Origin of the sequence: Sulfurimonas sp. (assembly GCF_041563495.1) — a bacterium.
Taxonomy (GTDB): Bacteria; Campylobacterota; Campylobacteria; order Campylobacterales; family Sulfurimonadaceae; genus Sulfurimonas.
The window spans coordinates 1-56,424 of the sequence record NZ_JBFFMZ010000010.1; the positions used below are offsets into that span (position 1 = coordinate 1).

Sequence of the window (56,424 nt, forward strand, 5' to 3'; positions counted from 1 at the left end):
AAACGAGTAAAACCTTGGATCATTACTTAGCTCCTGATACTACTGTTTTAAGTCTAAAAGATTTAGTCTTAGAAAGTGGACGACATTCGATTGCAATAATCTCGTCACCAACTTTTACTTCATTACGCTCATCATGTACCAGGTACTTTTTGAAACGTTTTACAACTTTGTGGTAACGAGGATGCATTACACGACGCTCAACAACGATAGAAACCGTTTTTTCGCCTGCAATTGTAACTACTTTACCTTGAATTTCACGCTTATGTGTCATTATCAAGCCCCTAGTTTGCCACTGCAGTAAGCGCAGTGTTGATTTTAGCAATATCTTTTTTAGCAACACGAAGTTCACTAGTATTATTTAATTGCATCATCTTTTGTTTGATTTTTAAAGTAAACAATTCTGTTTTCTTTTCTTTTAGCATAGCCTGAAGCTCTGCTGCGTTTTTATCTGCTAAATCAGAATATTTCATTGCTCATCTCCGCAGTAATTATTTTTGTTTTGAATGGCAATTTGTGCATAGCAAGAGTTAGCGCTTCACGAGCTAAATCATGTGGAACACCAGCCATTTCAAAAATGATACGACCAGGTTTAATGTTCATTACCCACTGATCAACTGAACCTTTACCTTTACCCATACGAGTTTCAAGAGGTTTAGCAGTTAATGGTTTAGCAGGGAATACACGAATCCAAATCTTACCATTACGTTTAATGTGACGAGTAGCTGAAATACGAGCTGCTTCGATCTGACGAGAGTTAATACGACCTGCTTCAACCGCTTTAAAAGCGATATCACCAAATGCTAATGTATAACCTGAACGAGCGTAACCACGGTTACGACCTTTCATTACTTTACGATATTTTGTTCTTTTTGGCATTAACATGATTAATCAGCCTTTCTCGGAGCACGTTTTCTTGGGCGCTCGTTTTTCTCTTCTTTAGCTTCAGCAGGGATACCTTTAGTAAGTACTTCACCTTTGAAGATCCATACTTTAACACCGATAATACCGTATGTTGTATGAGCTTCTGCGAAACCATAATCAATTTTAGCACGAAGTGTATGTAAAGGAACACGTCCCTCTAAGTACCACTCAGTACGAGCCATCTCTGCACCGCCTAAACGACCAGAAACAGAAACCTTGATACCTTTAGCGCCCGAACGTTGTGCACCTTGCATAACTTTTTTCATAGCACGTCTAAAAGCAACACGACGCTCAAGTTGAGTAGCAACGTTTTCAGCAACAAGTTGTGCTGAAGTTTGAGCTTTTTTCTCTTCTTTGATGTTAACAGATACTGTTTTACCAATTAGCTTTTGAAGAGAATTTTTAAGTTTTTCGATATCCGCACCTTTTTTACCAATAATGATACCAGGGCGAGCTGCAACGATAGTTACACGAAGTCTCTTAATTGTTCTCTCTATAATGATGTTAGCAACACCAGCATAGTAAAGCTCTTTTTTCAAAAATGTACGAATCTTGTGATCTTCACCTAAAGCTGCCGGAGCAGTTTTAAAATTAGGGAACCAACGGCTCTCCCAGTTACGATTGATACCAAGACGTAAACCAATAGGATTAACTTTTTGACCCATATTATTTACCCTCTACTTCTACTAAGATATGTGCTGTTGGCTTTCTGATTCCAGATGCCATACCACGTGCGCGTGGTCTGAATCTTTTAAGAACCGGACCATTATCAATACGACATGATGTGATAATACAATCTTCAGCTTCACTGCCACTGTTAGCAACCGCAGATGCAATAACTTTAGCAATAATTTTTGCTGCCTTATTTGGAGTGAATTCTAAAGCTGCTAATGCTTGTTCAGCATTCATACCTTGAACTTCTCTAGCTATAAGACGAGATTTGATCGGTGATACACGGATAAATTTTAATAATGCTCTAGCCATGATTACCCCTTCTTCTGAACAGAGCCTTTATGGCCCTTAAATGTACGAGTTGGTGCGAATTCACCAAGTTTATAACCAATGTGATTCTCTGTAACATATACAGGAACAAATTGACGTCCGTTGTGAACATTTAATGTTAAACCAACCATCTCAGGAAGAACCATAGATCTTCTTGACCAAGTTTTAATAGGTTTTTTGTTGCCCTCAGCTCTAGCTGCTTCAACTTTCTTCATTAAATGGTCATCAACAAATGGACCTTTTTTTACTGAACGAGCCATATTAGCCTACCCTTTTTGCATTTGGTTTACGGCGAGTAATAATAAGTTTATCACTAGCTTTCTTACGACGAGTTTTAGCACCCTTCGTTGGTTTACCCCATGGAGTAACCGGATGACGACCTGAGTTCGTTTTACCTTCACCACCACCATGCGGGTGATCAATCGGGTTCATCGCAGAACCACGAGTCTGAGGACGAATACCTAAGTGTCTTTGGCGACCAGCTTTAGCGATAACAATGTTACCGAACTCTTCATTACCAACTGAACCAATAGTAGCTAAACACTCACCTAATACTAAACGCATTTCTGATGAAGGCATACGAAGTGATACATACTTGCCGTCACGACCCATAATCTGAGCAGAAGTTCCAGCTGAACGAACCATTTGTCCGCCTTTACCAGTTTTAAGCTCTATGTTATGAACCAATGTACCAACAGGTATATTTTTTAACTTCATAGTATTACCAGGTTTAACATCTAAACCAGATTCAGCAGAAGCGATAGTATCACCTACACTTAAACCTTTTGGTTGAAGAATATATCTTTTCTCACCATCAGCGTAAGTAACTAGCGCAATACGACAGTTACGGTACGGATCATACTCAATAGCGCTTACAGTAGCAGGAATATCGAATTTATTTCTTTTGAAATCAACGATACGGTAAAGCTTCTTAGCACCGGCTTGACGGTGACGAGATGTAATACGACCATTATTGTTACGACCTGAATGAGTAGGTAACTTAACCAGTAATGAACGAACACTTGCTTTTGCAGTAATGTCAGACGAATCAACATTAGTGTAAAAACGACGAGATGGAGTTATCGGTCTATAAGTTTTAATTGCCATCTTATACCGCCAAACTTTCTATTTGTGCACCCTCTGGTAATCTAACATAGAACTTTTTAAAGTCATTTTGTTTACCAGCAACACCACGGAAACGTTTAACTTTTCCGCTTTGATTAAGTGAGTTAATGTTTGATGGAATAATTCCAAAATACTCACGAAAAACCTCTTTAAGACCTGTTTTAGTCATACGTGGAGAAGTTGATACAACGATAACGTTGTCTTCTTGCATACCTAAAGTCTTCTCTGTGTATAGTATAGATTTAATATCTGTAATATCTGCCATTATTTAGCCTCACCTACAAGATTTTCCCATACCGCTTTCTCGATCACAATAGAACGATAATTCGCAGCTAAATAAGCATTTAATTCATTTGATTCAATTACATAAGTACTTGAAAGGTTATCAAACGCTAAAAAAGTTTTTTCATCTAAAAGAGATTTTACAAAAAGTGCATCTCTTTGGTTTAGTGCTTTAAACATTGCATTTGCATCTTTAGTTTTACCAGATGCGATTTCAATGCTGTCAACGATGAAAAGACTACCGTTTTGCGCATGCTCGTTAAGAGCAAAGTTAAGAGCAAGTTTTTTTTGCTTTTTATTAACTTTAAGGTCATAATTACGATTATTTTTAGAACCAAATGCTTTACCACCGCCCACAAATATTGGAGAACGACGTGAACCAGCACGAGCGCGTCCGCCACCTTTTTGAGCCCATGGCTTTTTACCACCACCTCTGACTTCACTTCTACCTTTTGTAGTCGCTGTATTTGCACGTTGTGCAGCTTGAGCAGACTTAACATATAGGTATAAGTTATGAGGGTTAATACCAGAGAAACTCTCCGGTAGTGCTAACTCAGATGCTTTTTCCATTTTATCATTTAAAACGATTGCGCTCATTATTTAGCTACCTTTACACGACCTAAAGAACCATTAGCTCCAGAAACTGAACCAGACACCGCAATGATGTTGTTTTCAGCATCGTAAGAAACGATCTCATTTTTTACACTATTTTGTGTGTTTCCGTATTGTCCAGGCATTTTTTTACCCTTCATTACGCGACCTGGCCACTCTGCATTACCGATAGAACCTGTTCTACGACCAAATCTGTGACCGTGAGATGCAGGACCACCACCGAAATTCCAACGTTTCATTGCTCCAGAAAAACCGCGACCTTTAGTGTTGAAAGTAGATTTTAAAACTTTAGCTTCCGCTAAAGGTGTTAAATCTAAATCACCAGCTTCAGTGTTTGCTACTTCTAAAGTAACAAAACGGTTAAACTCAGATGAAAGGCTATATTTCTTTTGCTGACCTTCAATTGATTTATTCATTTTTTTACCGCTATTGTAAGCTACAATTGCAGTGCCTTCGTTAACTTCACATACCTTAGCTTCTAAAACTCTTAATAGAGTAACAGGTTTACTTGGTACTGTGATTGTACGACTCATACCGATTTTTTCAACAATATATTCCACGACCTACTCCTTACTTGTCCATAGAGCGTACTTCTACGTCTACCTCTGGTGCAAGATCAAGCTTCATTAGAGAATCTACAGTTTCCGGCGTAGCAGAAACGATATCTATAACTCTAGCGTGCATACGAATCTCAAATTGTTCACGAGCTTTTTTGTTAACGTGAACAGATTTTAGTACTGTATATTTACGAATCTTTGTTGGTAAAGGGATCGGACCACGAATTGCGGCACCTGTACGCTTTACAGCCTCAACGATTGATGCTACTGATCTATCTAATACACGATGATCGTAAGCTTTCAATTTTAAACGAATTTTTTCCATGTTTTTCCTTCTAAAGAACTCGTTGGATCCTAGCCCAACTATTTAAGGGAGCGGAATTGTACCCAAACTTAAGCTGAGATTCAAGGTTTTAGGGGGCAAAAAATGAAATTTGTCAAAATTTATTTCCTTTAAGGAAGGAAATGATAAAATCACTTTATGGAAATTTTACTGCAAGAGTTATATAAAACAGATATTTATGTTGATAAATTTCACTTTAGAAAAGTATATTTGGAAGATACTAGTTATCAGATAAACGGAATTTCCCAAAGCGGAAAATCAAAACTGGTAAAAAACTATCTCTTAAGTCTTAAAAAAAACAGTTATCTATATATAGATTGCAGTGATATTAGAATAGATATTGAGAAACTAAACCTCACACTTGCAAAATTTTGTAATCTCAACAAAATAGACACCTTGGTTTTAGACAACTATATAGAAGATATTAAGATAGTAAATGTACCTCAACTGATTATATGTTGCGAGACTCACTTGAAGATAGACTATCTTAAGAGCATCAGACTATACCCGCTTGATTATGAAGAGTTTTTAGCTTACGAGCACAAGTACGATTCAACTGCACTTAATCATTTCTTTCAATTAGGCGGATTCCCTTCTATGCATAAGGTTCCAAGCGATGAAAGAAACATATATATTCAAAAGACACTGAAATACACTCTTGAGACAATGGAGTTTGACATACTTATATTTTGTGCAAAGATGATGGCTCAAAAATTATCACCCTATTCCATATATGAAAGACTCAAGCAGACAAAGAAAGTGTCTAAGGACAAACTATATAAATCTTACGAGAGCTTATGTGCTAAAAACTATATACATCTGCTAGAAAAAAATAACCATCCTAAAGCTACTAAGAAAATATACCTCTGTGACATATCTTTGAAATCTGCACTCAGTCTTGACAAACATTTCGGAAGACTTTTTGAAAATATGGTTTTTTTAGAACTCTTAAAATCAGGCATAGAATGCTTTTATGATGACGGTATTGATTTTTATATTCCTTCAAGAGATGAAATAATACTGTGTAAACCATTTGCGGATGAGAGAACACTTTTTAAAAAAATGGAAGCTATAGAAGCTTTTATCTTCAGTTACTCTATAAAAAAAATAACAGCGATTACAATGAACAGAGAAGGAAGTGTAAGTCATCCCTTTTCAAGGGTTGAGATGCTACCATTCGATATATGGGCGATAGGAGATTAAAGTATGTTATGTGGAATAGATGAAGCCGGTCGTGGACCTATTGCGGGAGACCTGGTTATGGTGGGGTGTATACTAAACTCCCATATAGACGGATTAAACGATTCAAAAAAGTTGACAGAAAAAAAAAGAGAAGCTCTTTATGAACTCATAGTAAAAAATTCTAATTATCATATAGTAAAGGTATCCCCTCAGTCTATAGATGCTGATGGTATATCACTTTGCATCAAACGCTCTCTTGAAGAGATTATGCAAAACTTAGTGTGCGAAGAGTACCTCTTTGACGGCAACTCAAACTTTGGAGTGAGAGGACTTCCTACTATGATAAAAGCAGACGGTAAAGTCGCGGAAGTCAGTGCGGCATCTATACTTGCAAAAGTCACACATGACAGAGATATTTTAAAAGAAGCAAAAAAGTATCCTCAGTATCAATTTGAGAAACACAAGGGTTATGGGACAGCTCTTCATATTGAGATGATTAAGAAGTATGGCTACTGTGATATTCATAGAAGAAGTTATAAACTTAAGGCTCTACAAGCAACTCTCTTTTAATTTATATCTATAATATTTTTTTATTATTCTAAGTGTTAAAATTGTATCAGAAGGAAAGGCGATGAAGTTTTTATTTCTAATACTGTTTTATTTAGTATCTCTCTTAGCACAAGATAGTTTTGAAGGGTGGGAAGGTAACTACAGACTCACGTCTGCACCTATAGATTCAGATGCCCATAATGCTTACATAGAAATTTTCACAAATAAACAAGCAACGGATGCATATCTTAGTGAAGCAAAAGAGTATCCTGTGGGGGCGATAGTCTATAAACCTCTTTATAGAGATATTGACAAAAAGTTCTTGGTCAGAGTCGTTATAATGCAGAAGATGTATAAAGGATACGACACTGAGAATGGAGATTGGTTTTATGCTGTATCAAATCCCAAAGGTGACGATGTTTATACACAAGGAAGAATCAAACACTGCATCTCATGTCATAAATTCGTAAAAGAGACAGATTACATGTTTAGTAAAAGCGTTATGAAAAAGATTAACATCCAGAGATATACACTTGATAAATCAGTTGAGGATTTAGAGTTATATAAAGAATAACTCTAAATTAAAAAAAGATTATTGATTAGCAGTTGCGTTTAAAGCTAGTATCGCCATGTTTTGCATATGGATTGTTATGTCTTTTTTAGCGTCTACGGCTTTTTTAAGCTCATCTAAAAAGTACTCTTTTGTTCTATCATCAGCTAGGTTGAAGACATAAAGCACCCATTCGGTGTTTAACTTGATATCTTCTTCCTCTTTTGTGACTTCAAAGATCCTATATAGATTAATATCACTATCTTTGATAAGCTGTAAAACATCTTTATAAAATTCTGTTACTTCATAATTGACAAGTGATTCTAAATCATCTTTAGGAATCGTTACATCCGTATCAAACAAGCCGTCTTTACCTACAATAAGTGCATTTCCGACTATAAGCTGCTCTCCTATAAAAAACGGTTCCATATTTTTTGATATTGCTTCTGCATCGCTGTGGATAGTGTGTTTGTCAAGTGTAGACAACTCATCTGTTAAAATAGAGTTGAAAAAGCTATACACAGTATTAGCCTGCATCTCTATATCTATCTCTTTTACTTCTTGTTTTGCCGAATCGATCGAATAAGCTTTCATTTAAAAATTCTCCAATAAAATTACGTTTACAAAAGTGCCTTCTTCCAAGTCACCGTCTTCTTCACCCGTTACCATTAACGCGCTGCTATTTAACATGTTAGTGAGTATGGCAGAGCTTCCTACCTTTTTGTCTTTGAAGTTCACAAAATACTCGCCGTCTTCTACAACAACATTACACGGAGTAAACTCTGTAAGACGGCTTCGTTTAGTAAAACTTTCACTTAACTTTGCCTCTACTCTTTTGTATGGCTCATGAGTTCCCAACATCTTAGATACAAGCGGAAGCCCGTAAAGTATAGCAGTAACAGTCGATGAGTACGCAAAACCAGGCAGAGCTAAAATAAACTTGCCTTCTCTTTGAGCTACCATAATATGCTTACCAGGTTTTATTGCCACACCTTTATAGACTATTTCTGCACCAAGACGAGGGACGATATCCTTTACAAAGTCATAATCACCTACACTGACACCGCCTGTACTGATAAGGATGTCTGCAGATGCAAGGGCATTTTCAAAAGTCTGCATAATCGCTTCTTTATCATCAGGAGCAGTTCCAAGCTGTATAGCCTGCGCACCGGCTTGCTCAAACAAAGCACACAAAGTGTAGTTGTTTGAACTTCTGATCTGTGCAGGGTTGTCACTCTGTTCGCCAAGGTCTAAAATCTCACTTCCCGTGGATATAACTGCAACTCTAGGTTTTAGTGCGACTTTGACCATTACCTTGTTTAGTCCTGCCATTACACCGATTTCGGCAAAGCCTATCTTAGTGCCTTTTTTTATCAGCACATCTCCAGCTTTGTAAGCTTCACCAATCGGACGCACTGAAGAGCCAAAAGGAACTTTCTCATCAATTGAAATCTTATCACTGTTTGCGCTTACACTTACATTTTCTATCTGAATCAGCGTATCTGCACCCTCTGGCATCTTAGAACCTGTGAAAGTCTTAATACACTCTCCGCTCTCTAAGACTCTAATCTCATCATGTCCTGCAGGATTATCTCCAAGAATTGTAATAGTTTCATTGTCCAAGTCAGAGTGTTTAACGGCGTAACCGTCCATAGATGCTGTAGGAAACTGAGGGTCATTATACTGTGCCACTATATCATCTGCCAAGATCCTGCCAAGAGATGAGCTTAGTGGTAAGTTTTCACTTCTAAAGCTACCGACATTTAGCAAGTCCAACATAGTTTGGCTTGTCTCATAAGATAGTAATTTCATGATAAAATTCCACTCCCTTTTATAGCTGTTGACCTGTCAAGTGCATAAACTCTTTTGCCGTTTTTAAGGTCATATTTCCAGATTGGTGCAGAAGCCTTGAAATCTTCCACAAACTCATCTATAAACTCTAACGCAACACGTCTCTTTGGAGAGAAGACTGCCGCTATGTATGATGATTCGTGAAGCATTACATCTCCGCGCGAGTGTGCCATTTTTATCACTGCACCTCTTGCTTTTGCTTTATCCACCCAATCATTAAACCACTTCTCTAAGATTGGCTCATAGATATCAAAACTCAGACCGTCTATGTCATCTTCACTTCTTACAGTTCCTACAAATGGAATATATGCTCCATAATTACTAGTCGCTTCCTGCTCGTACCATTCTTTTAAAATAGTCGGTACATCCAAAGGTTCGTCATAAAGGTATAGCATCTATCAACCTCCGCAGACTGGAGGTAAAAGTGCCACTTTGTCACCGTCTTTTAAAGCAAAATCTCTGCTGCTGACAAGCGTGTCATTTACCGCTACTGCTGAATTTTCCAACCATTCTTTCATCTGAGGATCATCTTGTAATATCGTTGCTAACTCGTTTAAATTTGTAATTTCTAATTCTAAAGGTTCTTTTTGAATAGGACCTAAAAATTCTACTTTAACCATAATGTAGACTCCAAAACTATATTTGTTTCAGCGATTATATCTAAGATAAGTTAAGTGATGTATAATTTCAGTCAATTTATTTTGGAGTTACATTTGGTTTTTGGAAAAATTGAGTATTTAAACCTACTACCTTTTCATGTTTTTATGAAACGCTTCACAAAAAGTTCTCAACAAGCTATGAGTATGCACTATAAACGCGGTGTCCCTGCAAAAGTAAATAAAAAATTCTTATCCCGCAGTGTAGATGCAGCTTTTATTTCAAGCATACATGCAAAAAAACAAAGACATGTAAACTTAGGGATCATTGCAAAAAAAGAAGTTCTCAGCGTAATAATAGTCCCGGATGTAAAAAATGAAAAAGATGTGGAATCAGCCACTTCAAATATTCTTGCCCGTGTTTTGGGAGTCCAAGGAAAAGTTCTCATAGGGGACAAAGCACTAAAACACTACCTTCAAGGCAAACCTCATATAGACTTAGCCGCTCAATGGAACAAAAAATATAATCTGCCATTTGTTTTTGCCGTTCTTTGTTACCACAAAGACAAACAACTCTACAAAAAGATTGAAAAACAATTCCTAAAACAAAAAGTAAAAATACCGCAATATCTTCTTGGCGAAGCATCACAAAGAACAGAAATTTCAAAAAAAGACATACTGCACTATCTTTCGTATATATCGTACGATTTAGACCAAAAATCCAAAAAAGGTCTCTCTCTTTTTTACAAATTTGTCACTTATTGACAAAATTACGCTAAAATGTCTCTATGATAAAGACATTTTTACTATTATTTTTTACAACAACAATATACGCTGGTGAGCCGATTTCACCCATTCCTCTGAATACTAAAGTAGATATGAAGAAGGCAAAACTTGGTCAGAAGCTGTTTTTTGACACAATTCTTTCTAAAGACAACTCAACGGCATGTATTAGCTGCCATAATGTTTTTGATGGCGGAGCAGATTCTAATAGTGTATCAAGCGGTTTTGCAGACAAAAAAGGCAATATACAATCACCTACTGTTTTAAACTCAAAATATAACTTTAGACAGTTCTGGAACGGGCGTGCAAAAAACTTATTTCAACAAGCCCAAGGTCCCATAAATAATCCGGCAGAGCATAATATGAATGCCGAGGCCGTTGAGGAAAGGCTTAATGATTCCAAAGAGTATCAAAAATTATTCAACTCGGTATATGGAACTTCTAAAATTTCTTACAAACAGGTTCTTGAAGCAATCGTGGAATTTGAGAATGCTCTTACAACACCGAATTCAAGGTTTGATAGATTTTTAAGAGGCGAGATTCAACTTACAAAAGATGAGAAAGAAGGTTACGTACTTTTTAAACAAAACGGATGTATCACTTGTCATAATGGAATCAACATAGGCGGTAACTCATTTCAGAAAATGGGAACATTTGTAGACTACGAACTCCAAAAAGACTACCCGGACAGAAGTAAAATAACAAACAAACAAGACCACAAAAATGTATTTAAAGTTCCGACTCTAAGAAATATAAACAAAACGACACCATACTTTCACGATGCAAGTGCCAAGACCTTAAAAGAAGCGGTGAGAACAATGGCAAAATATAATTTGGGAATACAGATCAAAGATGAAGAAATTGATAAAATCGTAGCCTTTTTAAAGTCTCTTGATGGAGAGCTGCCTAAAATACTGGAAGAAAAATGAAACTAAAAAAACTTATGTTTGTGGTTTTAGGTATTGGAGTAATTTCTTCTATTGCCATTGTTTACTTTTACATAATCCAAAAGAACTTTACAAAAAACCACAGAGAGTTTCTTCTTTCTGTCAACTCTTTGGAGTATTCCCACTCTCATTTGGAACATCTAATACTACAAAATTCTATCTATTCATATCACAACCAAGATGAGATCTCAGCTACTATAAACAAACTCGAAGATGACTATAAAAATTTGCAAGACTCTTATTTGCTAAAAAACAACACTTATGAAAAAACAAAAAAAGATATAGACTCACTTAGACAGCATCTATTCTTAAATCTACAAAATATTGAAGAGTATCTAATGCTAAATGCCGCTATAAAAAACTCTTTGATATTTTTAAGCAGACATATAGAAAGTGCTGCTTTTTTGCATAAAGAAGACAGAGACCTTTTTTTACAAGCGACAAAGATTTTAAACCATTTTAATGATGCAAAAAGAATGCAGGATATCGACTATATTAATCACGATAATTTTTTGCTAAAAGATGAATCTAAAAATATACAAACACAAAAGTTTATTGAGACCTTTAATCTTCATTCAAAATTTCTTATAACTAAATACCCAATATTCATAAAAACAACAAAGAGTGTTCTTCAAAATAATTTACTTCTCTATATAAAAAAGATAAAACAAGAGTTTTCTACAGTAGCGCTTAATGATTTCAAAGCACTTGATATCTTTGCCCTTATTTTGTTTAGTGTGTTTATCTCATCTCTCTTTTTGATTATAATTTTATTTGTCAAATATTTAAAAGAAAATAAAAAACTCCAAGAAACAAGTGCTTCACTTAAACACTCTCTGATATATGACCAACTGACAAATCTGCACAATAGAAAAGCTTTTGAGGACCAGTTACAAAAGACTAAAAAACCCCATCTTCTCCTTATAAATATAGACGGTTTTAAATATATCAACGATATATATGGGAACGATGTAGGAAATATTGTACTAAAAGAGTTAGCACAAATATTAAAAGAAGAATTTATTCATGCACCCAAAACCTGCATATACCGCCTAGGCAGTGATGAATTTGGAATTTTATTTAGCAATATATCAAATAAAAAAGCCTTGGATATTGCCTATAATCTTGAAGAAAAAATATCAAATCATGATTTTAATGTTTATGATTTAACTCTGCATCTATTGGTAAGTATTGCAAGTAACTCTATTGCTCCGATTTTAGAAAACACAGACTTGGCACTGAAGTTACTAAAAAAAGACCATACTAAAAGAATTTTGGAATATAACGACAATTTAAATATTAAGACAGACGTAAAACAAAACATGAATACTGTAGAGCTTATAAAAAGTGCGGTAAAAGAAAATAGAATCGTTCCATTTTTTCAGCCAATAATCAATCTAAAAACATCTAAAATAGAGAAATATGAAGCTCTGGTTAGGTTAAAGCTAGGTGACGGTACATTTTTAACACCGGATAAATTTTTAAACATATCCAAAAAGAGTTCTTACTATCACTTTATAACTAAAACGATGATAGAAAAAACTCTTACTATGGCAAAAGAATACCCCAAGTACAGATTTTCTATAAATATCTCAATGATAGATATGCTTGATACTAAATTAACTCAGATGCTCTTTGAAACACTGTCTGCTAACCCTGATGTGGCAAACAGATTAGACATTGAACTACTTGAATCTGAAAATATACAAAACTTAAAAATAGTTCAAGATTTTATAGCACGACTACATGAATTCGGTTCAAAAATCCTTATAGATGATTTTGGTACCGGCTACTCAAACTTCTCATATTTCTCAAACCTTGATATAGATATAGTAAAAATCGATGGATCTATCGTCAGTGAGATTGAAACGGATGATAAAAAACTTCATATGCTCACAAGTATTCACAAGTTTTCAAACGGGATGAATATGCAAAATGTTGCTGAATTTGTCGAGACAAGGGAAGTGGCAATAATACTGCGTGAGATTGGTATCGAGTATGCTCAAGGATACTACTTCAGCAAACCGCTAGAGAGACCTCTGGAAAATGACGAAGTAGTTATTTAGATTATTATAATATTTTTGCCAGCTCTTTTCTGTAAGCTTTTATATCAAAACCTTTCATAAAAGATGCACCGCTATCTATGGCTGCCTGCGCCACCGCACTGGAGATTTCTACTATAAGTCTTTTATCAAACGGTTTAGGAATCAGGTAGTTCTTACCAAATTTTATCTTTTTACCATATAACTCATTGAGATATTTTGGTACTTCACTACGTGCTAAATCTGCCAGTGCATATGCAGCGGCTATTTTCATTTCATCATTTATCTTACAGGCACGGACATCCATAGCTCCTCTAAAAATAAATGGAAATCCCAAAACATTATTGACCTGATTATCAAAATCACTGCGCCCTGTTGCCACTACGGCATCCGGCCTTGCTTTCATGACTTCTTCCGGAAATATTTCAGGTGTCGGGTTTGCCAGAGTAAATACTATAGGCTCATTTGCCATACTTTTAATATCTTCAACACTGAATGTTCCAGGACGAGATAGACCAACAACGACATCAGCACACTCAAAAACTTCTGAGTGAGTCATATATCCTCCTGCACAGAATTCTCTTTTAAAAGCGTTTAAGTCACTTCTTCCGTTATGAATAACACCTTTGGAATCAAGCATATATATCTCTCTGACTCCAAGTTTTTTATAAAGTCTCGCACATGATATTGCTGCCGCACCTGCACCGACAACAACTACCTTCAAATCTTCTATTTTTCTGTGTGTAACTTCACAGGCATTGATAATCCCCGCAGCAGAAATAACTGCCGTTCCATGCTGATCATCATGCATTACGGGAATATTTAACTCTTCGACCAAGCGTCTCTCTATCTCAAAACACTCAGGTGCTTTTATGTCTTCTAAATTAATTCCGCCAAAGGTAGGAGCTATTGCGGTAACGACCGAACAAAATCTGTCTATACTCTCAGTATCTACTTCTATGTCAAAACAATCAAGTCCTGAAAAATTTTTAAACAACACACTCTTACCTTCCATAACAGGCTTAGATGCTAAGGCTCCTATATTTCCAAGTCCAAGAACTGCTGTTCCGTTTGAGATAACTGCCACCAAGTTCTTTTTGGCTGTATATCGGTAAGCATCATCAGGATTCTTCTCGATTTCTAAACATGGAATTGCAACGCCCGGAGTATACGCAAGTGACAAGTCTTGTTGGGTGTCTACAGTTTTTGTAGTCTCAACTGATATTTTTCCAGGTTGTGGAAATTCATGATAATCCAGAGCTTCTTGGTCTGTAGCTGATCTTTTAGACATTATTAATCCTAAATATATTTTTAAAAGTATATCTTAATATTGATATATATTTTATTTAGTAATTTAGCCTGTTTTTTATGATTTTTCACAAATAGCATATAGTTTTATGTTTTTTACAGACAATATTTTAAACTAATTCCAATAATTGAATTTTTAGTAATTATAAACATTATTGATATGTAAAGCATTTTACTCAGAACAAATAACGCATCAAAACATTAAAAGAAACATTAATTACTAACTTGATAGAATGGGCTTATGTATACTCATATAAATAAATAGGAGATTGTTTGAATAACTTCATTGACAGTGATCTGATACTTAACTCATTGGAACAACACATCTTTGTTAAAGATTATGATTCCAAATATCTTTTTGCAAACACTGCTTATGCAGATTTAATCGGTGAAGATATTTCTTCTATCATTGGTAAAAATGATTTAGACTTTTTTCCAAAAGAGATTGCACAAAAATACCGCGATGATGATGCTTGTGTACTCAAAAATGCACAAATTATTGACACTGTAGAAACTATCTTCATAAATGGCGAATATAGAAAAATCAGAACAGTAAAAAAACCTCTCTACTCAAATGGCAAAGTAGTTGCCGTCATTGGAATATTTTGGGATATAACCGAATTAGTTGAAGAAAAAGAATACTTAAAAGAATTAAAATATGGACTAAACAAAGCACAAGAGTTGGCTCATATTGGTCACTGGGAACTCAACTTAATCACAAACACTCTTTTTTGGTCAGATGAAGTCTATCGTATATTTGGATTAGAGCCTCAAGAGTTTGGCGCGACTTATGAAGCATTTTTAAAATATATCCACCCTGATGATGTTGAACTTGTAAACAGTGCTTATACAGACTCAATAGCACAAAAAGAAGGTTATTATATAACACACCGTATTATCCGCAAAAATGGTGAAATAGGATTTGTTGAAGAGAGATGCGAGCATGAATTTGACAGTGATGGTAATGTCTTACGCTCTATTGGAACAGTTCATGATATAACAAAACAAAAAGCTGTCCAAAACGAACTTATGCTGGCATCTGAAGTTTTTTCAAAAATGAGTGATGGAGTTGTGATTACAGATGCTAATCAACGTATACTCAAAGTAAATGAAGCATTTACAAATATCACAGGGTATACCTCTGAGGAAATAAAAGGACAAACACCAAAAATATTTAGTTCCGGTTGGCATGATGAAAAGTTTTATAAACAAATGTGGGAAGAGATAAAGCTAAAAGGTCAATGGAGCGGTGAGATTATAGACCGTAAAAAAAATTCCGAAAGATATGTATCCGAAGTCAATATTATCGCTCTTTACAACGATGAAGGTGCTTTAACAAATTATATCTCCATAGCAAACGATATCAGCAAGAAAAAAGAACAAGAAAAGCTTATACACAATCTTGCATATTTTGATGCACTTACTGAGCTTCCAAATAGGTTTCTTTTTGAAGAACGTGTGCTTAATAGAATACCATTTGCAAAGCGTAACAAGCAAAAACTGGCAATAATCTTTATAGATATGGATAATTTTAAGAACGTCAATGATACACTCGGTCATTTTACGGGAGATATTTTTTTAGTTGAAGTTGCAAAGCGTATCAAAGGCATACTTAGAGAACAAGACACGCTTGCTCGTTTAGGTGGAGATGAGTTTACAGTTTTACTAGAAGATGTAAGCTCGATTCTGGATATTGTGCCAATTGCTGAAAAAATAATTGCAGCATTTGAAGCCCCTATACTTTTAGAAAATAAAGATATTTATACCGGCGTAAGTATGGGAATAAGTATATATCCTGATGATGGAGAAAACTACGATGAACTGATTAAAGCAGCTGATACTGCAATGTATCAAGTAAAAGCTTCCGGAAAAAATAACTTTAAATTTTTCAAACAATCAATGAATGAAAAAATCACAGAAAGACTCTTTATAGAAGATAGTTTACGCAATGCTATTAGTAACAACGAGTTCTTTCTAGTTTATCAACCGAAAATCAACCTTGAAACAAAAATGGTTTACGGCATGGAAGCATTAATACGATGGAGACACCCAAAAATGGGGCTTGTTAGGCCAGATAAATTTATTAGTATCTTAGAAGAAACAGGACAGATATACAGTATTGGTCTCTGGGTAGCAAAACAGGCTTTAATGGACACAAAAGCACTACATGAATCAGGTCATATGCTAACTGTATCCATAAACGTATCTAACAAGCAGTTGGAAAATGAAAAATTCATAGATGACATTTGCTCTATTGTTAATGAAATTAGTATTGAGAAAAGTTACGTTGAACTAGAGATTACAGAGTCACATATTATGAGTGACATAGATAATGCTCTAAATATTTTAAATGAGTTGCATTATAGAGGTTTTAAACTCTCTATTGATGATTTTGGAACAGGCTACTCATCACTGAGCTATCTTAAAAAACTACCTGCACAAACTATTAAAATAGACCGTAGTTTTGTTCTTGATATTGATAAAGATGAAGACGACAAGTCTATTGTAGCTACAATTATCGCTATGGCTAGGGCATTAGGCAAAGATGTGATTGCGGAGGGTTCTGAGACACAAGAGCATATAGATACTTTAAAATATTTACACTGTAATAAAATACAAGGGTACTTTTTTTCAAAACCTATAGAGATAGATGAATTTAAAGAGTTTGTTGATAATTTTTAATTGAAGTTTTGCATGAGTGGTGCGGATGAGAGGACTTGAACCTCCACGCCTTGCGGCACCAGATCCTAAGTCTGGCGTGTATACCAATTTCACCACATCCGCATGTGATTGTTAACATAAATAAAAGTTCGACATTGTATCTTACTTTTCTTAAAAAAAAGTTAGATTACCATGTGTCAGTGGTACGCCCTAAAGGATTCGAACCTTTGGCCTATGCCTTAGAAGGGCATTGCTCTATCCAGCTGAGCTAAGGACGCACATTCAGCATAAAAAATGGTACGCCCGATAGGATTCGAACCTATAACCCTCGGAGCCGAAATCCGAAACTCTATCCAGTTGAGCCACGAACGCTACTATCATTTATTATTGTTATTTTAAAAGTTTTATATTTATTTGTTATATGGGGTGAGATACGGGATTCGAACCCGCGACCCCCGGCACCACAAACCAGTGCTCTAACCAACTGAGCTAATCTCACCATATTTTTTGTAAATATAAAAGTGGTCGGGGTGAAAGGACTCGAACCTTCGGCCCCCTGGTCCCAAACCAGGTACTCTAACCATACTGAGCTACACCCCGACCTACACAAAAACCAAGCTTTAAGCTGATTAATGAGGCGAAATTATAGTCAATAACTTTTTAAATGTCAATGGTTTTTATGCAATTCTTTTATATATTTATTTTTTCTAGTATAATTGCTTCTGTTTAAAGGGATTGTAACAGATGAAAATAGCAAGATTTAGTAGAATTGGGTTTATTTTAGCTGCAGCGGGAAGTGCAGTTGGACTTGGAAATATATGGAAATTTCCATATATTGCAGGAGAATATGGCGGCGGAGCATTTGTTCTAATTTATCTCATTACGGTTTTACTGATTGGTTTTTCTATAATGATTGCCGAGATGCTAATCGGTTATATGGGAAGAAAAGACAGTGTAACTTCTTTTGAAGAGTTAGCCCCTAGAAATAAAAAACTGTGGAAATTCGGTGGTTTTCAAGGTTTGGCAGGTCTTTTTATTATGATCTTCTACTCCGTCGTCATAGGATGGATATTTCACTATATAGTTACGTCTCTGTCTTATCTTCCTGCAACCGTAAAAGAAGCTGAGACAACATTTAACGCTATGCTTCATACCGATATCTGGACACAACTCTTTTATCATACTCTTGCATTTATATGGATAACTCATGTTTTAACAAAAGGTATAAAAGGCGGTATTGAAAAAATAAATGTAGTTTTAATGCCTACTCTTATGCTTATACTAGTTGGAATGTTCGCTTATGCTGTAACACTTGACTCATTTGGCAGAGCGGTTGACTTTATGTTTGCAGCAGACTGGTCTAAAATAGATTCTGATGCCTTTGTAACCGCCGTCGGTCATGCATTTTTTACTCTCTCTCTCGGTATGGGTGCCATAATGACTTATTCAGCTTCGATGGAGAAAAACTCAAATCTTGTTCAAAATGCTTTTTGGGTTGTTTTTTTAGATACCGCCATAGCAATTGTTGCAGGACTCATGCTCTTTACATTTCTTTATCAGTATGGAGCAGGTCCTGCAAAAGGTCCGGGTCTAGTTTTTATCTCACTGCCTGCAGCATTTTATGAAATGGGCATCATTGGTAATTTCTTTGCAGTTTTATTCTTTTTAGCTCTTGCTTTTGCAGGCCTTACGTCTTCGGTATCACTTGTAGAACCTATGGTTCAGTACTTCATAGACAGATTTAACTGGAGTAGATTAACATCTTCTGTGGCAATGGGTCTTTTCTTTTACCTTATCGGAATAGTTGCCCTGCTTTCAAATATTGACGGTTACAAAGAAGCTCTTACATGGGGAGATAAAAACTTCTTTGACTGGGTAGACCATGTGACAGCGGCTATCATGCTTCCTATGGGTGGATTGATAATGGCTGTGTTTGTCGGTTTTGTTATTGAAAAGCAGAGAGTAGAATCAATCCTAAAACCCCAGCTAGGTTTTGCATTTGAGGCTTGGTACTTCTCACTTCGCTACATTACTCCAATAGCTATGTTTGTTGTTATGTTATCTCTAATGGGAGTTTTATAATCATGAATCAGATTACAAGACAGTGTAAACAAATATTAATTGATGAAGGCATAGATGCAAACTCCAGTATAGACTTTGACGTAAATGGAGAAGTTCATACTATGACTTTTGAGTACATTATAGATACTTTTATGCAAGCATCTGAAGAATCTCAATTGGTTTTTTATGCTGCCTTGCAAAAAGCCTTAGATGCCAAGGATATGGGAGTTGATAAGTTCTTTGAAGGTATGGGGCAACTTCTACTTATGACGCACCTATCAAAGAATATAGACATTTAAGAAAAAGTAATAATACTATTGGTTAAAATTAGTAACTATGAGTAAATTAAACAAATACATAGTACTTTGTACTATTTTTATCATCTCGACTCTAACACTTTTTTATCCTATTGATGTTTTTAGCGAAAAGGGAATAGAACTTCAAAAACAGATACTCGTAAACCAAGCCCAAACTCACTTTAAAGACCAAGTAAATACTAGAAAATGGAATGCAACTTACGGCGGTGTATATGTCAAACCTCTTGAAGGTCAAAAACCGAATCCATATCTAAAAAACAACACTCTCAAAGTAGATGAAAACTTAACACTTATAAAAATAAATCCTGCCTGGATGACCAGACAACTATCAGAAATCTCAAACATAAAAGGTTTCCACTTTCGCATAACAAGTCTGATTCCCATAAACCCGCATAACAAAGCCACTCCTTTTGAAGAGAGAGCTTTAAAGTACATAGGAAAAACTGGTGAAAAAGAGTACTACGAGATAGATAAAAACTCTAACTTTAATTATATGGGTGCATTAGTCACGACAAAAGCTTGCTTGCCTTGTCACAAACATCAAGGTTATAAACTCGGTGATGTAAGAGGCGGAATCAGCATCAACTTAGACTCTACCGAGTATGATGCTGTTGCTTCGTCTATTAAAAACAGAGCTCTTATTTTAAAAGTCTTTGTTGTATTTTTTCTACTTAGTATCATACTTCTTATATATAAGCAACTAAAACAAAATGAAAAACTACAGAGTGAAGTAAACAGAAGAACAAAAGAGATAGAATCCACAAAACAGCTTTTACAACAGATAATAGATACAGATGCCAGTTTTATTGTTCTTGCAGATGGTCAAAATATTATTTATGCAAATAAAACGATCTTGGAATTTACAGGTTATTCATCAATTGTTGAGTTTAAAAACAGTTATCAATACCTCTCTGATATGTTTGATAAAATCGATAATAACAAAGATTTTATACAGACTTACAATAACGGTGTCCACTGGATTGAGTATCTAAAAAAAGAACAAGACTCTAAAAACTTAAAAGTACGTATACAAAAAAATGGTGAGTTTAGATACTTCAGACCCTACGCAAAAGAAGTAAGAACAGACGATAGAACACTCTACTTAATTACATTTGATGAGATAACAAATGAGTATGAAAAGATTAAAGAGCTTGAGCATATGGCTTCTACAGACCCTTTGACAAAACTCTTTAACAGAAGTAAACTAAACGATGTTCTAGATAAAGAGATGGCACTCTCGCATGCTATTGCTTCTCCTCTGTCCATAATCTTTTTAGACATAGACAATTTTAAACTTGTTAATGACACTTACGGACATGATGTTGGAGATAAGGTTCTTGTCGACATAGCTAAGATTATCAAATCGGTTACCCGTGCAAACGATATTGCTGCAAGATGGGGTGGAGAAGAATTTATGGTTACACTTCAATCTACAGATGCCGCTATTGCTTCCATTCTTGCAGAGAAATTAAGAGTCGCAGTCGAGGAATATACCTTTGCTATTGTCGGAAGACTTACTATATCACTTGGTGTTACAGAGTATAGACATAATGAAAGTGAAGAGTCCTTCATAAAAAGAGTAGATAAAGCATTATATGAAGCAAAAGAAAAAGGTAGAAACCAAGTAGTTGTTAAGTAGAAGATACTAAATCAAAGAAGAACTCTAACTCCAAAGGAGTTTAGCTTTTAGGAATGCTAACCAATGGCATTCTCCACGATGAGTAGCCTCAGCGGCTTTAGCGAAGAAAAAGGAATTACTTCCTTTTTCGGACTATTAAAACTGTATCATTCCATCTATTGGAGAAGATGCAGTTGCATATGGACGTTTAGGGATTCTACCCGAGAGGTAACTCATCCTGCCTGCGATAACTGCATGTTTCATAGCCTGAGCCATAATCATAGGGTTTTGTGCCTGAGCGATAGCTGTGTTAGTTAAAACACCCTCAGCCCCGAGCTCCATTGCATAAGCTGCATCTGAAGCACAACCGATTCCCGCATCTACGATTACTGGAACACTTACAGCCTCACGAATGAAAACTATATTGTAAGGATTTTGAATACCAAGACCTGAGCCGATAGGAGCAGCCAAAGGCATGATAGCATGGGAACCTGCATCTTCAAGTCTTTTTGCCATTATCGGGTCATCTGAAGTATAAGACATAATAGTAAAACCATCTTTAGCCAAAATCTCACAAGCTTTTATCGTCTCTAAAACATCAGGATAAAGAGTTTTTTGAGTATCCCCGATTACCTCTAGTTTGATTAAGTCAATCCCCGTAGCCTCACGCATCAGGCGAAATGTAGTAATAGCTTCTTCGGCTGTAACACATCCTGCAGAGTTTGGCAAAAACTTAACATTTGTTCCGGCAAAAGTATCGCGAAGATTCTCTTTATCCGGGTCTGTGATGTTTAGACGACGAACAGCAACAGTAATTAGTTCACTTCCAGATGCTAAAGTCGCTTCTTTCGTAGTCTCAAAGTCTGCATATTTTCCACTACCGACTATTAGACGAGAACCAAGCTCATATTTTCCGATTTTTAAGATATTATCCATCTCATATATTCCTTAATTTAACACTAAATTTTAACAGGTTTGTAACCTTTGCACTTTTGTGCCTTTTTTATTAATGACTGATTTATAACATAAGAAATCTTATAGCTTACCTATCTGCATAATCAAATCATCCGGTGTAAGAGAAAAATCAGCACCACTGTAACTTTGTGCTAATCTTGTGTGTGCAAGCGAAGCGTTCTTTGCGGCTTCAAGACTATCATATCCTTGTGCCAAAAGTGCTCCTATAAGTCCGCTTAAAACATCCCCGCTTCCGCCTTTTGCAAGAGAAGACGTACCGTGAGGGTTTATAAAAAAATCTTTGCCTTTAGCAATTATTACATTTGCACCTTTTAAAAGAAGTGTAACATTCGGATAAACACTTGTAAAAAGTTCCACATACTTGAATCTGTATTTTTGCAGTTCCTCGACACTTATATCTGCAAGCCCTACTTGTTTTAAAAGAGCGCTAAATTCTTTTGCATGCGGGGTCAAGACAACATTTTTTCTTTTTAAAATCTGCGTGACTATCGGCATATGAAAAATATCTGCGTCGGCGACAAGAGGCAGAGAACTATCTAAAAATTCATCTAATTCTTCGTCACTAAACTCATCACCTAATCCCATTCCAATAGCTAAGGCTGTCGTGTTATAAGGAAGCTCATGCGAATACATAATGCTATGAGGAATTTGCTCATTCTCATAACCCACAAGCGTTACAAGACCGGCTCCAAACCTAAGAGCGGCTCTGGCACTTAAGATGCTTGCACCGCTTTTTGTCCCACATGCTAAAGCCAGATGCCCGAAACTTCCTTTGTGCGTGTTTTTAAGCTCTCTTGTGGGAAGTCTCAAGTCATCAAAATCCAACAGATGCCAGTTAGTCTCACGCTCGTAAATCTCTCTGGTTACACCCAAATCCAAGACTTCTATTTTTCCTACGAACTCTTTGAAGGCATCTAAAAACATATTTTTTTTTAGTGCTCCCATAGTAAGGGTAACGTCTGCAAAAAACTTATACCCGCTTGGAACATCACAAGCAATCTTAAAAGCTTCAAGTGCGTTCATTGATTCTATCAACTCTTTTAACTCACTGCTAAACTCACCGTTAAAACCAGTACCGGTAATAGCATCTATTAAAACATCTGAATCTTTTATCTCTTTGGTGTTTTTTACGCCTATGGCATCTGCACGTTTTTGTTGAAGAAGTGCCATCTGAGATTTTGGCTCTTTTGCGTAGTAGATGCTAACATCAAAGTCACCGTGAAGAAGTCTTGCACAGGCGATGCCGTCTGCACCGTTATTTCCGCTTCCGCAAACTATTGTTACTTTGGAATTTTTAGCAAAATTGTTTTGAATATAAGATGCCATGCCTTGTGCAGCATGCTCCATCAAGATATCTTCAGTTAAGTCAAACTCTTCGTAACATCTCTTATCCAATGAACCTACTTCTTCAAACAGCTTTTGCATCTTTAACTCCTAGTAAGAACCTCAACTATTGCCTCTGGCATTATTTCATATTCTATTGCTTTAATCTTAGCAGAAAAACTATCTAAAGTCTCGTTATCTTCTCTGAGAAAACTCTTTTGCAAGATAATCTCACCGCCGTCAAGTTCGCTGCTTACATAGTGAACGCTTACTCCGCATTCCTCTTCATCGCTCTCAAAACTTCTCTCAATAGCTCTTGCGCCTTTGAATTTTGGAAGCAGAGACGGATGCAGGTTTATTGCCTTTACCTTTGAGGTAAATACTTCACTTAATATTCTCATAAATCCGCTCAAAACTACAAGATCAGGCTCATGAGAGTTTACTAGTCTTACAAGCTCTTCATCGAACTTTTCTCTTGAGTCAAACTCAGTATGTTCCAAGACATCTGTTTTTACTGATAGCTTTTGAAGTTTATCAAGACCTTTTGCATCTCTTTTATTTGTGATTCCACACGCTACATAACACTCTTTTTCATGTAACTTTTTTACTATGTTTTGGGCATTGAAACCATCGCCGCTAAATAATATTACTATCTTTTTCATACGCGAATTATATCTTATGAAGCTAAAAACGGTATAATCACATTATGAATTATAAAGAGATTGCACAAGAAACTTTAAATATTGAAGCTCAAACACTGCTGTTGGCATCCAAAAACATGGGTGATGCATTTGACAAAGCCGTAGAGACGGTTCTTGCATGTAAAGGCAAACTTGTGGTTACGGGTGTCGGTAAAAGCGGACTTATCGGTGCTAAGATGGCAGCAACTTTTGCGTCAACAGGCACTCCTAGTTTTTTTCTGCATCCTACAGAAGCACTTCATGGTGATTTGGGAATGATCAGCGAAAATGATGTAGTTATTGCAATAAGTTACAGCGGAGAAAGTGAAGAACTCAGTTCTATTTTACCTCATATCAAAAGATTTAAAACACCTCTTATAGGTATGACGAGAAATCAAAACTCGACGCTCGGAAAATATAGTGATGTAGTTATTGATGTTATTGTAGAAAAAGAGGCTTGTCCGCTTGATATAGCACCTACAAGTTCTACTACACTTACTTTAGCACTGGGCGATGCTTTAGCTATTTGTCTGATGAAGGCAAGAAACTTTAAAAAGAGTGATTTTGCCTCTTTTCACCCCGGTGGAGCACTTGGCAAAAAACTGTTTGTAAAAGTAAGCGATCTTATGAAAAAAGACAATTTGCCAATAGTCTCAAAAGATACAAAAGTAAAAGAAGCCATCATTGAAATCAGCCAAGGCCGTTTAGGTACGGTTCTTATAGCAGATGAAGATAACAGACTTGTAGCTTTGGTAAGTGACGGTGATATACGTCGTGCACTTTTGCAAGATAACTTTTCACTTGAAGACAATGTTTTAAAATATGCAACTCAAAATCCAAGAACACTAGATGATGAAAACACTCTTGCCAGTGAGGCTCTTGTGATCATCGAAGAGATGAAGATACAACTTTTAGTAGTAACAGACAAAAATAAAAAGATAAAAGGCGTACTACATATTCATACGCTTATAGAAAAAGGCATATCATAATGATGCGATTAAACAAGTACATTGCACACCATTCAAGCTACTCACGCCGTGAAGCGGACAAAGCTATACAAGATGGTTACGTAAGAGTAAACGGTGAGATACAGGACAACCCTGCAACTCAGGTAGATGAAAAAGAAGACATCGTCTACGTAAGCGGTAAACAGATTACTCCAAGAGATAAATATACGGTTATTGTCTATAACAAACCAAAAGGCGAGCTTGTAACTAAGAGCGACCCAAGAGGCAGAAAGACTATTTATGACTCTTTAGAGAAAAAATACAAACACTTTATTCCTGTCGGCAGACTCGACTACGCGACTGAGGGTGTTCTACTTTTAACGGATGCTTCAAAGATAGCAAGCGCATTGATGAACTCCAACCTTGAGAGAATCTATAAAGTCAAGATTAAAGGTGAAGTGACTTCCGAGATGGAAGATGCCATGATGAATGGGCTTGAACTTCTAGATGCTACTGCCGGCGGACATACCCACTCAAAAGTAACTTCAATGACTTTTGCACCTTTTTTAGGTTATAAGATACAGAAGAATGAACATAACTACTCAGTACTTAAAATAGCAATATCAGAAGGTCAAAACAGAGAAATCAGAAGATTTTTTGCACACTTCGGTGCTGAAGTAGCCGACCTTAAGCGTATCAGTTTTGCAGAGGTAGAACTAAATAATCTTCCAACAGGCAAAGTTAGATTTTTAAGCAGAAGTGAATACTCAGCTTTATATACATTCATGAAAGAATCAGACAAAAAAGAGCGAGAGCGAGCAAAATAAAGTGGACTTCACGCATCTGCTACGACCCGGCTCTTTCGATGACTTAATAGGTCAGGAACACCTAAGTGCAAAAGAAGCTCCGCTTAGAGTTTTATGTGAAAAGTTTGCCTTGGGACATAGTTTTTTCTATGGTCCCGCCGGATGCGGAAAGACTTCCATAGCAAGAATCATCGCAAAGACTATGGACCTGCCCTTTTACGAGTTCAATGCGACTTCACTAAAGATAGAACAACTCCGTAAAATATTTGACCAATACAAAAATGCTCTTCAAAGACCTCTTCTTTTCATAGACGAAGTACACAGACTCGCTAAAAACCAGCAAGAAGTCTTACTGCCTGTTATGGAAAATAATTCTGTTTTAGTCATAGGCGCATCTACTGAAAATCCTTTCTTTTCTTTAACATCGGCAATCCGTTCCCGCTCTATGCTTTTTGAGCTTAAATATATAAACAATGAAGCACTTTCAACCCTTTTAGAAAAAGCTCTTATTCATGCAGACCTAAAATGTGACGCAGATGCAAAAGAGTATCTCATCGCAAGTAGCGGCGGAGATGCCCGTGCAATGTTGAAACTTCTGGAGTTTGCATCTAACATAGATACTAACATAACGCTAGATATTTTAAAATCACTCAGACCAAATGCTCTAAGTACGGGAAGCAGTGAAGCAGGTGTTCATTATGATCTCACAAGTGCCATGATAAAGTCAATCAGAGGCTCAGACATGGATGCAGGCATCTACTATCTAGCAAGGTTGATAGACGGCGGCGAGAGTGCTGATTTTATAGCAAGAAGACTTGTCATACTAGCCAGTGAAGATATTGGAAATGCGAATCCTCAAGCTTTGACACTGACAACATCGGCACTAACAAGTGTTTCAAAAATCGGCTATCCCGAAGCAAGGATCATATTGGCCCAAGCAGTGATTTACCTCTGTGCATCTCCAAAATCAAACTCCGCATATTTAGCAATAAACTCCGCATTAAAAGCAGTTAATGACGGAGTGATGCTCGAAATCCCAAAAAATATAACCCAACGAAATGAGAATTATCTATATCCGCATGATTTTGGCGGTTATGTAAAACAAGACTACTTATCAAAGCCTATGAAATTTGTAAAACTAAATAATAACGGTTATGAGAAGAAGATGAATGAATGGTTAACAAAAATCAATGATTTTATAAAAGATTAATAATTATAGTAATAAACTAAACTAAATTATACAACAACTAGGAGCCTAAACGCTATGGAAATCACATCATCTTCAAATATTATCGATATCTCGGGAAACATAAAAAGTATTAATGATTTCGCTGAAATCAAGCGTGTTATTGACAGTGTAGTCACTCAGCACAAAAATATAACAATAAATATAATTGATTCTCTCTCTATAACTTCTTCAGTAATCGGATATTTTAATAAACTGATTCTAAAAGACAATATAAATGTGGAAATGCGCATAGGCAATGAGCAGCTTATGCATCTGATTACAGATTTAAATCTAGCTTCAACTTTTAAGGCTAGAAAGGCGTAGTATGAGCATCAAATATAAACTAAATCTTATAGCTGTAATCGTTGTATCTTTTGCTCTGATTATTATTGCACTTACCACAAATAAAGCATATCATGACAGATCCGTCATATCTCAGGCAAAAGAGTTAAATATACTTTCACAAAAGCTCTCTTTGTTAATTCATGAAACACAAAAAGAAAGAGGTGCAAGTGCCGGTTATCTTGGTTCAAAAGGTACAAAATTTTCAGATATTTTACCTAAACAAAGAGTTTTAACAACAAAGAGAAACAGTGAACTCACGACTTATACTTCAACTCTTGATTTAAGCTCATTTCCAAAAGAGTTACAAGCTGAAATTGCAGCTCTTAATCTTGATATGAGCAAAATAGACCAAATACGCTCACAAGTAGATTCATTAAGCATCAGTGTAAAAGATGAAGTCGCATACTATACAAAGATGAATAAAAAGATTTTAAATATCGTTGCTCTTACTGCAAAACTTGCAGACACACAGGAGCTTGTAAAAGCGCTGGATGCATATACCAACTTTTTAAAATCTAAAGAACGTGCCGGAATAGAAAGAGCCGTTTTAAGCGGAACATTTGCAGCTGATAAATTCGGTCCCGGCATGTTTGCAAAGTGGATTACACTGGTTGCAGAACAAGACGCTTTTCTTAACTCTTTTCTTGCAATGGCTACGGAAGATTCAAAAAAGTTTTATCACTCTAAAATCAATTCTCCCGTAGTTGCTGAAGTTAATGCGATGAGAGAGGTAGCAAGAACTAAAGCAACTGAAGGCGGTTTTGGAGTTGATAGCGTTGTCTGGTTTAAGACAATAACTAAAAAAATCAATCTTCTTAAACAAGTTGATGATGAACTTGCAAAGCAAAACACTACACTTCTGGCAGAAGTAGAATCTGCTTCAAAACTAAGTACAACAATAACATTAGTGAGTTATAGTATCTTCGCTATAGTAATATTTATTATCATCTTTATTATTTCCAAAGGTATAAACGTAAGTGTTAGAAGCTCACTAGAAAAGATAAGCTGTGTATCTGACAGTCTTGATTTAACATGTGACATAATTGTTGAAGGTAAAGATGAGATATCTCAAATCTCAAAAGCAATACATGTGATGATTGTTGCATTTAAACAGAGTGTCAACGAGGCTAAAGCTGTTTCCAGTGCAACGACTAAAGAGAGCCAAAAACTGCATATGGTTGTAGAAGATCTTGCAAAAAACGGTGAGATTGCTGATGCTAAGATAACGGTCATAAATACACTTGTTTCTGAAGTAGGACAGAGACTCGATGCAGTTGAAGAAGCTTCTATTACGGTTACGGAAGATTTATCTAGTACTTTTAATGTACTTGACAACTTTGTAGCAAAACTGGACTCTGTTGTGTATGCAATTGATGAAGGAAGTGAACATCAGCAAGATTTAGTTCAAAAAGTATCATCACTGACAGAACAGGCGAAAAACATCAAAGATGTTTTAGCGATAATCTCTGATATAGCGGATCAGACTAACCTTCTTGCCCTTAATGCCGCTATCGAAGCTGCCCGTGCAGGCGAACACGGACGTGGATTTGCCGTTGTTGCCGATGAAGTTAGAAAACTTGCGGAGAGAACACAAAAATCACTTAGCGAGATTAGTGCGAACGTTAATCTTATCACTCAGAATGTTGTTGAAATCGCTGAAGAAACAGATAAGACATCTAGAAATATGCAAGATATTTCAGGCTCGGCACAAGAGCTTATTGCAGATTCACAAGCAACAAAAGAGAATCTTTCTGTTACAACGGACAAATCTAAAGATGTTATGCATCAAAGTACATATATTGCTACAAAAACAAAAGAGTTGATAGCTCATATGGATGAAGTCATAGAGCTTTCAAATGAAAATATACAACACAGAACAAAAGTAGAAGACAGTGTTAATTCACTCTCTGGCGATGCAAGTAAACTGCAACATGAATTAAGTAAATTCACGGTTTAACAGAAAGAGAGATATGCTAAAAGAGCAAATTGAAATAGATGAAAATGTTGTAGAAAATATGAAATCTTTAACACTTCTATGTGTTGAAGATGACAATAGTACACAGCTTCTGTATGAAACTATTTTTAAAGAGTTTATCAATAAAATAGTCTTTGCTAAAGATGGTGAAGATGGGTATGAAAAATATTTATCAAATGAAGTAGACATTATCATTTCTGATTATAGTATGCCTAAACTTAACGGCTTAGACATGATCAAACAAATCAGAGAATTAAATAAAGACATCCCTATTATTTTAGTTACGGGGATTACAGAGATAGATATAATATTAGAAGCACTGCAGCTTAATGTAAATAACTTTATAAGAAAACCAATCAAATCACATGAAGTGGTAAATGCTTTAATATCGGTTTCAAAAATATTAATTGCTAACAAATATTTAGAAGATCAAAAAAACGCTAAATTAAAAGAGTTAGAAGATAAAGAGCAGTATAGTTCTTATCAAGAAGATTTAGCATTTGCAAAAGAGCTAAATATTTTAAGAAACGACTTTTATTATCAACTTATCGACATGAAATGTACAGCGTTGGTAGATTTTTCATATCAGCCTCTAGATATTTTAAGCGGTGACGCATACAGCGCAAGAAAACTAGATCAGCAAAAGACTTTTTATCTTATTGTAGACGGTATGGGAAAAGGTCTTTCAGCCTCTCTTACTTCAATGCTTATCACATCTTATATCAATCATGTAATCGACAAAATGCAAGAGTCAGACGGTTTTGATTTGCACAAACTTGTATCTCAAGCATTAGAATACATTAAACCTATTCTACTTGATGAAGAAGCTCTATCGATTGATTTTATAGTGCTTGATTGCGACAATGCTCAAATGGAATATGCAAAGTTTTCAATGCCGGCACTGATGATGCAAACAAAAGAGAATGAACTCATAAAATTAAAATCAAACAATCCCCCTATAAGTAAATATATAAGAGATTTTACTATATCTACTTATAATACCTGTGAAATCATCAAGTTTCTGTTTTACAGTGATGGAATGGTTGAGAATCCTACAAGATTCAAAGACAAATTATATATAGAGTATATAGAGGAAGATTTTTTAGACTCTTTTACAAAAGAAAATATGAAAGAGAAACTGCTTTGGAAAATAAACATTCCCGAAGATGATATAACTTTTATTTTCATAAACAAATTAGACCTTGACAACACAGTAATTGCCAAAAAAAGTTTTAATACCAATCTAAATGAAGTTGAAGAATCCAATGAATGGTATGCTGATATATGGGATACTTTAACGGATGACACAAAACTCATCTATAGTGCAGGTATTGTTTTTACAGAACTATTCATGAATGCTTACGAACATGGTAACCTAAGTCTCGATTCACAGACTAAACACAGACTTATAGAAGAAGACACATATTTAAACACACTACTACAAAAACAAGAGACTTGTGACAAACAGATAAATGTCACAATAAATAGAATACAGTATGGCTCATCTATCTATATAATAACTCAGATAAGTGATGAAGGTGAAGGTTTTGATACTCAGATATTAAGTGAAATATTTAGAAATTCTAAGTCTTTTAATGGTAGAGGTGTTTTTGTATCGAGAAGTTCTTCATTGGGAATTTATTATAATTCTAAAGGTAACTCTGTACTGTTTTTACATAAGGTTTAGACCCTCAACTATATGTTGAGAGTCTGAACTTAGCAAAGATTATTTGCTAAGTGCTGCTTTAGATGCTTCTACAACTGCACTAAATGCTGCTGCGTCATTCATCGCCATGTCAGCAAGAATTTTACGGTCAAGCTCGATGCCAGATTTGTGAACGCCATTCATGAAAGTTGAATAATTCATTCCATTTAAACGACAAGCTGCATTGATACGTACGATCCATAATTTACGGAAATCACGTTTTTTCTGCTTGCGGTCACGGTGAGCATATACCCATGAACGTTCAATTTGCTCTTTAGCTTTTCTGAAGTGTTTACGGCGTCCGCTATAAAAACCCTTCGCTAATTTTAATATCTTTTTGTGTCTTCTTCTACGAACAACACCTGTTTTTACTCTTGGCATATTTTTCCTTTTTTCTTTACCTGGTCACTTTTTGTGATAAGGTGCCACATCTATGATGGTCTTGCCCAATTAAATAATTGGAGATTTATAATCCGCTAATTTAAAATTAGTTAATCATAGCCTTAATGTTTGCTTCGTCAGCTTTAGCAACAACTTTTGGGCTGTTTTGCTTACGACGAGTATCTGCATCTTGTTTAGTAAGAATGTGACTTCTGTACGCTGTACCACGTTTAACAGAACCGTTTTTCTTAACTTTAAAACGCTTAACAGCGCCTTTTACCGATTTCATTTTTGGCATCGATGGCTCCTTTGTAAAATTCTCATAATTTGAGAGTGGGATTATACCCAAAAATTTCTAAAATTTAGCTACAATTGCTGTATGAATTCAATTAAACATATAGAAAATGCACTTAAAGAACTAGATGATGAAGTACAGAAAATACTTTTAGACTGGGGAATTTCCCTAAATGAAAAAGACAATCTAATGCTTCCTATTCTTCAACAAAAAAAAGTCCTTACACAGACATTAGAAGACTTAACATATTTAAAAAACAATCCGCCAAAACCAAATCAGCCGTGCGGAATAAGTAAGTATAGAGAAGACTAAAAAAGTATCAATTACGTTTTGGCGTATAATTTTATTCAAGTTCAAGGCATAGCTGAGGAGTTCACATTAGTAAATGACGAAGTTATAACGAAGTAGTTGGATAAAAGTATATGTCAAAAAAGACTCCCCTCCAGATACCTGCGGCACATAACACTCTAAGGTGTGCTGCTGTATTCCTACCCTGACACAGTATCTCGAAGTACCATTGCACAGGTCTAAAGGGAAGCGGTGGAATTATAGCCAAAATTTTATAAATAGCAAAGTATTTAACAAAAAATTTTAAACAGCTTTAATTGTAGCAATTGCATTGTTCAATGCTTCCATATAAGCTTCATATTCAAACTCTTCTTTTAAATCAGTAGCTGCGAACTCCATCTCTTTTGACATTTCATATATTTCGTTAAATCTTAAATTTCCTGCACTTCCCTTCATTGCATGGGCATTTGATTTTATTTCCGAGAAATTTCTATCTTTAACTGCAGTTTCCAAAGTTTGCATTATTATTGCAGATTCTTTTATAAAACTGTTTATTAATATGGGTATATACTTTATATTTATGGATATATTCTCTGCCATGTCTTCATGATTCAAGGTTGAGTAATCAGGTGTTAAAATCGACACGATATCACTTCCTATATTTTATTTAATCTAGTACAATTGTAACACAGGATTCTAAAAATGATATATATTATATGTGCTTTAAAGTCAGAAGCACAAGCTTTTGTCGATAAGTACAAACTTCCCAAGAATAAACAAAATTCTCAAATCACACTGATAATCAGTGGTATAGGCTCAGATAATATGTTTAATGCAACAAAGAGTGTTGTTGCAAAGATGAATGAAAATGACATTATTATCAACGTTGGCATCTGTGGCGCAGATGAAAAGTTTGCTATCGGAGAGCTTATAGATGCAAGAGATAAAAACCTTACGTGTGTCGATTCTGAAATATCCCAACAAGGCAACTATGAACTTGTAGATATGGAGTCTGAAGGTTTTTTAAGAGCTACTCAAGATGTTAAGAACAAATATATTTTTAAAGTCGTGTCCGATCACTTTGAACCACAAATAGTTACCAAGCAAATGGCAAAATCACTTATCTTTAATGTTATAGATGATATAAACAATATAATTAATTTTAAGGCTGATAATTGAAATTTATTTTAATACTTTTACTGAGTATCTTAACTCTGGGTGCTAACGATGCACAGCTAAAAAAACAGATAGGCCGTATGCTTGTCATCGGTTTTGAAAATGAACAAATAGATGAAAATTCTAAAATAGTAAAAGATATCCAAAAATATGACCTTGGCGGAGTGATCTTATTTGACAGGTTTTACAGTGACAGAGATAAGACAAAGAACATAAGCTCACCCTCACAACTTCAAGACCTTACAAAAAAACTAAAGACTTTTTCAAAAAAACATCTACTTATCTCAATAGACCAAGAGGGAGGAAAAGTCGCACGTTTAAAACCTTCTTACGGGTTTGAAAAAACACCTTCTGCAGAAGAAGTATCAACTATGTCACTTCAAGAAGCAAAAGAGATTTACAACACACAAGCAAAAATGATAAAACAAAACGGCATAAACTGTGATTTTGCTCCCGTAGTAGACTTGGCACTAAACCCTAAGAACAAAGTCATCGTAGGACTTGAACGTTCTTACGGAGCTTCATCGTCTGAAGTAACAAAGTATGCTAAAGTATTTATAGACTCGCTAAGAGAACAAAATGTCATCTCTGTTTTAAAACACTTTCCCGGTCACGGCTCATCTTTGGATGATTCGCACAAAGGTTTTGTAGACATATCCAAGACTTGGACTCAAAAAGAGTTAGAACCATATCAAAACCTCATAAACTCAAGAGATGCAGATATGATTATGACGGCACATGTTTTTAACTCAAAGCTCGATGCCAAGTACCCTGCAACTCTTTCATACAGCGTAAACACAAAACTACTTCGCCAGAAGATGGGTTTTAAAGGCGTAATCATCAGTGATGACCTGCAGATGAAAGCCATCTCAAAACACTACACTCTAAAAGAGACAGTGACAAAAGCCATAAACTCCGGTGTTGATATACTTCTTTTTGGAAACCAGCTGGCATCCAACAATGCAGATGAGTTAGTTGAAATAATCTACTCACAGGTAAAAAACGGTGCGATATCAAAGAAAAGAATCATAGAGTCAAACAGACGCATAGAAAATCTGCATACTAAAAACTCCATCATTTACAGACCAATAGATTTTGGACAAAAACGTATAGATATGACAAAGACATATATCAAACAGCATTACGGTTTAAATGCAAAAGATATAACAATAGACCCAAAGATTATAGTTCTTCACTGGACTGCCGTTATGGATTTTGAAGATTCTTTTAAAAGACTAAAAGGCAACACTCTTTACAGCGACAGAGGCGACATAGCAGATGCGGGAGCTCTTAATGTCTCTTCGCACTTTTTAGTGGCTCGTGATGGGACTATTTATCAGCTAATGAGAGACAACTTTATGGCAAGACATGTCATCGGGCTTAACTACTCAAGTATCGGCGTAGAGAATGTCGGCGGCGAAGGTAATATTAAAGATGATTTAACTCCTGCACAACTAGATGCAAATATCAGACTTGTAAAATATCTAAAAGAAAAATATCCAAACATCGAATACCTCATCGGTCATCATGAGTACCAAGAGATGCAAAACTCCCCGCTTTGGTTGGAAAAAGATGCAAACTATAGAACAAAAAAAGCCGATCCCGGAGAAAAGTTTATGAACAAAATCAGAGGAAACGTTAAAGATTTAGGACTAAAGAAACCATAGATGCAAAGTGCTTTCTCATTTATTGACTGGTCTGTATTTGGAGCTTATTTTCTCATACTTGCAATCACTTCATATCTCTTAGCCCAAGCGAAAATAACAACTTCAAGAGAGTACTTTGTAAGTGCGAACTCCATGCCGATGTTTGCAGTTGCCATCTCGGTTTTGGCCACTTCACAATCTGCCGCGACTTTTATAGGAGCACCCGAGTTTTCATACAAAAACGACTTCACTTTTATAGGCTTTTACTTCTCTGCTTTAATCGCGGTTATTTTTGTAGCCTACGTTCTTATCCCAAAATTTTACGCCATGAGAGCAGTAACCGTATATGAACTTTTAGAATCAAGATACGGAGAAGGAGCAAAAAAACAGGCGGGAATCATGTTTTTAGTCGGTCGCGTTCTAGCAAGCGGAGCGAGACTCTACATAGGTGCTTTAGCTATCTCGATGATTTTATTTGGAGATATCATCTTCTTGCACGTTTTACTCTCTATTATCATCCTGATGCTCGGGGCTTTGGTCTATACATATTTTGGCGGTATAAAGTCCGTCATTTTAAGTGACATCATCCAAGCCGTAACCTATGTCGGAGCAGGTCTTGTCGTACTTGTCTATCTCTACTACTCTCTTGATAGCGTTAACATTATGCAAGTTCTGAGTGAGAACGACAAACTCAGTCTTTTTGACACTTCACTAGATGGAAAGTTCAGTATCATCGGTCTTTTAAGCGGTTGGCTGCTTCTAAATATTGCCGCTTTTGGGATGGACCAGGATATGACTCAAAGAGTCCTCTCTTGCAAAAACAAGCAAGATGCGGCAAAATCTCTTATAGTCTCAATAGTGCTTACCATCCCCGTAGTCCTGCTCTTTCTTGCCATCGGTGCCCTGCTCTTTGTCTTCTACCATCAAGCCGATATAGTACAGAGTTTTAAGGGTGAAAACATCACTATCTTTATGTACTATATTTTAAACGAGATGCCAGACGGTCTTCGAGGACTTGTGACTGTGGGAGCTATTGCCGCGGCACTCTCTAGTACAAACTCCGTTTTGGGAGCCATGGCATCTGTAGCCATCGAAGACCTCTACAAGCCTTGGAAATTAAGACAAGGCAAAACAGATGAGATGCACTTTGTAAGAGCTTCACGAAATGCAGTCATACTGTTTGCTTTTATCTTATCTCTTATGGCGGTAGTGAGTTATTTCTGGCAGAGGTACAGCGAACTCTCTCTTATAGGCTTTGCTCTTGGTGTTATGGCTTTTGCCTACACGGGTCTTTTGGGAGTCTTCTTCTCGGCTATCTTTACTAAAAGAGGAAACTCTAAACTTGTTCCTTTTGCACTTGTGGGCGGATTTGTTACCGTACTCTCGCTTCAGCCCTACACTTTTGGCATCTCTCTTGGTTTTTCATGGCAGATAGTTATTGGGACGATTGTTGCTTTTGGGATTATGCAGTTAAAAAAAAGTGAGACAGTTGATGAGTGAGTTATATATAGGCGTGATGTCGGGAACAAGTATGGACGGCATCGACATTGCTCTTTGTGAGATGGACTCTTCTCATTGCTCTTTGATTGCATCTTCTGAGTCTGAATTTGACTCTGAATTAAAAGCCGAGATTTTAAATATTATAAACGGCTCAACCATGCTTGAGCAAGTCGGTAGTGTTGATAACAGACTCGGACACATGTTTGCAGATGCAATCAATGCTTTTATAAAAAAAGAGTCTATAGATGCTGTAAGTGTAAAAGCAATCGGCTTGCACGGCCAGACACTTTGGCATCAGCCCCGCGGTGACAACCCTTTCTCGATGCAATCAGGCGATGCAAATGTGGTAAGTGCAAAAACCAGCATCCAAGTCGTAGCTGATTTTAGAAGAATGGACATAGCAAACGGCGGACAAGGCGCTCCTTTTGCTCCTGCTTTTCATCAAGAGATATTTAAAAACTTGGATAAAAAAACTGCTGTTTTAAACATCGGCGGTATGGCGAATCTCACTATTTTAGGAGATGAGCTTAGAGGTTGGGACACCGGATGCGGAAATGTTTTGATGGATTACTGGAGTAGTATCCACACAGATGCGGATTATGACAAAGATGCTGTTTTCGCTTTTAGCGGAGAAGTTAATGAAGCGCTTCTTGAGAGTTTTTTAGAAGATGCCTACTTTAAAAAGCAACCTCCAAAAAGTACGGGACGTGAATATTTCAACCCTACTTGGCTCTCAAATCATCTTCCGCTTTTTGACACCATAAAAGCAGAAGATGTTCAACGAACTCTGCTTGAGCTTACAGCCAAAAGCATTGCCAATGATGCCAACAAAACAGATGCACAGCTTCTGATAGTCTGCGGAGGCGGAGCAAAAAATCCGCTTTTGATGCAAAGACTAAGCGAACTCTGCAAGGCAGAGGTAAAGGTAAGTGATGAGTTTGGAGTTAGCAGTGACTATATGGAAGCAATGGCTTTTGCTTGGCTTGCGTACAAAAGAGTCCACAATGAAAAAGTAAAACTCTCATCTGTAACAGGTGCTTCAAAAGACTCAGTTTTAGGCGGGATATATGGATAAGATAAAAGAGTGGTTAGATACGACTTCATATAAAAATTATGAGATAAGCATAGCATCTGCGGATGCAAGTTTTAGGAAGTATTACAGACTTCAGAGTGCAGATACTACCTTTCTTTTGATGGACTCATCACTTGAAAAAGAGTCACTCGCTCCATTTATAGATGTTACTTCAAGACTTTTAGATGTAGGTGTAAATGCCCCTAAGATTTTAGAACAAAACCTAAAAGAGGGCTTTTTAATCATCGAAGATTTTGGAAACACTCACTATCTAAATGTCCTAGATGCAAACAACTACAAAACACTCTACTCAGAAGCGATAGATGTCATCATAACTATGCAAAACGCAGATGCAAGAGGGCTTCCACTTTATGACAAAGCATTTTTGCACTTTGAAATGGACTTGATGAGGGAGTGGTACTTAGAGAAAAACCTAAAAGTAACGCTAAGCCAAACTCAAAAAAACCTTATACAAAAGTCACTAGATGCCATCTCGGATGTAGTTCTTTCTCAGCCACAAAACGTGTTTGTCCATAGAGATTATCACTCAAGAAATATCATGTTGACAAAAGATGACAAAATAGGTGTTATAGACTATCAAGATGCAATGAGTGGGGCAATCACTTATGATCTGGTTTCACTGCTAAAAGATTGTTATATCGCTTATGAGAGAGAGGAGATAGAAAAACTAGTTTTAGAGTTTCGTGACAAAAAAGGCTTGATTGCTGGCGATGACGAATTTTTAAAATGGTTTGACTTTATGGGGATGCAACGACATATAAAAGTCCTTGGAATATTTTCCAGACTCTATCTTCGTGACGGCAAAGACGGTTACCTCAAAGATATCCCGCTGACTCTAAAATACACCATAGATGCCGCAAACAGATACGAAGAGACAAAAGAGTTGGGCGAACTTTTAAAAGAACTTCAATGAAAGCGATGATATTGTGTGCAGGTCGAGGAGAGAGAATGCGACCACTGACTGACACTCTTCCAAAACCACTCTTGGAAGTACGTGGCAAACCGCTTTTGGTCTGGCATCTACAGAGACTTGCGAAGTGCGGGTTTAAAGATGTAGTGATTAACATTGCCCACCTTGGTTTTAAGATACCCGAAGTCATCGGGGACGGCTCAAGATTTGGTTTAAACATAACTTACTCAGATGAGCAGGACACTGGAGCTTTAGAGAGTGCCGGCGGGATTATAAAAGCTCTGCCACTTTTGGGAGATGAAACTTTTTTAGTACTAAACGGCGATATCTTTTGCGACTACGACTTTGATTTAGATTTTGACTTAAAAGACAAGTTAGCCCATCTTATCTTAGTTCCAAATCCTGAGCATAACCCTGATGGTGATTTTGGACTAGAGGGAGACCTTGTTCTAAATGAAGCAGATGAAAAATATACATTTTCAGGCATAGGTTATTATTCCCCTAAACTCTTTAGTGTTTTAGAGTGTAAAAAATCAGCCTTGGCTCCACTTCTTCGAGTGGCAATAGCAAAAAATGAGGTAAGTGGTGAGTTGTTTAATAAGATATGGCATGATGTAGGAACACCACAAAGATTGGAAGATATAAACAGATGATTAGACTAATACTACTTTTAACACTCACAACAATTTTATCGGCCAAATATACAAACTGCGAATTTCAAAACAAACACTATACGGATGTCTGTAAAAAGGCTGTAAAAAACGGTGTCTCTTACACTTACGCCAACAAATTTTTACTCTCTTACTTTAAAACAAAAAAGTATGACGAAGTAAGCTGGAAGTATCTTCAACCACGCCATATAGAGACTCATAAAAAGAGTGAAAAAAAAGCTAACAATGTCTTGGTAAAACACATTCCAAAGATAGTCGAACATCTCAAAAAATATAAAAAAGTTTATGATTACAGTGAAAAGAAGTATGGTGTAAACCGTGAGATCATAGCGTCCATACTGATGAAAGAGACAAAACTGGGCAAGATAAAACCGACTCACGATGCTTTCATAGTCTTTAACACCATCGTAGTCAGGACTAAACCAAAGACTTCCCGTCAAAAATGGCTGCTTAAGATGGGTAAGACAAATATGGCATCTATCATCACTCACTGTTATAAAAAAGGTGTAGTACCTGAGGAGTGTAATCTTCCAAGCTCTTATGCAGGAGCCGTTGGAATCCCTCAGTTCATGCCAAACAGCTTTGTCTATACAGACGGTTATAAAACAAAAACGGCAGACCTTACAAAGATGGAAGATGCCATCATGTCGGCAAGTAAGTTTCTTCATAAAAAAGCGGATTTTTCCAAGCTTATAAAGTGGGACAAGATGCCGGACATTCCAAAAATAGAATCAGCTTGGTACGACTATGAGCATAAATATAAAGATGCTTCTCTTGTTTACACAAAAAACAAACACGGCAAAAAATATAAATGCTTTACATGTGATAAAAAAGAATTGAGTTATCTAAATGAGTATGCTAAAAAGGTCATGAAATACAACAACTCGTCAAACTACGCTATCGGAGTCATAAGACTTGCATATGATTCCCACTATCTGCTCAATAAATAACGGCTTTTAAGGTGTGAGCTTCGCCGGGCTTTAGCATTTTAAAATCTTCATATGCATTGGCTGATTCGATGCAGACAAAATCATTGTAAGCGTCATCTCTCATAGCGCTCATCCGTTTGCCTTTTTCTATCCAAGGATTCCAGATAACAACAGAAGATGAACCTTCGTTTTCTATGTGAATAGTTCTATTTTTATCAACAAGTAAAATTTGCTCTTTTACCTCTTGATAAACTCTATCTACTTCCTCTTCAAACAAGACATCTCCGCTTTGGACTAACTGTTTGTTTGTTAGAGCATCCAAGTAAGGCTTTTTATCAAGACCTCTTACTCTTACATCCGAGATGTGTGAGATATCAAAATAAGTGTGAAGTGCCTGCGTGATTTTAAAAGTCTTCTCATCCAAATTTTTTGTTGTGAGTTCCATAGTGAGCTTATCTGAGATGCTGACTTTAAATAGCAGTTCAAACTTATACGGCCATAGTTTCAGACTCTCTTTTGAATGAGTCAGCTTTAGAGTTACTACTGTTGTGTTTGAATCTATCTCTTGCGTGCCCAGATGCTTAAACTCTGCTGTTCTTGCAAAACCGTGCTGAGGTAAGGAAGGATTGTTCATTCCAAAAGAGGGCCAGCAAATGGGAACTCCTCCGCGGATTGCTTTGCCTTTTTCAAAATTACTGACCTCGCTTAGCCACAAAATAGGTTTTTCTCCATTTCTAGCATAGTGAAAGATATGTGCGCCCTGCAAAGCGATTTTTATAGATGCCGAGCTATTGTTTACTTCTATGTAATCAAGCATTAAGAACGCCAGGAACTATGTTTGTGCCATCTTGTGGCGTACATAAGTATAAAGAAATAACAGACGATTCCAAACAGGTATGCCGACTGCATATCTGCCGTTATCTGTGCGATTTTGCCAAAGGCAAGAGGAAGAACTGCTCCGCCTGCAATAGCCATAATAAGAAGAGCACTTCCCTGAGCCGTATATTTCCCGAGTCCTTCCAATGCCAAAGGCCAGATAGTAGGCCAGACAAGAGCATTAGCAAAGCCAAGCAGTGCCACAAAAGTCACAGTGTCTGGAAGTGTTGGAATAGAGCTCCATCCCCATAAAAACTCTGATATCTGGTGTGAAGTGGTTGAGCTGTAAGCGACTCCAAGCAAAAAGAGCATTCCTGCCAAAGCGGAATTCATAAGTGCTTTTTCTTGTGAGAGAAACTTTGGTATAAATACTATTCCGACTAAATAACCAAGAACCATAAAGACCATTGTGTACGATGTTAAAGCGGTCGCATTCTCTACATTGAGACTTTGTGCATAAAGTCCTATGGTATCACCGGCGATTACTTCTATGCCCACATAAAAAAAGAGTGCCAATGCCCCGAGAACAACACGAGGAAAGTGAAAAATGGTATCTTTGTCGTACTGATCTTCTTTCTCAAACGTAAGCTCCGGAATAGATGATAACTTCACCAAAGCTATCAAAGAAGTAAGAACGGCTGCCATAATTATATAAGGAATAATAAGCCTGTGAGCCAACTCTTTTGTATCTACAGATGCCAGATTTTGTGCTGAGAGCGAAGTAATGTCGGAGAGAATCAGGGAAGTAAAAAGAAGCGGGACCAAAACCCCTGCACCTTTGTTTATAAGTCCCATGATGGAAATCCTCATGGCAGCACTCTCCAACGGTCCAATCAAAACTACATAAGGGTTGGACGCAGTTTGTAAAATTGTAAGCCCCGTTCCAAGAGTAAATAGTGCTACTAAAAAGAGTATAAAATCTGCACTAAGAGCCGCCGGGATAAATACCAGACTGCCCAGTGCCATAACTCCGAGACCTATCGCCATACCGTTTTTGTATCCTGTTTTTTCTAAGACAAAAGACATCGGCAGAGCCATAACGGTATAAGCGATGTAAAAGGCAAAAGTAACAAAGAGTGCCTGAAACTCGTTTAAGTCGCAGATGACTCTTAAAAACGGTATGAGCGAGCCGTTTAACCAAGTCACAAAACCAAAAATAAAAAATAAAACAGCGATTATTATCATCGCAAACGAGTTAGTGTGGTCTGTGCGCACTTTTCAGTCCTTCAAGATATTTTGCTATGGCATCTTCATCGTTTGTATGAGTAAGAACAATGTCAGCCCTGTTTTTAACTTCTGCCTGCGCATTTGCTACGGCAACTGATGTAGATGCCAGTTCAAACATCCCCAGATCATTGAAGTTGTCACCAAATACCGTAAGCTTTGAGAGATCAAGTCCGCTATACTCACAAACACTTTTTATGCCATAGGCTTTGTCGGCATCTCTGTGGAGTATTGTCAAGAAATAACATCCGACATAGGCCTCAGGAGCCAAAATAAACTTGAGTGAATCTCCAAAGATTTTCTCTAAAAGAGCTGCCAACTCACGAAGCAGCTTTTCCTCTCCCATATAGACTATTTTAAAGTTATCGTCCATCGCACGGATATCTTTGTGTTCTTGCAGATTATCATCTTTTGTATAACGAGTAAGGACTTCTTTTTGATGTTCGTTTAAAATGCTCGAATGAAGAAAAGCTTCATTTAGACTATCATCTGCAAGTGCCAAAACAAAAGGGTAGATGCCAAACTTGCCGCCTTCGTTGATAATAACATCGGCTATCTCTTTGATTATAAACTTAGTGTCTATTATCTTCTTATCCATGGTAGCTATAAGCGCACCGTCAAGTAGTATCATAGGAGCATTTATATGAATATCTTTTAAAAACTGTGCCGTTTTTTTGTAAGTTCTTGCAGTTGCAACGCTTAAAATAGAGTCTGTAGATTTTGAATTCCAAATAGTTTTAGTATAATCACTTATAGATAAATCGGTTTTCAAAAATGTATGGTCAAGATCGGTTATATAAATATTTTTCATGTTGAGATTATAACTAAAATAAAAGAAGTAGATTATGAGTTTAAAGACAGCAATAGTTACGGGTGCAAGCAGCGGAATCGGCAAAGAGATATGCAAAAGACTTTTGGAGATTAACTACAAAGTTATAGGAATCAGCAGAAGCATAACAAAAGAGGATTTCAATAACACTTTGTTCAGTGCTCTTCAGGCTAATCTTGCAGATGAAAAATCAACACTTAAAGCGTGTGAGAGTTTAAGAGATGAAGATATAAATATCTTAATCAACTGTGCCGGTTTTGGCAGATTTGAACCTCATGAAGAACTAAGTCCGAAGACCATTACAGATATGACTTTCTTGAACTTAACAGCACCGATGCTTCTAACAAATGCTTTGCTTAGATCTTTGAAAAAAAACAACGGTTATCTCATAAACATCAACTCCATAGAAGCCATAAAAACGAGTAAGTTCGCAGGTGTTTACAGTGCGAGTAAAGCAGGGTTAAAAGCTTTCAGCGATTCTTTGTTTGAAGAGACGAGAAAAAGCGGACTCAGTGTGACAAATATAAACCCCGATATGACTCAGACAGCTTTTTATGATGAACTGCGTTTTGATACGAGCGACAATGAAGATGAGAGACTTTTGGCATCTGACATTGCAGATGCGATTACACATATACTTAGTATGAGAAAGGGTGCAGTTGTCAGTGATTACACCATAAGAAGTCTGAAATTTGGAATTTCTAAAAAAAGGTAGTCAGTAGGACTAAAGTTTTATATCTAGTTTATTTTTAGTAGCAGGTTGAGTCGATTTTAAAAAATCAATATTTTTTTTGAGCTGTTTTATAGTGAGTGCCGTCTCATCTTTGAGAGTATAGACCAACTCTGCCGCCTCTCTTAAAAGATACATTGCGGATTCTACATCTTTTATATTATCAAATTCAGGTGCAGTGTCTAATAATGATTCTATGGCATCCGTGTTTTTTTCAATCACCGCAATTTGCAGTTTCTTCAACCACATTATGTAGTCTCTCTCCACGCTTCAAGCAGGCCTTTAAAAACATTACTTACTTCATCCAGTTTCTCGGTATCGCTTTTTAAACTTGCTGTTGTTAAGAGTTGTATCTGGTAATTATAAAGTCCGCTTAAATAGGCAGAAACATCCCCCTGCGAGTCATCAAGGATAGATACTAATTCAACAACGATAGCAATTGAGCGGTTTGTCCAGTAAATCTTTTTTTCAACATCTCTATCTTTAATGGCTTTTTTTGCTTGGGCATTAAAACGAAGCACGCCCTCGTACAACATCTCTATCAACTTAGCCGGAGATTCGATTCCTACATTATTTTGTGCATAAATATTATGAGCGTTACTTCCATACATGTTAGATCCTTTTTTATCATTGTTCGCTTCTTTCATGCAAAGTATATCGACCATAGTTTAGTTTTCTTTACAGAAAATACGAGATTTATTTTTATAGTTTTTTTTTTAAAGATTATTGAATAATTGCCGATTATAATGCTATACTTTATATTCAAAGGATTTATTATGGCATCAAGTATAAGCTCACTAGGTATCGGTTCGGGAGTCTTAACAGCGGACGTTATCGACCAGTTAAAGGCTGCTGATGAATCTCGTATTATTACGCCTATAGAAAATAAAATCACTATTAACAATCAACAACAAGACGCTGAAGAGTTGTTATCATCGTTAATGAGCAGTTTTAAAGCCAGTGCTTCTGCTCTTAGTTATGACACAATTTTTGACGGCAAGACCATCGATGTCAGCGGTAATGCAGAAGTTACAATTGATGCCGGTGCTACGGTAGAATCATTTTCACTTGAAACCGTTACTCTTGCTAAGAAAGATATAGAGAAGCTTGGTGCAGTTGCCAGTACTGCCACTGACATAGCATCGGCTGACGGTACACTAGAAATAAAAGTGGGTGCAGATCCGCTAAATCCAGATCAAACTTTGAATATTAGCTACACTGCGGGTATGACTCTTTCTGAATTGACCCAGGCAATAACGGATGGAGCCGGTGATTATGTATCTGCTTCTGTCCTACAGACGGGTGACGGTGCTTACAACTTGGTACTTACTTCTAAAAATACAGGTGAAGATTTTGCTCTGACTCTTACCGATACAAGCGGTTTTTTAGACGCTGCACTTTTTGCTGCCTATGATGCTGTCACAAATCCAACCGGTTATGAAGAAGTGCAAGCAGCAACAGATGCGACTTTTAAATACAACGGCATCACTACAACAAGGTCAACAAATGATATAAGTGACCTCATACTGGGTGTAAATATAAAACTAAAAGAAGAAGGTGATGTGTCAAGTGTCGATGTAAACCTAGATAAAGATTCTATTACCGGAGAATTACAGCTATTTGTAGATTCTTACAATGCGCTTATGTCAAATATTAATGACATGACAGTTAAAGACGATGCTACAGGTGCGGAAGGTGTTTTTAACGGAAATACTTTTGTGAAATCCATAGGGCGTGATTTAATTCAAACAATAACTGCTTTCAATACCAGTAACAATTCTCTTATGAACTATGGTATAGACATAGACAGAAGCGGTACTATGAGTTTTGATAAAAGTGTTTTAGAAGAAAAACTAAATGATGACCCGGATGCTGTAGAGTTATTTTTTGCAGGCGGGCTTGACAGTGACGGTAATGATGTAACAGGTATCTTTGAAACTATTGATGAGAAGTTAAAAAGTTATACCGGGTACGGTAAGCTTTTAAGTGATTTTAAAACGAACTTGGAAACAGAAAGTACAAACTTGTCGGAGAGATACGCAGCTGCTCAAGAAAATCTTAACGACCGTTATGAAATAATGGCAAAACGTTTTACGGCCTATGATGCTATCATTAGTAAAATAAATTCACAGTTTTCATCTCTTCAAATGATAATTAATGCTGAAACAAATAATTAATAATATATGATATATTTGTATGACAGTTTATAGCACGTACTATTTCAACTCTTCTCAAGCTTTAGCAGATGCATCAAGCTGCGAAGAGGGGCGATTCTTTTTTTATGACGGAGCCACCTTAGAGGATGCTCCATCAAACTGTATAAATGTTCCGATTTCTAATTTTTACAATTATTTCTTAAAAACAATACATCCACAAATCTCTAAATTAAACTTTGATGCAACAGAGTTTTCACAAGACACAAGGGCACAAATAGCCCAAAGCATAACAGAAACTATAGACGCAATTAAAAAACAAAAAATTGAAATCATAAATAGTTTGCTAAATAGTGAAACAAATACTTCAAATGTCAATGTAATGATATTTGTTTTTATGCAATTTTGCAGAGATAATGAAGAACTAAATGAGAATATTGTCTTAAAACTGTTAAAGACAATAAAATTCTTAAAAGAAAACAACATCTCAGTAGATGCCATAAATGTAGAACTCTCTAATACACTTTTACAATATTTGCAAAAAGACAAGTCTATTCTGCATATTCATCTTTACTACTGTGCAAGATATATTCAAGACAACTCTTCATTGGAGGCAATAGAAGAAGATTATTTTAAATTATTGACAAAGCATAAGGCTATACTTGATCTCATCAATAATTTTACACTCGTAAAAACCATATTTCCACAAAGCAGATTTAAAGAGTATATTCAAAAAATCTCTGCACAGCTTTTTGACAATGACTTTTTTGGATTGGATGTTTTAGAACAAAAAAAGCAAATCTTTAAACTTTATTATCTGAGTGTTTTAAACTACAGCAGATGCAGGGAATACAAAGATATATACTACGTTCTTTATGACATATATGCAAAAGCTCTGGAAAAAGAACAGGACGAACTTGTATTTTACCTCTATACTCCTCTGATTATGTCTTGGGGCGAGGACGCACCTACGCAAGATGAACTAAAAGAATTCAATCAACAAATAGAAAAACCTCTTGAAAATTTTATAAAAGATAAACTTGTAAAAAAATACAATATTAAAGAAAACAACAATAAAATAAATTCAAAGAAAAAGATAAAAGTAGCCTTTTTAATAGACAGAATCATCCCTTACTCAATTTACAATGTATATTATGAACTTATAAAATCGCTGTGTGAAAATCCATCTTCAAAATATGAATTTACAATCTATAATTTAAACTTTATAGAATCAGGGTCACTCAACGAGACTGTCGAAGAACTAAAAAAACTCGGTATGAAATATGTTGACCTTCATAAAGAGTACGTCGGAGATGACTACCCGTTTTATGAGATAATAGATAAAGTTCTTCATGTACGCAACAGGCTCATACAAGATAAAACAGACATTTTGATAGGGATGAACTCACGTCCTGAGTATAACTTCCTATTTACAACCAGAACAGCTCCTAAACAGATTTACTGGAGTCATGGAAACTATGAATATGATATAGACGGAATCGACATGGCAATCGCTCACGGAGGTATTTCTGAAGACAAAACATCTAAGTTTAAACACCTGGACATGGAAATGGACATCAATAAATATGACGCAGATGTTGACATGGAGGAAGTAGCCAAAATAAAAAAAACATATCCTAAAGATAGTTTTATTCTTGGAACAATAGGACGACTGATTAAACTTGATAACGATGAATACCTTGAGAGTGTAGCAATAATAATGAAAGAAAATCCCAACACTATTTATCTTGCTTGCGGTAGCGGTGATAACTCAAAGATTAGAAAAAAAGTTGATGCCTTAGGTATAGGTGATAGCTTTTATTTTCCTGGTTATGTAGATGCGGACATCTATGGACATGTTGTTGATTTATGGCTTGACCAATTTCCTTCCGGCGGAGGAGAATCCCTTCAGGAATACAGAGGTAAAGGTAAACCATATGTTACCATGCTTGATAATACGAAATGGATAAAGACCGAAACAAAATTACAAGAGTTAATTTCAAGTATTCAAAAATCAGAAGCTTACGGTTTTGAACCTTCTTTATATTCAAAAAAAGATTTGGATTATTTAAGTAAAAATGGGTTTATCAACCCTATAAATAAACAGGCACAGTCGTACTCAAGTTTTTCTTTTGCTCTTACCAAAGAAGACTATATTTCCATTGCCAATGAGTTTATAAATAATGAGACAGCAAGAGAGAAGGCTACACAAGAGTATTTGCATCTTCTCTATCAACAATCAACAATAAAAGAAACAGACTCATTTTACAAGCTTTTAGATGAGAATTAACAATGTACAATAAAGGTGCCTGGAGCTTCTTATTTGATGATAACGAGCCGGTTGTAAGTTTTAAAAATGAATTAAAATACAATCTTAGAAAATGGTTCATAGATTCATTATCAATAATACCGTTTCTTACAGTATTAATACTGCTTTTTATCTATAAAAAAATTGTTAAACCAGAGAAAAAAAATAAAATATTACTAGGTACCGTACCTATAATAACTTTTGACCTATTGAGTAAATCGCTAACAAACAATAAAATAGACAACACGCTTTTTGTTTTTCAAGATTACTCAAATGGAAATTTCCATACAGGACTTACATTTAAGGATATCTGTCCAATTAGTTTTACACATAAAAACCCATATGAATTTGGTTCATACATTGCTTTTATTTGGGCTTTAAGAAATTTTGATATTTTTTGCCTGTATTTTGACAGCGGCTTTTTGGAAAGAACTATTTTTTGGAAACTTGAACCTATTCTATACCAAGTATTTGATAAAAAAGTTGTAATGCTCCCATACGGAAGTGATGTTTGGTCTATTAAACAAAATAAAAACAGGGTTCAAAAGCTCGGTCATATGATGAGTAGGAAGAAATATTTTCTTTTGGATAAAAAGAGAGAAAATAGAATTTATCATTGGTCAAAATATGTCAATCTAATCATTGCTTATGCAAGCTATATGGATTATTTACAAAGAATTGATATTTTAGTATATCACGGTCAGATCGTTGAAGATGTAGATAAATACAACTATAACTTTTCTAAGAGTGACAACATAAAAGTTATACACTATGCTAATGACAATGTGAGAAAAGGCAGTATGTATATTGAAGCTCTCTTAGGGGAGACAAACAATAATGTTGACATAGAGTTTTGTTATGGCATAGAGAGAAAACTACTCTTATCAAAACTGGAAGAAAGCCATTTTTACATTGAACAATTAGTAGATGGTATTATTACATACTCATCTTTAGAAGCTATGCTAAAAGGCAAAATAGTATTTTTATATTCAGACTCTGCCATAAATGATGTATACAGAATTCTCAACAGCAGTTATTATATAAATTTTTTCAACGATTCGCCTATAGTTAATATTGCTTTGGGAAATCTAGACAAGACCGTATTAGAATATCTAAACAAAGATTTTGAAGAACTACAGGATATCAGCATCAAATCAAAAGTTTTTGCAAAAAAACTACTTCTAGAAAATGAAAAGATGTATGTAGATATATTCAATAAATTAAAGTCATAAAATGTGTGGGATTGTAGGCTTTACAGGCGAAAAAAACAGTAAATTAATCGCCCAAATGAATAATGAAATTTTTCATAGGGGTCCGGACAATAGCGGTTTATTTGAGTCAGATCAGCTTACTTTAGCAATGCGAAGACTCTCAATAGTGGATATAGATCAAGGCAATCAGCCATACTTCTTTTTTGACAAATCTATAGTCGTGACCTTTAATGGAGAAATATATAACCATAAAGAGTTAAGAGAAGAGTTGATTAAAGATGGTTACATGTTTTCCTCTGACCACAGCGACGGTGAGATTATCCCAAATCTCTATTTAAAATATGGTGTAGATTTTGTAAATAGGCTAAACGGTATGTTTGCTATCTCTTTATATGATGCTAATAACAATAAGTTATTTTTATTTAGAGATAGAATTGGTAAAAAACCGCTTTATTATACAACTATAAATAAGCGGCTTTACTTTGCATCTGAGATCAAATCATTATTGTACATAGAACATGATTTTAAAATAGACAAAAAATCTTTGATTAATTATTTGCAATTGAAAGATACATCTGCTCCAAATACAATATATCAAGATATAAAACAATTAATGCCAGCAAGCTACATAGCGTATGATATATCTAAGAAAGTTTTCACACAAAATCAATATTGGAGTTTGAATTTTACAAATAAGCTTAATTTATCTGAAGTTGAAATATCAGATAAATTAACAGAGCTCCTAGAAGACGCTGTTAAAATAAGGACTCAATGTGATGTTGAGTATGGTGCTTACTTAAGCGGTGGGCTAGATTCTAGTCTAATAACTTCAATGATTGTGAAAAACCATAATACTAATGTAAAAACATTTTCACTTGGTTATAAAGATGATTTTAAAAATAAACAAAGTGATTTGTACCATGCAAAAGAGTTGTCAAAAAAACTAGGGACAAATCATTATGAATATATTTTAGATTCAAAGGAAGTATTTGATGAACTAAGTAATGTATTAAAAGCTTTTGATGAACCATTTTCAGGAACCATCAGTACTTATTTTTTAACAAAATTAATATCAAAGCATGTTAAAGTTTCACTTTCCGGTGATGGAGCAGATGAATTGTTTGGAAGCTATCTTACTCATCGATTGTCCAATCCTATCGAATATTATAACTCATTACAAAACAAAGATTTTTCGCATCTAACCCAAAATGACAAAAGGCGACTGGCACCGTATGATAGTTTAAATCAGTTTGAATTTTTAAAACAAACAGCCGAATCGGACATACAAAAATGGCGAAATAAACTAAATGTTTTTAACGATGCCGAATTAAAATTACTCTGTAATGATATAGAGATTGAAAATCCTTACGAAAGAATATCTTTAAGTTCTATTTCTATGCTTGATAAATGTTTGGAAATAGACCAAAAAGAACTTTTAGCAAATCAGATCCTTCCATTTATTGATAGATTATCCATGGCTCATTCCGTTGAAGTAAGAACTCCGTTTTTAGATTATAGAGTAGTAGAGTTTGCTTCAAGAATACCGTCATCTTTAAAGATTAAGAACAGCGTCAATAAATACATATTAAAATTAGCCTCAAATAAGTATTTGGATAAAGATATTATAAACAGACCAAAAGAAGGGTTCGTTCTGCCTGTTTATAAATGGATAGAAAAACAATACTTTACACAAGTGAAAAATACGATTCTGGATATAAACTTTATTGATTTTTTTAGTTTTAACAAAATTTATATAGAGAGACTTTTAAACGAATTTGACAATGGTGCCGATCATCATGCAAAAGTTTGGAATTTATATAACTTGGCAATATGGCATGAGGGAATAAAATGAAAATAACTGATGAAACAAAAGACAGACTTCTTAAAATAGAAGAAAATTTAAAAGAGTGGGATTTCCCGCCTCAAATCATCATAGAAAGTACCTCCGTATGTAATCAAAAATGCATCCATTGCAACCATCGCATCATGGAGCGAACCAAACAACATATGGATAGTAAGTTGTTTAAAAAGATTGTCGATGAAATAGCCGATACCGCTCCAAACACGGAAATATGGCCGACTTTTTACGGAGAAGCTACAACACTTCGTGAAACTTTATACGAACTTCTTAGATACGCCAGAGACAAAGGGTTGACCAATATGGTACTAAATTCCAACGGTGTCTTACTTGAGAGGCATGACTGGATAGACCAGATATTGACATCCGGACTCAAAAGGTTCATATTGTCTTTAGATGGTTTTAGTTCCGAAGTATTTAATAAGATAAGAGTCGGCGGAGATAGAGACAGGGTATATGCATCTGTAGAAAAACTCCTTAAACGAAAAGAAGAACTTGGATTGGAATTTCCTGTAATCCAATGCCAGTTTTCTGTTATGGATGAAAACAGACATGAAGTAGAACTATATAGAAAACACTGGGAAGCCAGAGGTGCCGAAGTAAAGACCAGAGATATGTTTTCATGGACGAATTCAGGTGATGTCGTAGCCAAAAACCTGGATTATGACACCAAATTCAGAGTTGCCTGTCCGTGGGCAAACAATACAATGGCAATACATGAAAATGGTAATGTCGTAACATGTGCGGTAGATTATGAAGGAAAATGTGTTATTGGAAATGTAAAGAACAATACACTAAAAGAGTTATGGGATAAGCATAATGAGATTGTCCGAAAACCGCACATACAAAACAGATGGTCAGATATACCAGAAATTTGTAAGACATGTCCAGACTGGCAGGTTGCGGGAGCAAAATATCATAAAAATGAGAATATTGAGTTAAAAGAAGAAGCTAGACCATTTTGGTGGAAAAATGAAGATTAACCTTTTTGCATTGACAGGTTTTGGCAATATAGCATTAAAAACTTTATTGAAATACAAAGATATTAATATAGTTACTCTATATACAAGAAAAGAAACAGACTGTTTTCCCTACTACGATGAAGAACAACTTGACTCTTTGGCACAAAAAAACAACATAGATGTAAAATACATAAAAAATGATGATGATTGGGATATTAAAGATAGTGTTGATTTAAATCTGATAGTTACCTTTCATAGAGTTTTTAAAAAATCTCATCTTGATAAAGGTACATACAATATCAATATCCACCCTTCACTGTTACCCTCATACAAAGGTCCTACTCCTACGAATTGGATTATACATAACAAAGAAAAAGAATGCGGTATCAGCGCACACTTTGTAAGTGAAGAAGTAGACAGCGGTGATATAATTTATCAAGAGTCATTTCCTCTACTTCAACAGGACGATGCTAGTTTACGAAAATTCCTAGCATTAAAAAGTGAAAATATCATCCATTTTATTATTTTAAATTTTCCTGACTATAATACAATAGAAAGTATCTATGAACAGAGCAGTTATGAATCATTTTACAAATATAAAGTATAGAAAAAGAGGTAGTCTATGAAAACAACACATGCACTTGAAGATTATTCGGAGTTTAAAACACCGGAATTTCCAAAAATGGTGGTAATCGCTATTAATTATGTTTGCAATGCCTTATGTCCAGGATGCGCATATACGAATTCAGATATAAGAGATTCCTACAATGATACAAAGTTTATGTCCGAAGAGACTTTTAAACGTATTGCGGATGAAGTCGGTAAAGAAAATTCTTGGCTGCGAATCTCCGGCGGCGGCGAACCAATGATGCAAAAAAATATAATCGAGTTAATAACATATGCAAAAGATAAAGGCTGTAAAGTAGGTTTGATAAACAACGGTTCTTTACTCAACGAAAAAGCAGCTCGAGAACTTTTAGGAATCAATATTGATATGATAGAGTTTTCAGTTGATGCCTGTGATGAAGCTACTTACAATACAGTTCGCAAAGGACTCTCTTTTAACACCTTGGTGAAAAATGTACAGCGGACTTTCAAACTTAGAAACGAGCTTGGAAGTAAAACAAAGATTATTGCATCCGCAATCAATCAAACCGGAGTCAATGTTGATAATGTAGAGAATTTCTGGAAATCATCAGTTGATGTATTTCAAAAAAGAAAGTTTTTAACTTGGGGAATAAACAGTTTAGAAAATTCGGCAGACACGACTCCGTACCTACCACCGGAAGATAGGATACCGTGCCCGATTATATTTGACAGACTGCTTATAGACAGCAGAGGACGGGCAATGTTCTGCATTTATGACATAGCCGGAAAAACAGATATGGGAAATGTGCAGGACAACTCAATAAAAGAAATCTGGAATTCTAAAAGATTTAAAGATATAAGAGATTTACATCTATCTGGACGCGGAGCTGAAATTGATATTTGCAAAACTTGCGAAGATTGGCAGTTTAGATCTTGGAATTACAATTATTTTAAAATCACAAAAGATGCTGAAGAAAAAAGAGTGCAAAAGATGGAGAACAATGCTTAATACAATCTCTAAAAAAACAATACTGCTCTTAAATCATCTGTTTAAAAAAGCAAGCTGGTTTGATATTTTAAATAAATCAGATAAAGATACACTCAACTATGCTTTAAAATCAGGAGAAGTTGTTTTAAAACAATTTGACGGTTTTAATGATTTTAAAGATAAAACTGTTTTAGATTTCGGATGCGGATTTGGAGGCAAAACGGCTTATTATTCATCTTTAGGTGCAAAAAAAGTATATGGAGTGGATTTTCATAGTGATTTTTCATTGGTACAAAACTATTGTGAAGATAAAGCTTTAAACATTGATTTTTTAACTTTAAAAGAAGACGGCTTGTTGCCCCTAGAAGATGCAAGTGTAGACGTAGTGATATCTTCTGCAGTATTTGAGCATGTGCTTAATATCGATACGGCACTCAAAGAGATAAAAAGAATTTTAAAACCCGATGGACTTTTTCTCAACAGATGGCATCCGTATGCTACAAGACACGGTTCTCATGTAAACGGTCTGATAGGAATACCTTTTGTTCATCTATTCTTCAGTGAAAAAAATATTATGCAGGTATATGAACAACTGCTAAAAAATAAAACAGATAAGATAGGACATACACTTTTATATAAAGTTAACGATAAAGAGTTCCAAAGCTGGGGAGATATCGGGCTTCAGTTTAATTATCTAAACATAAAACAGATGAGCGATAAAATGAAAGAACACGGTTTTGATATTTTTGAAAAAAGATACTTTTTAGATAAATCAAAACACGATTTTGTTAAGTATCTGCCTGATTATTTTAAAACTTTTTTTATTGATTATGAAATTATCATAAGCAGGAAAAATGAGTAAACTAGCTATTTTACAACCTTCTTACATCCCATGGATTGGATATTTTGAACAAATCATGAATGTAGATATATTTGTATTTTATGATGATGTCCAATATACAAAGAATGATTGGCGAAACAGAAATAAAATAAAAACACATGACACTGATATATGGCTTAGTATACCTACAAAGTCATCAAGCAAACAAAAAATCAATGAAGTACTTATAGACGATACGAAGTCCTGGAGGCTTAAACATCTTAAGACAATTAAACAATTTTATAGCAAATCAAAATATTTCAATGAGATTTATCCGTTACTGCAAAACAACCTAAATTCTAATGTAAGTTCTATTAGTGTATTATCAATCAACATTATTAAAGACATAACAAAATATTTAGGATTAGACGTTAAATTTTACTTATCCTCAGATTTGAACATATCTGGTAATCAAAACACCAGACTGGTTAATATTTGCAACCATTTTAATACCACACATTACTATAGCGGCATGGCTGCTAAAGATTATATTGACCATGAGCTATTTAGGAAAAACAACATAGAAGTAACTTTTCAAGACTATAAGCATCCGTCATACAAGCAGTTAAATGGTGCTTTTTTACCATATTTGTCTATAATTGATCTATTATTTAATCACGGCAGACAGAGTACTGAAATTATAAAAGGAAAAAACAACAATGTCTAAAACATATCTTATAACCGGTGGTGCCGGATTTATCGGTTCTAACTTTGTAAATTATATTTATAACAAATATCCTGATTCTAAAATAATAGTATTAGACTTATTAACTTATGCTGGCAGTGTTGACAACTTTCCGATGCACGTGAATAACTTAAATGAAAGATTTCAATTTTGGTACGGTGATGTCAAGAACAGCGCTTTAGTCGAGAGTTTGGTAAGTCAAGCTGATTATGTTGTTCATTTTGCAGCCGAGACACATGTAACTAGATCGATTTTTGACAATAGAGATTTTTTTGAAACGGATGTCATCGGAACCCAGACTGTCTCAAATGCTGTTTTACAACACAAAAACAGTATTGAAAAATTTATTCACATCTCCACATCAGAAGTTTATGGCACTGCTTCAGAATGTGAATTAATGGATGAGAATCACCAGTTAAATCCAATGTCACCATACGCTGCTGCCAAAGTTGGAGCAGATAGGCTTGTTTACTCTTACGTAGAGACCTACGATATACCTGCAACTATCATAAGACCTTTTAACAACTATGGCCCTAAACAGCATCTGGAAAAAGCAATCCCAAGATTCATAACAAGTGCGATATTGAATGAGGATCTAACAGTACATGGGCAAGGAGAAGCTTCAAGAGATTGGATAAACGTAAACGACACCTGTCTGGGAATAGATAAAATCTTAAACTCCCCTCTTTCAAAAGTTCAGGGTGAAGCTTTTAATCTTGGAACAGGTATTACGATCTCTATTAAAGACATAGCTTTGCACGTAATCAGAGCTATGAACATAGATAAATCAAGAATCAAGTATATTGATGACAGACCCGGACAGGTTGACTGTCATATAGCCGATATAAAAAAGATTAAAGATGTTTTGAACTGGGAGCCTTCTATTAAGTTTGAAGAGGGCTTAAAAGAGACAATAAACTGGTACAAAAACAACATGAAAATGTGGGAAAAA

62 protein-coding genes, 5 tRNA genes and 1 other RNA gene (1 of these 68 only partly in view) are annotated in these 56,424 nt (G+C 35.6%); 35 read left to right on the top strand and 33 right to left on the bottom strand.

Features of this window, described 5'->3' with window-relative positions; all coding sequences use genetic code 11:
- Positions 1–22: 22 nt before the first annotated feature.
- The 11 genes from rpsQ to rpsJ are packed head-to-tail and all read right to left on the bottom strand — an operon-like array spanning position 23 to position 4,824.
- Entirely contained in the window at positions 23–271 is a 249-nt protein-coding gene (gene rpsQ, locus ABYK18_RS09785; RefSeq protein ID WP_294964879.1) for a 30S ribosomal protein S17, read from the bottom strand.
- 10 nt (positions 272–281) lie between these two features.
- Positions 282–470, bottom strand: coding sequence for a 50S ribosomal protein L29 (rpmC, locus tag ABYK18_RS09790; RefSeq protein ID WP_373036490.1), 189 nt, complete (start codon positions 468–470; stop codon positions 282–284).
- Positions 457–882, bottom strand: coding sequence for a 50S ribosomal protein L16 (gene rplP / locus ABYK18_RS09795; protein WP_373002665.1), 426 nt, complete (start codon positions 880–882; stop codon positions 457–459). Before rplP ends, rpmC begins: the two co-directional genes overlap by 14 nt.
- A gap of 2 nt (positions 883–884) precedes the next feature.
- Positions 885–1,586, bottom strand: a complete 702-nt coding sequence (gene rpsC / locus ABYK18_RS09800) for a 30S ribosomal protein S3 (RefSeq protein ID WP_373036491.1) — start codon at positions 1,584–1,586, stop codon at positions 885–887.
- A gap of 1 nt (position 1,587) precedes the next feature.
- Positions 1,588–1,905 carry a 50S ribosomal protein L22 gene (gene rplV / locus ABYK18_RS09805; RefSeq protein WP_373036492.1) on the bottom strand — a complete coding sequence of 106 codons (318 nt, stop codon included), beginning with the start codon at positions 1,903–1,905 and terminating at the stop codon, positions 1,588–1,590.
- A gap of 2 nt (positions 1,906–1,907) precedes the next feature.
- Positions 1,908–2,183, bottom strand: coding sequence for a 30S ribosomal protein S19 (gene rpsS / locus ABYK18_RS09810; RefSeq protein ID WP_373036493.1), 276 nt, complete (start codon positions 2,181–2,183; stop codon positions 1,908–1,910).
- A gap of 1 nt (position 2,184) precedes the next feature.
- Positions 2,185–3,030: a 50S ribosomal protein L2 gene (gene rplB, locus ABYK18_RS09815; RefSeq protein ID WP_373036494.1), complete on the bottom strand. Its 846-nt coding sequence runs from the start codon at positions 3,028–3,030 to the stop codon at positions 2,185–2,187.
- A gap of 1 nt (position 3,031) precedes the next feature.
- The gene (locus ABYK18_RS09820; RefSeq protein ID WP_373036495.1) at positions 3,032–3,313 is read right to left on the bottom strand and encodes a 50S ribosomal protein L23; all 282 of its coding nucleotides are present in this window, start codon (positions 3,311–3,313) and stop codon (positions 3,032–3,034) included.
- Positions 3,313–3,927, bottom strand: coding sequence for a 50S ribosomal protein L4 (gene rplD, locus ABYK18_RS09825; RefSeq protein ID WP_373036496.1), 615 nt, complete (start codon positions 3,925–3,927; stop codon positions 3,313–3,315). The genes ABYK18_RS09820 and rplD overlap by 1 nt, the downstream gene beginning before the upstream one ends.
- On the bottom strand, positions 3,927–4,502 hold the full coding sequence (gene rplC, locus ABYK18_RS09830; protein WP_373036497.1) for a 50S ribosomal protein L3: 576 nt from the start codon (positions 4,500–4,502) through the stop codon (positions 3,927–3,929). Before rplC ends, rplD begins: the two co-directional genes overlap by 1 nt.
- 10 nt (positions 4,503–4,512) lie before the next feature.
- Complete coding sequence (gene rpsJ, locus ABYK18_RS09835; protein ID WP_021287746.1) at positions 4,513–4,824, bottom strand: 30S ribosomal protein S10; 312 nt, start codon at positions 4,822–4,824, stop codon at positions 4,513–4,515.
- Positions 4,825–4,980: 156 nt separating this feature from the next.
- Here rpsJ and ABYK18_RS09840 point away from each other — a divergent pair, with 156 nt between their 5' ends.
- The 3 genes from ABYK18_RS09840 (at position 4,981) to ABYK18_RS09850 (ending at position 7,147) form a co-directional block, all read left to right on the top strand.
- The gene (locus ABYK18_RS09840; protein ID WP_373036498.1) at positions 4,981–6,045 is read left to right on the top strand and encodes an ATP-binding protein; all 1,065 of its coding nucleotides are present in this window, start codon (positions 4,981–4,983) and stop codon (positions 6,043–6,045) included.
- 3 nt (positions 6,046–6,048) lie between these two features.
- Positions 6,049–6,594: a ribonuclease HII gene (locus ABYK18_RS09845; protein ID WP_373036499.1), complete on the top strand. Its 546-nt coding sequence runs from the start codon at positions 6,049–6,051 to the stop codon at positions 6,592–6,594.
- A gap of 61 nt (positions 6,595–6,655) precedes the next feature.
- On the top strand, positions 6,656–7,147 hold the full coding sequence (locus tag ABYK18_RS09850) for a cytochrome P460 family protein (protein WP_373036500.1): 492 nt from the start codon (positions 6,656–6,658) through the stop codon (positions 7,145–7,147).
- Between the two features lie 18 nt (positions 7,148–7,165).
- Here ABYK18_RS09850 and ABYK18_RS09855 read toward each other — a convergent pair whose 3' ends face one another.
- The 4 genes from ABYK18_RS09855 to ABYK18_RS09870 are packed head-to-tail and all read right to left on the bottom strand — an operon-like array spanning position 7,166 to position 9,594.
- Positions 7,166–7,717: a hypothetical protein gene (locus ABYK18_RS09855; RefSeq protein ID WP_373036501.1), complete on the bottom strand. Its 552-nt coding sequence runs from the start codon at positions 7,715–7,717 to the stop codon at positions 7,166–7,168.
- Positions 7,718–8,935, bottom strand: coding sequence for a molybdopterin molybdotransferase MoeA (locus ABYK18_RS09860; protein ID WP_373036502.1), 1,218 nt, complete (start codon positions 8,933–8,935; stop codon positions 7,718–7,720). It lies immediately after the preceding gene.
- A complete protein-coding gene (locus ABYK18_RS09865) occupies positions 8,932–9,369 on the bottom strand; it encodes a molybdenum cofactor biosynthesis protein MoaE (protein ID WP_373036503.1) in 438 nt (145 codons plus the stop codon). The genes ABYK18_RS09860 and ABYK18_RS09865 overlap by 4 nt, the downstream gene beginning before the upstream one ends.
- A 3-nt stretch (positions 9,370–9,372) precedes the next feature.
- Positions 9,373–9,594: a MoaD/ThiS family protein gene (locus tag ABYK18_RS09870; RefSeq protein ID WP_373036504.1), complete on the bottom strand. Its 222-nt coding sequence runs from the start codon at positions 9,592–9,594 to the stop codon at positions 9,373–9,375.
- 57 nt (positions 9,595–9,651) lie between these two features.
- Here ABYK18_RS09870 and ABYK18_RS09875 point away from each other — a divergent pair, with 57 nt between their 5' ends.
- The 3 genes from ABYK18_RS09875 to ABYK18_RS09885 are packed head-to-tail and all read left to right on the top strand — an operon-like array spanning position 9,652 to position 13,366.
- Complete coding sequence (locus tag ABYK18_RS09875; RefSeq protein WP_373036505.1) at positions 9,652–10,335, top strand: MqnA/MqnD/SBP family protein; 684 nt, start codon at positions 9,652–9,654, stop codon at positions 10,333–10,335.
- Positions 10,336–10,358: 23 nt separating this feature from the next.
- On the top strand, positions 10,359–11,282 hold the full coding sequence (locus ABYK18_RS09880; protein WP_373036506.1) for a cytochrome-c peroxidase: 924 nt from the start codon (positions 10,359–10,361) through the stop codon (positions 11,280–11,282).
- Positions 11,279–13,366, top strand: coding sequence for an EAL domain-containing protein (locus ABYK18_RS09885; RefSeq protein ID WP_373036507.1), 2,088 nt, complete (start codon positions 11,279–11,281; stop codon positions 13,364–13,366). The genes ABYK18_RS09880 and ABYK18_RS09885 overlap by 4 nt, the downstream gene beginning before the upstream one ends.
- A gap of 4 nt (positions 13,367–13,370) precedes the next feature.
- Here the strand turns inward: ABYK18_RS09885 and ABYK18_RS09890 are convergent, their stop codons facing one another.
- Positions 13,371–14,633: a malic enzyme-like NAD(P)-binding protein gene (locus ABYK18_RS09890; protein WP_373036508.1), complete on the bottom strand. Its 1,263-nt coding sequence runs from the start codon at positions 14,631–14,633 to the stop codon at positions 13,371–13,373.
- Positions 14,634–14,923: 290 nt separating this feature from the next.
- Here ABYK18_RS09890 and ABYK18_RS09895 point away from each other — a divergent pair, with 290 nt between their 5' ends.
- Positions 14,924–17,332 carry an EAL domain-containing protein gene (locus tag ABYK18_RS09895; RefSeq protein WP_373036509.1) on the top strand — a complete coding sequence of 803 codons (2,409 nt, stop codon included), beginning with the start codon at positions 14,924–14,926 and terminating at the stop codon, positions 17,330–17,332.
- 17 nt (positions 17,333–17,349) lie between these two features.
- Here ABYK18_RS09895 and ABYK18_RS09900 read toward each other — a convergent pair.
- From ABYK18_RS09900 to ABYK18_RS09920, 5 genes are all read right to left on the bottom strand, one after another.
- Positions 17,350–17,434, bottom strand: a tRNA-Leu gene (locus ABYK18_RS09900).
- Between the two features lie 78 nt (positions 17,435–17,512).
- Positions 17,513–17,589, bottom strand: a tRNA-Arg gene (locus tag ABYK18_RS09905).
- A 17-nt stretch (positions 17,590–17,606) separates the two neighbouring features.
- Positions 17,607–17,683: transfer RNA gene (locus ABYK18_RS09910), tRNA-Arg, on the bottom strand.
- Between the two features lie 50 nt (positions 17,684–17,733).
- Positions 17,734–17,810 (bottom strand) — tRNA-His (locus ABYK18_RS09915).
- Positions 17,811–17,833: 23 nt separating this feature from the next.
- Positions 17,834–17,911, bottom strand: a tRNA-Pro gene (locus ABYK18_RS09920).
- Between the two features lie 144 nt (positions 17,912–18,055).
- On the opposite strand from ABYK18_RS09920, the gene ABYK18_RS09925 reads away from it, so the two are divergent.
- From ABYK18_RS09925 to ABYK18_RS09935, 3 genes are read left to right on the top strand one after another with little or no spacing between them, the layout of a single operon-like run.
- Positions 18,056–19,393: a sodium-dependent transporter gene (locus ABYK18_RS09925; RefSeq protein WP_373036510.1), complete on the top strand. Its 1,338-nt coding sequence runs from the start codon at positions 18,056–18,058 to the stop codon at positions 19,391–19,393.
- Between the two features lie 2 nt (positions 19,394–19,395).
- On the top strand, positions 19,396–19,671 hold the full coding sequence (locus ABYK18_RS09930) for a hypothetical protein (protein ID WP_373036511.1): 276 nt from the start codon (positions 19,396–19,398) through the stop codon (positions 19,669–19,671).
- A gap of 37 nt (positions 19,672–19,708) precedes the next feature.
- Complete coding sequence (locus ABYK18_RS09935; protein ID WP_373036512.1) at positions 19,709–21,328, top strand: diguanylate cyclase; 1,620 nt, start codon at positions 19,709–19,711, stop codon at positions 21,326–21,328.
- Positions 21,329–21,463: 135 nt separating this feature from the next.
- Here ABYK18_RS09935 and ABYK18_RS09940 read toward each other — a convergent pair whose 3' ends face one another.
- From ABYK18_RS09940 to purN, 3 genes are all read right to left on the bottom strand, one after another.
- Positions 21,464–22,243: a thiazole synthase gene (locus ABYK18_RS09940; protein ID WP_373036513.1), complete on the bottom strand. Its 780-nt coding sequence runs from the start codon at positions 22,241–22,243 to the stop codon at positions 21,464–21,466.
- A 99-nt stretch (positions 22,244–22,342) separates the two neighbouring features.
- Complete coding sequence (locus ABYK18_RS09945) at positions 22,343–23,707, bottom strand: NAD(P)H-hydrate dehydratase (RefSeq protein ID WP_373036514.1); 1,365 nt, start codon at positions 23,705–23,707, stop codon at positions 22,343–22,345.
- 2 nt (positions 23,708–23,709) lie between these two features.
- Positions 23,710–24,267 (bottom strand): phosphoribosylglycinamide formyltransferase, encoded by a 558-nt coding sequence (purN, locus tag ABYK18_RS09950; protein ID WP_373036515.1) that lies wholly within the window; start codon positions 24,265–24,267, stop codon positions 23,710–23,712.
- A 44-nt stretch (positions 24,268–24,311) separates the two neighbouring features.
- Here purN and ABYK18_RS09955 point away from each other — a divergent pair, with 44 nt between their 5' ends.
- The 6 genes from ABYK18_RS09955 to ABYK18_RS09980 are packed head-to-tail and all read left to right on the top strand — an operon-like array spanning position 24,312 to position 31,273.
- On the top strand, positions 24,312–25,274 hold the full coding sequence (locus ABYK18_RS09955) for an SIS domain-containing protein (protein WP_373036516.1): 963 nt from the start codon (positions 24,312–24,314) through the stop codon (positions 25,272–25,274).
- A gap of 2 nt (positions 25,275–25,276) precedes the next feature.
- A complete protein-coding gene (locus tag ABYK18_RS09960) occupies positions 25,277–26,059 on the top strand; it encodes a pseudouridine synthase (RefSeq protein WP_373036578.1) in 783 nt (260 codons plus the stop codon).
- A 1-nt stretch (position 26,060) separates the two neighbouring features.
- Positions 26,061–27,248, top strand: a complete 1,188-nt coding sequence (locus tag ABYK18_RS09965) for a replication-associated recombination protein A (RefSeq protein WP_373036517.1) — start codon at positions 26,061–26,063, stop codon at positions 27,246–27,248.
- 54 nt (positions 27,249–27,302) lie between these two features.
- On the top strand, positions 27,303–27,590 hold the full coding sequence (locus ABYK18_RS09970) for a hypothetical protein (RefSeq protein ID WP_373036518.1): 288 nt from the start codon (positions 27,303–27,305) through the stop codon (positions 27,588–27,590).
- 1 nt (position 27,591) lies between these two features.
- Positions 27,592–29,568, top strand: a complete 1,977-nt coding sequence (locus ABYK18_RS09975; RefSeq protein ID WP_373036519.1) for a nitrate- and nitrite sensing domain-containing protein — start codon at positions 27,592–27,594, stop codon at positions 29,566–29,568.
- A 13-nt stretch (positions 29,569–29,581) separates the two neighbouring features.
- A complete protein-coding gene (locus tag ABYK18_RS09980) occupies positions 29,582–31,273 on the top strand; it encodes a response regulator (protein WP_373036520.1) in 1,692 nt (563 codons plus the stop codon).
- 39 nt (positions 31,274–31,312) lie between these two features.
- Here the strand turns inward: ABYK18_RS09980 and rplT are convergent, their stop codons facing one another.
- Positions 31,313–31,672, bottom strand: a complete 360-nt coding sequence (rplT, locus tag ABYK18_RS09985) for a 50S ribosomal protein L20 (RefSeq protein WP_373036521.1) — start codon at positions 31,670–31,672, stop codon at positions 31,313–31,315.
- A gap of 106 nt (positions 31,673–31,778) precedes the next feature.
- A complete protein-coding gene (gene rpmI, locus ABYK18_RS09990; RefSeq protein WP_297686430.1) occupies positions 31,779–31,970 on the bottom strand; it encodes a 50S ribosomal protein L35 in 192 nt (63 codons plus the stop codon).
- 81 nt (positions 31,971–32,051) lie between these two features.
- Between rpmI and ABYK18_RS09995 the strand changes: the two genes are divergently transcribed.
- Positions 32,052–32,279, top strand: coding sequence for a hypothetical protein (locus ABYK18_RS09995; RefSeq protein WP_373036522.1), 228 nt, complete (start codon positions 32,052–32,054; stop codon positions 32,277–32,279).
- 124 nt (positions 32,280–32,403) lie between these two features.
- On the opposite strand, the gene ffs is transcribed toward ABYK18_RS09995, so the two are convergent.
- Both ffs and ABYK18_RS10005 read right to left on the bottom strand, forming a co-directional pair.
- Positions 32,404–32,501: signal recognition particle sRNA small type (gene ffs, locus ABYK18_RS10000), an RNA gene on the bottom strand.
- A gap of 57 nt (positions 32,502–32,558) precedes the next feature.
- Positions 32,559–32,900: an Hpt domain-containing protein gene (locus ABYK18_RS10005; RefSeq protein ID WP_373036523.1), complete on the bottom strand. Its 342-nt coding sequence runs from the start codon at positions 32,898–32,900 to the stop codon at positions 32,559–32,561.
- A 57-nt stretch (positions 32,901–32,957) separates the two neighbouring features.
- On the opposite strand from ABYK18_RS10005, the gene ABYK18_RS10010 reads away from it, so the two are divergent.
- From ABYK18_RS10010 to ABYK18_RS10040, 7 genes are read left to right on the top strand one after another with little or no spacing between them, the layout of a single operon-like run.
- Positions 32,958–33,434 carry a hypothetical protein gene (locus ABYK18_RS10010; protein WP_373036524.1) on the top strand — a complete coding sequence of 159 codons (477 nt, stop codon included), beginning with the start codon at positions 32,958–32,960 and terminating at the stop codon, positions 33,432–33,434.
- The gene (locus ABYK18_RS10015; protein WP_373036525.1) at positions 33,431–35,098 is read left to right on the top strand and encodes a glycoside hydrolase family 3 N-terminal domain-containing protein; all 1,668 of its coding nucleotides are present in this window, start codon (positions 33,431–33,433) and stop codon (positions 35,096–35,098) included. The genes ABYK18_RS10010 and ABYK18_RS10015 overlap by 4 nt, the downstream gene beginning before the upstream one ends.
- Positions 35,099–36,577, top strand: coding sequence for a sodium:solute symporter (locus tag ABYK18_RS10020; RefSeq protein ID WP_373036526.1), 1,479 nt, complete (start codon positions 35,099–35,101; stop codon positions 36,575–36,577).
- Positions 36,570–37,652, top strand: a complete 1,083-nt coding sequence (locus tag ABYK18_RS10025; RefSeq protein ID WP_373036528.1) for an anhydro-N-acetylmuramic acid kinase — start codon at positions 36,570–36,572, stop codon at positions 37,650–37,652. The genes ABYK18_RS10020 and ABYK18_RS10025 overlap by 8 nt, the downstream gene beginning before the upstream one ends.
- Positions 37,645–38,583, top strand: coding sequence for an aminoglycoside phosphotransferase family protein (locus ABYK18_RS10030; protein WP_373036529.1), 939 nt, complete (start codon positions 37,645–37,647; stop codon positions 38,581–38,583). Before ABYK18_RS10025 ends, ABYK18_RS10030 begins: the two co-directional genes overlap by 8 nt.
- Complete coding sequence (murU, locus tag ABYK18_RS10035) at positions 38,580–39,233, top strand: N-acetylmuramate alpha-1-phosphate uridylyltransferase MurU (protein WP_373036531.1); 654 nt, start codon at positions 38,580–38,582, stop codon at positions 39,231–39,233. Before ABYK18_RS10030 ends, murU begins: the two co-directional genes overlap by 4 nt.
- On the top strand, positions 39,230–40,201 hold the full coding sequence (locus ABYK18_RS10040) for a lytic murein transglycosylase (RefSeq protein ID WP_373036532.1): 972 nt from the start codon (positions 39,230–39,232) through the stop codon (positions 40,199–40,201). The genes murU and ABYK18_RS10040 overlap by 4 nt, the downstream gene beginning before the upstream one ends.
- Here the strand turns inward: ABYK18_RS10040 and ABYK18_RS10045 are convergent.
- Genes ABYK18_RS10045 through ABYK18_RS10055 form a run of 3 tightly spaced genes read right to left on the bottom strand, consistent with a single transcriptional unit; the run spans position 40,191 to position 43,091 of the window.
- Entirely contained in the window at positions 40,191–40,997 is an 807-nt protein-coding gene (locus ABYK18_RS10045) for a D-hexose-6-phosphate mutarotase (RefSeq protein ID WP_373036533.1), read from the bottom strand. The genes ABYK18_RS10040 and ABYK18_RS10045 overlap by 11 nt on opposite strands.
- Positions 40,997–42,271: a sugar MFS transporter gene (locus ABYK18_RS10050; protein WP_373036534.1), complete on the bottom strand. Its 1,275-nt coding sequence runs from the start codon at positions 42,269–42,271 to the stop codon at positions 40,997–40,999. Before ABYK18_RS10050 ends, ABYK18_RS10045 begins: the two co-directional genes overlap by 1 nt.
- The gene (locus tag ABYK18_RS10055; protein WP_373036535.1) at positions 42,252–43,091 is read right to left on the bottom strand and encodes an HAD-IIB family hydrolase; all 840 of its coding nucleotides are present in this window, start codon (positions 43,089–43,091) and stop codon (positions 42,252–42,254) included. Before ABYK18_RS10055 ends, ABYK18_RS10050 begins: the two co-directional genes overlap by 20 nt.
- A 34-nt stretch (positions 43,092–43,125) precedes the next feature.
- On the opposite strand from ABYK18_RS10055, the gene ABYK18_RS10060 reads away from it, so the two are divergent.
- Positions 43,126–43,824, top strand: a complete 699-nt coding sequence (locus ABYK18_RS10060) for an SDR family oxidoreductase (RefSeq protein ID WP_373036536.1) — start codon at positions 43,126–43,128, stop codon at positions 43,822–43,824.
- Between the two features lie 9 nt (positions 43,825–43,833).
- Here the strand turns inward: ABYK18_RS10060 and ABYK18_RS10065 are convergent, their stop codons facing one another.
- Together ABYK18_RS10065 and fliS are read right to left on the bottom strand one after the other, a co-directional pair.
- Positions 43,834–44,088: a hypothetical protein gene (locus tag ABYK18_RS10065; RefSeq protein ID WP_373036537.1), complete on the bottom strand. Its 255-nt coding sequence runs from the start codon at positions 44,086–44,088 to the stop codon at positions 43,834–43,836.
- Entirely contained in the window at positions 44,088–44,450 is a 363-nt protein-coding gene (gene fliS / locus ABYK18_RS10070; protein ID WP_373036579.1) for a flagellar export chaperone FliS, read from the bottom strand. The genes ABYK18_RS10065 and fliS overlap by 1 nt, the downstream gene beginning before the upstream one ends.
- A gap of 165 nt (positions 44,451–44,615) precedes the next feature.
- Between fliS and fliD the strand changes: the two genes are divergently transcribed.
- The 10 genes in view from fliD to ABYK18_RS10120 are tightly spaced (at most 19 nt apart) and all read left to right on the top strand, a layout consistent with a single transcriptional unit that may run on beyond the window.
- The gene (gene fliD, locus ABYK18_RS10075; RefSeq protein WP_373036538.1) at positions 44,616–46,016 is read left to right on the top strand and encodes a flagellar filament capping protein FliD; all 1,401 of its coding nucleotides are present in this window, start codon (positions 44,616–44,618) and stop codon (positions 46,014–46,016) included.
- 19 nt (positions 46,017–46,035) lie between these two features.
- The gene (locus ABYK18_RS10080) at positions 46,036–48,282 is read left to right on the top strand and encodes a hypothetical protein (RefSeq protein ID WP_373036539.1); all 2,247 of its coding nucleotides are present in this window, start codon (positions 46,036–46,038) and stop codon (positions 48,280–48,282) included.
- Positions 48,283–48,284: 2 nt separating this feature from the next.
- The gene (locus ABYK18_RS10085) at positions 48,285–49,532 is read left to right on the top strand and encodes a hypothetical protein (protein WP_373036540.1); all 1,248 of its coding nucleotides are present in this window, start codon (positions 48,285–48,287) and stop codon (positions 49,530–49,532) included.
- A 1-nt stretch (position 49,533) separates the two neighbouring features.
- Positions 49,534–51,363 (top strand): asparagine synthase (glutamine-hydrolyzing), encoded by a 1,830-nt coding sequence (asnB, locus tag ABYK18_RS10090; protein ID WP_373036541.1) that lies wholly within the window; start codon positions 49,534–49,536, stop codon positions 51,361–51,363.
- The gene (locus ABYK18_RS10095) at positions 51,360–52,352 is read left to right on the top strand and encodes a radical SAM/SPASM domain-containing protein (RefSeq protein WP_373036542.1); all 993 of its coding nucleotides are present in this window, start codon (positions 51,360–51,362) and stop codon (positions 52,350–52,352) included. Before asnB ends, ABYK18_RS10095 begins: the two co-directional genes overlap by 4 nt.
- Positions 52,342–52,938 carry a formyltransferase family protein gene (locus ABYK18_RS10100; RefSeq protein ID WP_373036543.1) on the top strand — a complete coding sequence of 199 codons (597 nt, stop codon included), beginning with the start codon at positions 52,342–52,344 and terminating at the stop codon, positions 52,936–52,938. The genes ABYK18_RS10095 and ABYK18_RS10100 overlap by 11 nt, the downstream gene beginning before the upstream one ends.
- A 15-nt stretch (positions 52,939–52,953) precedes the next feature.
- Complete coding sequence (locus ABYK18_RS10105) at positions 52,954–53,928, top strand: radical SAM/SPASM domain-containing protein (protein ID WP_373036544.1); 975 nt, start codon at positions 52,954–52,956, stop codon at positions 53,926–53,928.
- Positions 53,921–54,769 carry a class I SAM-dependent methyltransferase gene (locus ABYK18_RS10110; protein WP_373036545.1) on the top strand — a complete coding sequence of 283 codons (849 nt, stop codon included), beginning with the start codon at positions 53,921–53,923 and terminating at the stop codon, positions 54,767–54,769. Before ABYK18_RS10105 ends, ABYK18_RS10110 begins: the two co-directional genes overlap by 8 nt.
- A complete protein-coding gene (locus ABYK18_RS10115) occupies positions 54,762–55,454 on the top strand; it encodes a WbqC family protein (protein WP_373036546.1) in 693 nt (230 codons plus the stop codon). The genes ABYK18_RS10110 and ABYK18_RS10115 overlap by 8 nt, the downstream gene beginning before the upstream one ends.
- Positions 55,447–56,424, top strand: partial view of a dTDP-glucose 4,6-dehydratase gene (locus ABYK18_RS10120; RefSeq protein ID WP_373036547.1) — the 5' portion only. The gene runs 60 nt beyond the window's last position; only the first 978 of its 1,038 coding nucleotides appear in the window; it begins with the start codon at positions 55,447–55,449; its stop codon lies beyond the right edge, outside the window. Before ABYK18_RS10115 ends, ABYK18_RS10120 begins: the two co-directional genes overlap by 8 nt.

Excerpts from the sequence above, each read along its gene's own strand:
- rpsQ (WP_294964879.1), bottom strand. The coding sequence starts at position 271 with ATGACACATAAGCGTGAAATTCAAGGTAAAGTAGTTACAATTGCAGGC.
- rpmC (WP_373036490.1), bottom strand. The coding sequence starts at position 470 with ATGAAATATTCTGATTTAGCAGATAAAAACGCAGCAGAGCTTCAGGCT.
- rplP (WP_373002665.1), bottom strand. The coding sequence starts at position 882 with ATGTTAATGCCAAAAAGAACAAAATATCGTAAAGTAATGAAAGGTCGT.
- rpsC (WP_373036491.1), bottom strand. The coding sequence starts at position 1,586 with ATGGGTCAAAAAGTTAATCCTATTGGTTTACGTCTTGGTATCAATCGT.
- rplV (WP_373036492.1), bottom strand. The coding sequence starts at position 1,905 with ATGGCTAGAGCATTATTAAAATTTATCCGTGTATCACCGATCAAATCT.
- rpsS (WP_373036493.1), bottom strand. The coding sequence starts at position 2,183 with ATGGCTCGTTCAGTAAAAAAAGGTCCATTTGTTGATGACCATTTAATG.
- rplB (WP_373036494.1), bottom strand. The coding sequence starts at position 3,030 with ATGGCAATTAAAACTTATAGACCGATAACTCCATCTCGTCGTTTTTAC.
- ABYK18_RS09820 (WP_373036495.1), bottom strand. The coding sequence starts at position 3,313 with ATGGCAGATATTACAGATATTAAATCTATACTATACACAGAGAAGACT.
- rplD (WP_373036496.1), bottom strand. The coding sequence starts at position 3,927 with ATGAGCGCAATCGTTTTAAATGATAAAATGGAAAAAGCATCTGAGTTA.
- rpsJ (WP_021287746.1), bottom strand. The coding sequence starts at position 4,824 with ATGGAAAAAATTCGTTTAAAATTGAAAGCTTACGATCATCGTGTATTA.
- ABYK18_RS09840 (WP_373036498.1), top strand. The coding sequence starts at position 4,981 with ATGGAAATTTTACTGCAAGAGTTATATAAAACAGATATTTATGTTGAT.
- ABYK18_RS09845 (WP_373036499.1), top strand. The coding sequence starts at position 6,049 with ATGTTATGTGGAATAGATGAAGCCGGTCGTGGACCTATTGCGGGAGAC.
- ABYK18_RS09850 (WP_373036500.1), top strand. The coding sequence starts at position 6,656 with ATGAAGTTTTTATTTCTAATACTGTTTTATTTAGTATCTCTCTTAGCA.
- ABYK18_RS09855 (WP_373036501.1), bottom strand. The coding sequence starts at position 7,717 with ATGAAAGCTTATTCGATCGATTCGGCAAAACAAGAAGTAAAAGAGATA.
- ABYK18_RS09860 (WP_373036502.1), bottom strand. The coding sequence starts at position 8,935 with ATGAAATTACTATCTTATGAGACAAGCCAAACTATGTTGGACTTGCTA.
- ABYK18_RS09865 (WP_373036503.1), bottom strand. The coding sequence starts at position 9,369 with ATGCTATACCTTTATGACGAACCTTTGGATGTACCGACTATTTTAAAA.
- ABYK18_RS09870 (WP_373036504.1), bottom strand. The coding sequence starts at position 9,594 with ATGGTTAAAGTAGAATTTTTAGGTCCTATTCAAAAAGAACCTTTAGAA.
- ABYK18_RS09875 (WP_373036505.1), top strand. The coding sequence starts at position 9,652 with ATGTATAATTTCAGTCAATTTATTTTGGAGTTACATTTGGTTTTTGGA.
- ABYK18_RS09880 (WP_373036506.1), top strand. The coding sequence starts at position 10,359 with ATGATAAAGACATTTTTACTATTATTTTTTACAACAACAATATACGCT.
- ABYK18_RS09885 (WP_373036507.1), top strand. The coding sequence starts at position 11,279 with ATGAAACTAAAAAAACTTATGTTTGTGGTTTTAGGTATTGGAGTAATT.
- ABYK18_RS09890 (WP_373036508.1), bottom strand. The coding sequence starts at position 14,633 with ATGTCTAAAAGATCAGCTACAGACCAAGAAGCTCTGGATTATCATGAA.
- ABYK18_RS09925 (WP_373036510.1), top strand. The coding sequence starts at position 18,056 with ATGAAAATAGCAAGATTTAGTAGAATTGGGTTTATTTTAGCTGCAGCG.
- ABYK18_RS09930 (WP_373036511.1), top strand. The coding sequence starts at position 19,396 with ATGAATCAGATTACAAGACAGTGTAAACAAATATTAATTGATGAAGGC.
- ABYK18_RS09935 (WP_373036512.1), top strand. The coding sequence starts at position 19,709 with ATGAGTAAATTAAACAAATACATAGTACTTTGTACTATTTTTATCATC.
- ABYK18_RS09940 (WP_373036513.1), bottom strand. The coding sequence starts at position 22,243 with ATGGATAATATCTTAAAAATCGGAAAATATGAGCTTGGTTCTCGTCTA.
- ABYK18_RS09945 (WP_373036514.1), bottom strand. The coding sequence starts at position 23,707 with ATGCAAAAGCTGTTTGAAGAAGTAGGTTCATTGGATAAGAGATGTTAC.
- purN (WP_373036515.1), bottom strand. The coding sequence starts at position 24,267 with ATGAAAAAGATAGTAATATTATTTAGCGGCGATGGTTTCAATGCCCAA.
- ABYK18_RS09955 (WP_373036516.1), top strand. The coding sequence starts at position 24,312 with ATGAATTATAAAGAGATTGCACAAGAAACTTTAAATATTGAAGCTCAA.
- ABYK18_RS09960 (WP_373036578.1), top strand. The coding sequence starts at position 25,277 with ATGCGATTAAACAAGTACATTGCACACCATTCAAGCTACTCACGCCGT.
- ABYK18_RS09970 (WP_373036518.1), top strand. The coding sequence starts at position 27,303 with ATGGAAATCACATCATCTTCAAATATTATCGATATCTCGGGAAACATA.
- ABYK18_RS09975 (WP_373036519.1), top strand. The coding sequence starts at position 27,592 with ATGAGCATCAAATATAAACTAAATCTTATAGCTGTAATCGTTGTATCT.
- ABYK18_RS09980 (WP_373036520.1), top strand. The coding sequence starts at position 29,582 with ATGCTAAAAGAGCAAATTGAAATAGATGAAAATGTTGTAGAAAATATG.
- rplT (WP_373036521.1), bottom strand. The coding sequence starts at position 31,672 with ATGCCAAGAGTAAAAACAGGTGTTGTTCGTAGAAGAAGACACAAAAAG.
- rpmI (WP_297686430.1), bottom strand. The coding sequence starts at position 31,970 with ATGCCAAAAATGAAATCGGTAAAAGGCGCTGTTAAGCGTTTTAAAGTT.
- ABYK18_RS09995 (WP_373036522.1), top strand. The coding sequence starts at position 32,052 with ATGAATTCAATTAAACATATAGAAAATGCACTTAAAGAACTAGATGAT.
- ABYK18_RS10010 (WP_373036524.1), top strand. The coding sequence starts at position 32,958 with ATGATATATATTATATGTGCTTTAAAGTCAGAAGCACAAGCTTTTGTC.
- ABYK18_RS10020 (WP_373036526.1), top strand. The coding sequence starts at position 35,099 with ATGCAAAGTGCTTTCTCATTTATTGACTGGTCTGTATTTGGAGCTTAT.
- ABYK18_RS10025 (WP_373036528.1), top strand. The coding sequence starts at position 36,570 with ATGAGTGAGTTATATATAGGCGTGATGTCGGGAACAAGTATGGACGGC.
- ABYK18_RS10030 (WP_373036529.1), top strand. The coding sequence starts at position 37,645 with ATGGATAAGATAAAAGAGTGGTTAGATACGACTTCATATAAAAATTAT.
- murU (WP_373036531.1), top strand. The coding sequence starts at position 38,580 with ATGAAAGCGATGATATTGTGTGCAGGTCGAGGAGAGAGAATGCGACCA.
- ABYK18_RS10040 (WP_373036532.1), top strand. The coding sequence starts at position 39,230 with ATGATTAGACTAATACTACTTTTAACACTCACAACAATTTTATCGGCC.
- ABYK18_RS10045 (WP_373036533.1), bottom strand. The coding sequence starts at position 40,997 with ATGCTTGATTACATAGAAGTAAACAATAGCTCGGCATCTATAAAAATC.
- ABYK18_RS10055 (WP_373036535.1), bottom strand. The coding sequence starts at position 43,091 with ATGAAAAATATTTATATAACCGATCTTGACCATACATTTTTGAAAACC.
- ABYK18_RS10060 (WP_373036536.1), top strand. The coding sequence starts at position 43,126 with ATGAGTTTAAAGACAGCAATAGTTACGGGTGCAAGCAGCGGAATCGGC.
- ABYK18_RS10065 (WP_373036537.1), bottom strand. The coding sequence starts at position 44,088 with ATGTGGTTGAAGAAACTGCAAATTGCGGTGATTGAAAAAAACACGGAT.
- fliS (WP_373036579.1), bottom strand. The coding sequence starts at position 44,450 with ATGTATGGAAGTAACGCTCATAATATTTATGCACAAAATAATGTAGGA.
- fliD (WP_373036538.1), top strand. The coding sequence starts at position 44,616 with ATGGCATCAAGTATAAGCTCACTAGGTATCGGTTCGGGAGTCTTAACA.
- ABYK18_RS10080 (WP_373036539.1), top strand. The coding sequence starts at position 46,036 with ATGACAGTTTATAGCACGTACTATTTCAACTCTTCTCAAGCTTTAGCA.
- ABYK18_RS10085 (WP_373036540.1), top strand. The coding sequence starts at position 48,285 with ATGTACAATAAAGGTGCCTGGAGCTTCTTATTTGATGATAACGAGCCG.
- asnB (WP_373036541.1), top strand. The coding sequence starts at position 49,534 with ATGTGTGGGATTGTAGGCTTTACAGGCGAAAAAAACAGTAAATTAATC.
- ABYK18_RS10095 (WP_373036542.1), top strand. The coding sequence starts at position 51,360 with ATGAAAATAACTGATGAAACAAAAGACAGACTTCTTAAAATAGAAGAA.
- ABYK18_RS10100 (WP_373036543.1), top strand. The coding sequence starts at position 52,342 with ATGAAGATTAACCTTTTTGCATTGACAGGTTTTGGCAATATAGCATTA.
- ABYK18_RS10105 (WP_373036544.1), top strand. The coding sequence starts at position 52,954 with ATGAAAACAACACATGCACTTGAAGATTATTCGGAGTTTAAAACACCG.
- ABYK18_RS10110 (WP_373036545.1), top strand. The coding sequence starts at position 53,921 with ATGCTTAATACAATCTCTAAAAAAACAATACTGCTCTTAAATCATCTG.
- ABYK18_RS10115 (WP_373036546.1), top strand. The coding sequence starts at position 54,762 with ATGAGTAAACTAGCTATTTTACAACCTTCTTACATCCCATGGATTGGA.